Consider the following 52124-nt stretch of genomic DNA (forward strand, 5'->3'; position numbering starts at 1 on the left):
TTTCCTTCGACTAAATCGGCATTATCACCTTTAGTATAAAGCTTATAAGTATAATTTTTATTCATCGCCTCATAGTTTGCACCAGAAGCCATTTTCATGATTTTCATTGGGATCATTTCATCCATTTGATTAATGATCGCATAGCTATCTTTTGCTGTATTTACATAGATAACTTCCATCACTTTATTATTTTCGCACACATAAGAAATTTTGGTTATCTCATCAGTATTATCTGCCATAACAAAACTAGAAGACAAAATACCTACTGCAAGAAAAACACTTTTAAATAAAAATTTCATATAGTCTCCTAAATATCATTAAGTTAGCGTTTATAGAGTATTCTTTTACTCTTCACTAATTTAAAAAAATCTATCTGAAACTCTAATGGGATTTATCCAATTTATAAAATTTACTATTAATCAATTAGTTATCTTTTGTTGGCCCCATACAACGACTATTATGACAACTAGCGAACCCTGCTATCGCTTTATTTGAATATACTCGAGTAAATTTGGGATGAGTCCAAACATTAGGTTGAACATATAACCTAAAGCTTTTACCTGTTGTGTAGTAATAATGTGCTTGCTGAAAAAAGTGATCATAAGAAGAGGCCCAATCTGACTTGTTAGATACTGCACAGGCGATAAATTCACCGCCATGATTCATGGCCTTAACACAAAAATACCGACCATCTTCAATTTTTCCCGAATTAAAATCCGTTAACGTAACATTAGAATAATATTCAATATTATGACTTAATGTATCTGTGGCAAATGCCGCTGGTGTTAATAATAAAAAGGTAAAAAATAGGCTACGCATTAACATACCATTCCTTAAGAAAATAAAGATAAAAGGCCTCTAATCCAGAATAATATTTCTTATTATTTTTTATTCTTCGCGGTGAACAAAGCGACAGTACCTTGTACATGAATAGAGATGTCATGAAATAAAGAGGAAAGCATTTCTTCCAAAGAGTCCACCGAATCAGAATAATTGCAAAAAATACCTTTTTTATTGTAAATAGACATTAATTTTTTACCAAAAAAATTATGTTTGACTCCCTGCCCTAAAATCGTTGTGCCATATAAAACCCCTTTTTCTGTCAGTAAATAACTTATATTTTCTATCGCTTTTTTCTTATCATCCATCGTTCCTGGTAAACAATGTAGTAAATAAAACAATGAGATAGAATTATAAGATGCATTTAATTTATTAGAAAAAGGCTGAAAAACATCATGCTGAAGGCAATTTATTAATTTATCATCAGGTATATACTTTTTAGTATGTTCCAGACTGTGCAAATTAAGATCAGTCAATGAGATTTCTTTTATATAATTTAATGATTTTTTTAAATAAAAGCCCGTTCCAACACCAATATCCATATGGCGCTCACCGAGATGATTTTTAAAATGTGGAATTAGATATTTATTCGTATCACAGTGCCATGCATAGCTATTAGAAATATTAAGCACCCACCAATCATATAGCTTCAATGACACTGGTGTATATACTTTGACTCCATCATGTGTACTTAATGTCATACAATACCCTATCATAAAATGACTATTTTATTTTTTATTTATTGTATGAATAGTTGAAAATACCGAATAATAAATCAGGAAATATTTTTAAAACATTATCTACTCACTAAGTCACTTACTTTATTTCTCTTAATTATAAAAATTTTTTTCATTACTAGAGACTATCAATAATAACAATGAGATATGATTTATTATCCTATTTTTTCAAGTAAATCTCAGTAACAACTAGCAACCATAACTTACCTTTATAATCTAAATATGATTAAGTAATAATACTATTAACTAACTTATTCTGGTGATAGTTATGTCTTGCAAGCACAAAATTCCTCTTGGAATAAATGTGTTAGATGCTACTCAAACGCGAATTGAATGGTTATTTGATACTTTTGAACAAATCTCTCTCTCCTTTTCTGGAGGTAAAGATTCTACTGTTCTTTTTCATCTTGTTGCTGCTGAAGCAAGAAAACGACATCGAAAATTCAATGTCATGTTTCTTGACTGGGAAGTGCAATACTCCGCAACCATTAGCCATGTTGCAAAAATGAAATCTTTGTATGAAGACTGTACGGAGCGATTTTACTGGATTGCATTACCTATAACGACGGAAAGCGGGATCTCACAATATGAACCAACTTGGACGGCTTGGGAACCAGAAAAAAAATGGGTAAGGCAACCTCCAGAATACGCAATCACTGATCCAGACTTTTTCCCTTTTTATCATCCGAATATGATTTTTGAAGACTTCACACCTGCATTTAATCAGTGGATCACAGGAAATCATCGTAGTTCAGTTATTTTATTAGGGATCAGGACGGATGAATCATTAAATCGCTTTATTGCTATCAATAACAACCAAAAACTACGTTATGCCGACGATATCCCATGGACAACGGCATCACCCGAAGGTTTTTATTATATGGCCTATCCTATTTATGACTGGCATGTAAAAGATATTTGGACATACATTTCACGTTTTAACCTACCCTATAATTCTATTTATAGTCTAATGCACCAAGCTGGGGTTAGTTTAAGTCAAATGCGCATTTGTGAGCCATTTGGCCCTGAACAACGCAAAGGGCTATGGTTATACCATGTTTTAGAACCTGAGACGTGGAGTCTAGCCTGTGAACGAGTGAGTGGTGCTGATGCGGGTATGTTATACACCCAGCCTCGTAATAAATCAGGTTTTTTTGGACAACGCAAAATCAGCAAACCCGCCCATCATACATGGAAATCTTACGCCCACTTTTTGCTAGCGAGCGTACCAGAACAAACAGCCGAACATTACCGAAATAAAATCGCAGTTTATCTCCATTGGTATACTGAGCGAGATTATCCAAATGGAATACCAGATGAACAAGAGGGTGATACTAGCAGTAAACAAATTCCGTCTTGGCGACGGATCTGTAAAACTATTTTACGTAATGATTTTTGGTGTAGAACATTAGCATTTAGTCCCACCAAATCACACTGTTATGACCGATATTGCAAGCGGATACAGGAAAAACGTAAAAATTGGCAGTTGATTTAATAAGAGGTGAATATGACTATTGAAACAGTGTTTTCTTCGCTAAAAGATTATCTGCTAAAACTAAATGATGAGCAAAAAATCGAAGCTATCAACAAAATCAAATTATTTCTTCATCAAATTAGTCCGTTCAAAAATGAACCCATAGATTGTGTTCTTTGGATAAAACAAAATCAAGTCGTAGCAAATGACTACAACCCTAATGTTATGTCTCCCACAGAAAAGAGATTACTCAAAACCTCATTGATAAAAGACGGTTATACTCAACCCGTTGTAGTATTATCTGCACAACAAAATAAAACTAAACAATTGCAGTGGCAAATCGTTGATGGCTATCATCGTTATTTATTAAGTAAAGAAAACGCCTTAAAAAAACGAATTAATAATTATTTACCAGTCACCATCCTTGATGTTAAAAACAACACAATATCAGATCAAATAGCAACCACTATTCGTCATAATCGAGCAAGAGGACAACATCAAGTCGCAGCTATGTCAGATATAGTTAGAGATCTATCCAGATTGGGATGGAGCGATAAACAAATTGGTGATGAACTAGGTATGTCACAAGATGAAGTATTACGCTTAAAACAAATCTGTGGGTTAGCAGAATTATTTTCAAAACACAATTTCTCAGAAGCTTGGACAGTAAAATAAGGCGAACAAGTCACCCTAAATACGTTAACCACAACGTTTAAAAAAGCGAGAGATAAATGTGGGTTAACTTGGGGAAAAAGCACAGCCCCTACTTTCCATGAACAACGATCTTTATCCGGGCGACTTTATCGTGAGCAAGGAATTAATACACAAAAAATATTGAGGCATAAAACACAAAATATGACCGCTAAATATCACGATAATAGAGGCAAAGTGTGGTAATTATTGCTGTTTAATTGAAGAGTTTTGGGGATATTTTGGGGAAGAATTTTATAGTACAAAAAATAAACGGGAACTAATAAGCTTCCGTTAACTATTTATCAAATCAACAATTACATATGTTTGATAATTGCGTCACCAAACTCACTACATTTCAGCAATTTAGCGCCTTCTAGCTGACGTTCAAAATCATAAGTTACAGTCTTAGCGGCAATCGCGCCTTCCATACCTTTAATGATTAAGTCAGCCGCTTCTGTCCAACCCATATGGCGTAACATTATACCCATAATAATTAAGTAACTTATTAAATAAATTATAATTATTAGAGTGATAATTTATTTTTTACGTGATCTTGGTTTGTATGTAACTGGTTGATTTTTAGTTTAGGTTGGGGGGGTTTTGGGGAAGATATTTTAAATGATTGAGAGCTTATAAAATTTGCTACCAAGTGTTCAAATCCATTATTTATGTTAAATAATAGAAAATAATGGTTTAGTTATAATAATTAAAACTAGTAATAGATTAGAGTATCTTATTCAAACTGAAAATAAAAAATAACAATTTATTATGCAACTGTTCGAACTTGATTATCAGCTTTGAGCGAGAAGCGGAAGTTATTTATATTCAATTTTTATCCTCTGGCGTTCCCTGATGAAATACTAGTCTCCATTACTCATTACCTATCATACTAGGAAATGTTCAGAAAGGATTAATGATGAATTTACATCAGAGGAGCGTCAATAGCTACCAGTACTACAGAATGCAGGAGTATCGGCGGTACAAAGTTATTTTTATCGATTAGTGAATTCTCTAAGGTTACATCTCTTTTATAGCTTTAAACCGCTGTGAAATTACTTTACTCACCATCATCTAACTCATTTAAAAACCTAGCAAGAACATCTCCGTGGCACGGATAGGGTTTACAATGGCAACCAAGGATTTTTCCTCTATGTGCTTTCAGCTTTTCTTTGAATTCCTCCCCACCTTTTAAAAAATTTCTATCAAAATCATACTTAAACTTTCTTATAACTTCATCACGATCACCATCGGCTCCAATCGCATAGGGATTACCCCATAAAGTACCGCGACCGCAATATACATCGAAGTGTTCACCCCTGTCTTTATTAGCTACAAAAGTAATTTTATCTTTTATATACCTTATAGGAATTTGTGATACTAACGTTTCATAAATTGTTGTGAACTCAGGTTTCAACGCGGAATCAAAAACAACGACATGCGTTAAACCAAGATTAGAAAGATCTGTAAGAAGGTCAGGATCAAGTTTAAAAATCAAATCAGAAGAAAAATAGTTATGTATCAAACTCTGGTTATCTTCAAAATAGAATACTTTGTATTCACTTGATTTGGAGAAGATACGGGTAAGCTTTCGCTCAAACTTACCCTTTGAAGCAAAGCTAGGATGATACATAATCAGTACTTTCATCATATTAAATGCTTAACCTCAAAATCTGTATCCCAATGCTTGTTCAGATATTCTATCACAAGACGACGATGACAGTGATGGGGCTTGTGCTCACTACATAACAAGCAACCGTCAGAAATTAAGCTCTTATCAATACGCTCAATATTCCTTTTTGCCATAAGATTCAGAAAGTTATCTTCGTAAATTTCCCACGGAACATTACCTTTTTTATAAGGATCGAGCATCTCTTTAGTTGGAGCGAGATCTGGAACATGGGCGTAATCTACCCCGCATAGCTCACGAAGGAAAAATTCGAGATCTTTCTTTTTAGCAAAACCAGCAAGTTGCGACACGTTGTTTAGCCGGACATCAACCAGAGTTTTGATGGGCTGCGACTTAATCAAAGTAAAAAATTTTTCAGCCGTTTTTTCAGTAAAACCAATTGAGTATATATTCATCATAGTATGTCTGCTATAAGTTTATAATGGAAACCACCGAAAGTATCTAAAGCAAGACTAATTGTGATATAAGCATTTTTATGAATATGTGTACCTAATGGTTGGTTTTCATAAAAATCTAACCAATAAATATCTGTGATTTTTAAATTGTAAGTAGTGTTGTTATATACAAACTCGCCTCTTAACTTTAATTTATTGTCCCATTTAGATGCATTGATTGTTAGTTTTCCAACATAAATAAAATATAAACTCTCATCAATTTTTTGGGCTTCTTGAGGACTTACTTGATCGTTGATCCCACCACCAGATTCATGATTATTATCCCATAATGAATTTGGGGCGTCGCATAATAAAGATAATGTGGCGTTTGTATATTTATATTCGTCTACTTTTTTCCAGTAGAATTTACTATCAATAGTATAGTTTTCAGTTTGAAACTTTTGTGGGGTTGCTTTTAGAAAAGTAGCAGAAATGATATCGAGAGTACTAGCTGATGAGTGATCTGAATAACTACAATCTTCGCTGGTTATGGTGCCATATTGATTTATTGGCCTTATCCATTCACCTATAGTGCCATCTTTATCGATCAACTTTCCAGCAACACAAAAATCGTTATTTTTCTTAGACTTACTTAAACATACAAAGGTTTTATCTACCATGATTTAACACTCCAATGATTAATGTATCAACACTACCATCAGATACATTCTGAAGCAACACTGGTTCTCCATGAGTATTCTAAAGACCTTGTAGTTTCGCCGTACTCTTTAAATAAGGTAACTCTCCTTCTGTCAGACTAGTTATTTTCATGATTGTATTGCAGTCGATGTCGTTCTGTAGCATGGCAAGGACCGAGTACAAAATGCAGATTATAAGATGGTGTGGATTCATGAACGAGGTGCATTCGAATATCTCGAACTCGTGTTTGCTAATGAAGATGGTACTTCAAACCGAGCGCGTCACGAGGAATCAGGTCGCTTTTCTAAATATTTTTATAACATTAACTTTACGGATTCCCTCATTAGTTATCATAACTATCTTTTTGATAAAGATAGATAAATTTACAACCCATGGGTTTGAGAACGAGCTTGGAGATGATGAGGACAAATTTCATGATTGCAAGTTTAACCCAAGGTTCACGCAGCAAGGAAAAATAAATTCATCAGAATGATACTTAATTGGTGAATCATATAGAATTATGATGAAAACCGTGGAGTCAAAACAGACATAAATTTTAATGGCAACAAGCTCCCGCAGAATGTGAGTTTACACGAGGAAAATCTGACGCAATATCCGCTTCTGGCATAAACCCAACCGCCAACGAATATATAAGTTTTACACACTCAATCCTTTATTGTAGTTTTCTATCACCCACCATACTCCCTCACATCAATATAAAAATACTGCTTTCCTAGTGAGGTTGTTGACATCTGTCCTGAAACTATCATGGAATGAGGGATAATACGGTTACCTCGTCCACAAAGGGTTACCCTAATTGTTTTTCCTCCCATCGAATCCATCATACCAATATGCCCAATTGTTGTGACTAATACCGCACAAGGGAATCCGACATCTACACCATTCCAATTATTTCCTGTGAGCACAAAGTTATTTCCCTCTAATAAATTAAGTGGCCTTTGGCTTGAAGCGTGTGTAATAACACCTTTATGATAGATTTGAATTCCCCATTTTTGAGGATGAAGTGAAATATGATAAGAAGACTTCACAAATACATAGAGCTCATATTCTGCTGAATTACCTTGAATAGTATCGATTAAATTCACACACCACGCATTATTCTCATAAATCACTTCAGATAATCCACCTAATGATGGTTTAGAGGAATTAAGAACTCGAATAAAAACAAGTGGCACTGCGTTATTATTACCTTCGATAATTTTAATTAGCCCTGGCTTAGTTTTTATCTTTTTTAAAAATACGGCTGATTCATAAGGTGTTAATTCTTCGGTAATACCCTGATTAAAAAATAATGCACCATATTTACTCATTTAATTAGTACCATAATAATTCCATTAATCGATTGACTACCACGTAAAGAATTCCACGAAATTTTATTATTCTCGACTCTAACAGTGAAATAAGATCCTCGATTTCTAGCTACAATATAGGCGGCCAATGACCGCCCTTTAGGAATATTATTATAAGTTTTACTGCCATTTTGAGTGACCGCTATTTGGTCAAAAATAAATGAACGCCCTGTGATTTTTATTGGCTTTCCTTTTTCATATATCTCTATTCCCCACGACATGAGAAATCCTCTACGGCATCAGGAGATACCCATCCTCCTAAGAATTTAAATCCTAATTGAGGTACAGCATGATAAAGAGGCCCTTTAATGGTTTCTCTCTTTTTATCAAACTTTACCAATACAGGTTGTTGATAGTGAAAAGTTTTTATTTGGTAAACACCTTGGCAATCGACTTTTTTATATCCAGAGGTACACCCTGACAATAATAATGCTGTAATTAAAACAATAAACTTCATACGCTACCCTAAATAACCTATTTTTGCTGCTAACTGATTGTTTTCATCGTAAACATAAATAGTATTATTTGTGATCACTAACCGCCCTTTTGTTCCTCCTGAGTTAATATCTAACCGTCCACGAAATACTGCATCATTTAATTCCACATTCCCTGTTGTGGCATCAATATTAAATCCTTTCTTGCCCGCTAAATAATTAGTGGATGTGATTTTTTTACCTACCGATAATTTATCAATGGTTGCCTTGCTAAATAACGCATCATTGAAAAAAGCTTGTCCATTTTGGATCACAAACGGTGTCACCACTTTGCCGTTTAATGACGATATCACCGCAAAGTTTTGGGCATTAACCAGAAATTGGCTATTTCCTTGTGCATTAAACCCTAAGCCAATGCCAGTAATGACTTTATTACCTTTGCTATCCTGCTGGACTTTCATTGTCCATGATGCCGAAATTTTGCCATTTATGTCTGTGACCACTTTCGAAGTTTGTTCGATTTTGGCTGAACTTGTACCCACTTGGCTTTCTAAACGAGTGACTTGCTGAGCGGTAGAGGTCACCTTTCCTGAAACCTCGGTCACTTTAGTTTCAAGTTGGTTTACCGCATTCGCTGTTGCATTGGCTTTCTGTTCGCTGGACTTAGGCACTTCATTCACCACAAATCCTTTTGGTGCCACCAATTGTTTGTTATTGGTATAAGTGCTGGTGATGATTTGATGGTTTATACTTTTATGCTTAGTAAGCTGATATTTTGCTCCTCCTCGCAAATAGATATATTCCACAGAGCCATTCGTTAATTGAGCAGGCCCCATCACAGGGGATTGATTTGTCCATTTCCAATCAAAATTATCAATGATGCGATTTTCAGACTGAGTCCCCCATCCAGAACCACTGACTTGCCATTCCACAATCATGGCAAAGCCTTTGGTGCTATGAGTGGCATAGCTGGGTTTATTGTCTGAATATTGCCCTAAGGTTCTAAAAACCTTAAAGGCATAACGTCGAGAGGTTACTAAAGGTAAAATCACCGGATAATAGGTGTTTTCATTGAGTTTAGATAAATCTAAATCCACCACCACAGATTCCGTTAAATCAGCTTTCACTTTCTCTAATTTGCTGGATAACGTTTGCACCTGAGAGGTTGCGGACGTCACTTTGCCATCGATATTAGATACTCGCGTATTTAACGCATTTACCGCACTGCTATCAGCTTTCCCCTTAAGATTTGAATTGAGCGTTGAAATCTCTTGCGTTTGGGCTTGCTGTTTCGAGGTGAGGGTTTCTAATGATTTATTAATCGCGGAAACATTCCCATTCATCCGTGTTTCCAATGATTGTCTGGCTTTCGCTTCCGCCTGGTCACCTGTAACTCGCGCTTGCTTCTCTGCGGAGATGAGTCCTGCGGTGACTTTCGATAAATCATTGCCAGTATAATCACCACGAAGTTGAGTGGCTAAGGATTGTCGTTGTTGTGCTTCAGTTTTATCAGCCTCAATGCGTGCTTGTTGCTCTTGTTTAATTGCGGCGGCCTGTGCTTCTGTTGCCGTTGAAACTTGGTTCATTCGCTCAGCTAATAATTTTCCTGCCTCCTCCAGTTTTTTTTCGCTTTCTTCAATCGTTGCTCCATGCCTCATCAACTCAGATAAAATCTTGTCGTGATTTATCCGCATCAACTCATGTAATTCAGTAATATCGAGTTGGTTAGCCTTGCTGTTGATCTCACCTAATAGGTCTTGCGCTAATTGGTCTCGGCTAATTTGCCCCGCTAATTCCTCAAGAATTAAATCCGTTTGAGAAGAGCAAGTACCCGAAGCTTCCACAAACGGTGATTTGCCATAGCTGTTGATTGTTCGAACATAAAAATAATAGGTCTGTCCTGCTTTTAAATTCTCTTGCGTCCAGAAATTCCCTTGGCCAACTTTATTTGTTTTGGTGATCACTTCATTTTCAGAAAGATCAGCGAGTTTTTCCTCACTAAACCAAAACTCAAAGGTATAACCAAAGACAGCACTATCGCCTTGTTTCGGTGCAACGGTCAGATTAAATAAGCCAGAGGTAACATCAATATATTCAGGAGGAGGTGGTGCTTGAATAGCAAAATCACTGATAGCAGGTGCCGACATCGCACCAGCCACATTTGTTGCCCTAACTTCAACACGATAAGTGCCTCGTGCTAATCCGTTAATATCAACACGCTCAGCTGGTACCTGAATAGATTGAATAACGTTGCCTTCTTGAAGAATAGTGACGGTGTTATAGCGCACATCAGTAGCAACATTCTGCCAAGAAAGTGTACCTTGTACGATGTCACTGACTGCAAGTGGAACAAAGGTAAGATTAATCGGTGAAGCAACACCACCAGCGGGTAAACTCACAAACGGCGGACGCTCAAAAGGCTTGCCAATCACATCTTCATATAGATAGGCACCATCCTCTTCCAACGTTAAAGCCACACCATCTAAAGCATGAAATGCCCATTCGGCAATACGAAATTCCAGCCCACTAATCCCCAAAGCCGGTAATTCTAAAAGCACAACTTCCCCCGGACGATAAGCATAGCCGTCTAAGTTCATCGTGAGTTGAACCCGTCTTCCTGCTTTCTTTTTACGGAGATATTGGCGAGCTAATCGTTGGGCTTGATAAGGGCTGGTGACAAAACGATAGTCGATATTCTCTCGAATTTCTAAGCCATCCTCTTTCACCCATTCGTCCACAATCACAGGCGTGAAATCCGTTTTTGTGTATAACTGTTTGGCATCAATAAACGTGCCATACACTGCATTTGTGGCATCTTTTAATCCTGTTTCAGGGGTACATGTGACTGTGCCAATCAATTGTGATTCAGTGATGGTTTTTATTGCAGGCCCATAATAAGCGCCAATTTGAATACCGTGTTTTCCTGCGGTGAATGTCGGTTCCGCGTTGATACATTTGTGCATCGCGTCCAAAACACTGGATGGACTCTCATTTAAATCATAAGCACCATTAAGGGTATATCGCGACTCAAATCCGCCTTCTGGTAGACTCACTTTTTCATCACATAAATCGGCTGCCTGTTTAAAGCTGTCAAAATCAATATCCGTATCAGGCACTTTTAAATAATGGCGGTAATAATCCAAAATGACTAAGGCCCCATTGTTACTCCACTCGGTTTGCCCAGTGCGAGGATCAAACAGATGTTTTCCCCATACTTCACATTTCACATTGGGTAATCCATAAGGGAATTTTTCTTGGTCAAACGTGAGTGTCACACGTAACCACGCCAGACCTCGACCAATCATATCCTCTTTCCATGACGGGCAATTTTTAAGCATAAAGGGATCGACATCTTCCCTATCGTTATGTAATTCCCATGAGGCTTTATCACCAAACGTCTCAATGAGATCATCCCCCAACCAAATCTTCCCAATTTTCTCTATGGGGTGTCCAGCAAGTGCCAACGCCAGTGTGATTTTTTCATTTTCATCTTGTTCGCCAGTTTCTTCCTCTGCGAAGAAAAGTAAACCCGATATCACTGTTTTTCCGACAATTACGGTTTCAGGTGCAGACGATGAACGTAACATCTGTTTGCGTTCACTGGTATCTCGATAATTCATGGAAGGCAGTTTAGGCTTAAAGATAAGCGAACCCGCGACTTGAACCGCAACGCCTGCTGCCATCAGTGCCATGCCCATCGCCGAGGTGACGCCTCCGGTAAACAGCCCAGCAATCATTAAGCCAGCACCCACAACTTTTGAAATTAATCCACCACTCCCACCCATTATTCCACTCTCCACGCTTTGATTGGGTTAATCTGCACCGGCTTCACACCTTCTGGGGTTACGCCCCAATAATGCCCCGCCCAGACCACGGCTAAGCTATCACCGTCCTCACCTTTGAACAGTACGAGGTCGCCACGCTGAACCCGCTCAATCTCAATGGATTTGAAATAGCGTGATACGGCTTTCTCTAAGGAGCCAAATTTAGATTTGATCAAGTTGAAGGCTTCGGCTTTGGTTTTATAGTGATTGAGATAAGGCTTTATTGGAGAGAAACCGCATTGTGCGTAAATACATTCAGAGGCGAAAATACAACAATCAAATTCCCCCCATGAAAAAGGGCGACTCATCGCCGCCCTTATGGTTTCAGGTAATTTAAGTGTCCAGTTAGGTTGTTTCATGTACTGACCTTAAATAGCAAAAAACCCACAAAAGTGGGTTTAACAAAGCAATAAGATTATTTATAAATAAATGCAGGTGCATCTTTCTTGCTACCCCAATAAATCGCTCGTTCAGCCATTTGAGCAACATAACGAAAGATACGATCACCTTGTCTTCGAGATGACCACGACTCATCGGTAAATCTATCGGGTAACCCGATTGACCATCGCTCGAATCGATTAGAAACATTAACACATACGGCATTTTCTTCGCCAGACACCACATTAATCGATGTGATTTGTCCGACAAATAAGACTTCAGCAAGAAGCGGTTTCCCCTCTTCGCCGATGGCAACCATCATCAACCGCACTTCTCGCCCCCGACTTTGCTCATTCATCACCATCCCCACCAGCGATTTATCAAAACCGGCTAATTTAAGCTGTAGTTGTGGAGGGCTGGTTGTCTTATTTTCTTTCAACTGATTGATTTCGCCTAAACTGCCCACGCCCAAATAAGTTTCACCCGCAATAATCAGTTGCCCAACGCCGGTATGCGCACAGGTGACGCCTGATTTCAAATCGAGTCTGGCGGCTAAGACGATATAAGCCCCCTCATTAATCGCCTTTACCATACCGTCAGAAAATGGATGATATTACATTAGTACAACACCTCCTCAAAAGATAACGTGATATGGGTATACCCCAAGCGGCGATGCTGAAATTTCCCCTGTTCATTATCAACAAGCCGAAAAATCCCAAAAGGTCGCTCAACCTCGAGCATTTCATTGACGGTAGGTGACATTCTTAACATCGGTGAAATAGGAATATTTGCACGCCCATTATTGTCACTGACCACATCCGCCACCACCATTTTGAGTTCATTACCCACAGTTAAGCGATCCCCTTGCTGTAACACACGCATATTGCGCTTCCAGTCCTTTGTTTCTAGCCGATGACCTAATTGGCTTGGTATTGCAATACGAGGCGAACCATACCCATAACGCCCTTTTCTTATCCAACTGGCTATTTTGACTCGCCCCGACATGCCATCCAATGAAGCCACCAGCGCTTCTAACTGGCGCGATTTCTCTTCATTTAAATTATTAAATGTCAGTTCACAACGCCAATGGCTTCCCGGAAAGCGTACCGTCTGGCTACTTCCATTAAATGGCGAGGTAAAGGTTTTGCTGTTACTCAATAATTGCCAGTTTTCCTGTGTGGGGATCACCTCTTTTGGCCATTCAAGAATAGACATTTAAACTCCTAATGTTCTGCGTGCTGCACCATTACTTTGAAAGTCTTGTAACATCATCGCGTGAGCTTTCTGTGCGCCTGCTTCTGTCCCTTGTTGTGCGGCTTCCTTCATTGCCTGTGCAAGTACAGCGTCACCATTTCCTGTCACCGTAATATGATTGACGATGGTCATTTGCACACCACCTGCACGGGCTAATGTCGATTGTGGTGTAACGGGTATTCGCCCTGCGACCGCCCCCACAAAGCCCCCCGAAGCATAACCTTGCGCCGCATGCATTAAGCGATAGAGATTGCCGACACCCAATTTAGCCGTCGCTTCTTTGGTAAAAACAAACTCACCACCATGTACAATCCCTTTAGGTTCGAATTTTCCTCCATGCCCCGTATAACCACCGTAAGCATGCCCTTTGCTCATCCATCCCATATCAAAGCCCATTGCCTGCCCACCTGCTTCAATGGCTTTGAAAACCAACATTTTCATCACCATTCGAGTGATATCAGAGATCACCGCATTAGCAAAATCTTTAAAGCTTCCTTTACCCGTTAAAGCAAAATCGGCTAATGCATCGGACATATTATTAAGCGCATTGGTAGTGACATTTCTGACGTTCTCCATCACATCCATGGCCGATTCACTGAAATCCGATAAGCCTTGTTTTAATCCCGCCATCGGATCACCTTTCATGACCTCTCGCTTCCTCAGTTCTTCCTCAATCTGCTGTTTAGTGAGTTCAACATTGCGTTGTAAGTTCGCCAGCTCTTTCTCACCTAAATCCACACTGGCTTGCTGATACAGCACATCAATCTGACGAAGGGCATTAAGCTTTTCTTGCTCTGCGCGTGACTTTCCTATCAAGGTGGTTTCAAATTGCATCTGCTCAATTTCTTTACCGCGATCATAAGCAAATTGCGCAACCGAGTTGGCACGCGCCAGATCATCAATGGCTTTCGCTTTTTCTTTGATCGTCTCAATCGCTTTGGGATCGATTTTTAAGATGGCATCAAACTTATCTTTATTCTGTTTGATATCGGCTAATGCGGATGTGTATTCATTAAAGGAAGAGGTGGTGCCATACAGCTGAATACTTTGTCCATCTGCAATCAGTGAGGCTTGTTTTTCCTCTAATTCCGTTAAGATTTTGGTGTATTGCTTGGCATAATCAATGGTTGATTTGTGGCTGGGCTTATACGTCCGTTTGGCTTGCAATGCCAGTTGTGCCTCAATTTCCGCTTGTAAGGCTTTATCGTAGCCTTGCATATCTGGCGTAATTTTGCGTGAAGCCAATACATCTTCTGCATTTAATTTCGCTAATGCCTTCCCTGTGGCTTGCGCTTTTGCCACTGAACGTTGCGATTTTTCAATCGATTCATCAATCTGTTTAGCAATCGCCGTGGCGGCATTCACTTGGCTATTTGTCGCCTGAAGCGTGATATCGATGAGTGATTCATATTCAATGCCTAAACTCTTTAAACTCGCCTTAAGTGAATTAATAACGGCATCAACATTTTGTAACTCAGTGGCATAGCGTTTATATTCAGGGGCTTGATCGCCCACTTTTTCTTTGAGTGTCGCCAACATATTTTGCATATTGGCTCGCTGACGCTCTAAGTTATTAACTTGCTCTGCATATATCCCCATCGCAGCATCAAGCTCTTTTTGCTTTTCAGCTACTCGTTTAAGGTATAAATCCCCCACTCCTTGTTCAGTAAACGCCTTTTCACTCTCAACGCTGTATTTTGATAGATCTTGTAAGGAAATAACCTGTTGTTTAAGTTCCTCGATTTTCTCCAATTGCGCGTTAATACCCGATGAAACTTTGCTTAAATTCGCCACTAACGTGGCATTGCTCATTTTGTTTAACGCTTCTGTTGATGTATCAAGGGAATTAGCAAATTCAATCGATTCTAACTTGGCTTGTTTGACATTTTCGCTGTATTCATACAATCCCATGCCCAATGCCGCAACACCCGTCAACACTAATCCAATAGGGCCACCCGCTAATCCCATAACACTGTTAAGTGCTCGCCCTGCCACCGTTGATTGACGCCGAGCGGTCGTTAATGCACGTTGAGCAACGTTTTCGGCGGTTAATGCTTGTGTATAATTTAGAGAGGCTGTTCTTGCGAGTGACTTTGTGGCGATAAGGTTATCAAGTGCTATTTTTTCCGCGTTAGTGCCTCTAGCAACTTGATATTCCATTTTGGCTCTATTGAGCGCCGATGTAGCAGCTTCTTTATCCGCCCATGCCTTCCTCACGGTACTGGTTGCTGCCACACTGTTTGCCTCTGCACTCTGTAATGTGGCTTTGGTTTCATTCAATGTTGTCTGATTTTTCAGATAAGTGGCTTTCGTCCATTGAGAGAGTTTTGCTACCAATGCCGTGACGGCGATCCCTTCAACCACTTTAGCGACTAACGATAGATTATCAGCAAGAGTGGTCATCCCTGTGGTAAAAAGCTGAGTCGCACCTGTACCTTGATTCGCTTCACCGATAAATTTTGTCATCGCCGATTGAAGATTAGTGAAACCTTGGCTAACCGTTGTCACGCTGGTAGCAAATTTTTTATCCACACTGTCGGCTGCACGTTCTAAGGCTTGAATGACTTTTTCAATCGTCATTTCACCGTCTTGGGCTTTCTTCCTTAATTCGCCCACACTGACGCCCATCCCGTCAGCGATGGCTTTTGCTAACGCAGGGGTTTGCTCCATCACTGAATTTAGCTCTTCGCCACGTAACTGCCCCGAAGCTAATGCTTGACCAAATTGAGTTAATGCCGCTTGGGCTGCGGTTGCACTCGCGCCTGAAATCGCCACGGCTTTTGAAACGGTTTCAGTGAGTTCAGCGACTTTTTGCTGACTTAATCCTAGGCGATCGGCATTATCCGCAAAACGCTGATAAATCTGTGCCGTCGCATCCAACGATTGATAGGTTTTCTGGGCAATGCCATAGACGGCTTGTGTTGCTCTATTTAACTCGACAGAACTTTTTGTCACCAGTTTTAAGCGGTTCTGTAATTCCGTCCAACTGTCGGCATAATTGATTACTTGATGAATGGATAATGCACTTGCGGTAACACTCGCAAAACGAGTAAAGAGTGCAGAGGATTTTGCAGTTTGCGATACCATTCGCTCTTGTTGTACGGTGATAGCTTGAAGGCTGACGCGAATACTTTGCCCAAATTGTTCTGTTTGGCGCTGGCTACGGTTGATCGCATTTGTGAAATTTGCCGTATTCAGCGTCAAATCAATATTTAATCTACCTAATGCTCCCGCCATAAATTAATTCCTAAACCTAAATAGAATTAAGATTTTCACACCATAAATGTGTAATAAATCAATTATATTCACTATTAATTTAATTATTGATAAACTGAAATTTCGAATACTAGAGGAGATATTTATGAGACTTATTCTGGCGTTATTGCTACCTTGGTTACAATTTTTCACGATTGGTCGCCCATTTGCTGGCATCTTCTGCCTTATCCTCCAAATCACCTTAATCGGATGGATCCCTGCGGCTATCTGGTCGGTTTATGCCCTTTCCCAATACAATACGGATAAAAAAATTGAGAAAATGTCTCGCGGTGGTTAACGATTAAGCCCCACTGATGTGGGGCTATCGATTAGCTAATACACTCTCAGTAACGTTATCCCACAGCTCTTCTTCCGTGATTTTCTTCTTCCACATCGGCATAAAATCCATCAATTCAGGCGGAGACGTTTTCGGATCACGATTTATCATCGCTAAAAGATGTGCCACTTGTGCCATCCGATAATCCTCTCGCCATAAGCCAAAGGGCTGTTTGCGATAAAAGGCCTCATATTCACACAAGTGGCTTTCAGGCATTTGCTCGATTTCCGCGAGGGTTTTTCCCAGTGCCAACGACAATATCAATTGAAATTGTCGTCGGTCTCCGAGTTTTTTTCGCTGTTCCCCGCTTCTGCTGTAAACACCGCATTAGAGAACCCTTGCCCTAATCGATTAAGACCTTTTAAATCTTCTTCATTTTCAGCATCAAAAAGTAGTTCTCCTTTTTCATCACACAACTTAAAGGCCAACATTCTGGCGACATCATATTCATCGTAGACACGATTTATCGCCTCATTAAATTGTTCAGGATCGTCTTCATCTAAGTAAATGTCCTGCGCTTCGGCGAGCTTAATTTTAATTTGGCGAAGTTTGCGCTGAATGTAATTCATGGTGCCAACATCCAGCTCTTTGACATAAAAGGTGTTGTCTAAATAGGTAAAAGGCGTCACTTTCAGTGCTTGGTTTAACACTAATTCACGCAATAAAGCGTTAGACATAATCACTCCTAAGTTTTTTATCGAGAAGGGAGAAGAGAAATAATGAGGTGGATGAATTAAGGAGTTATTTCTTCACATTCAAATAATCACGGCCAGACAATTTAATCGAGATCCCCGAATCCATCATTTGCCCTACACTGCCATCAATGTTCATACCTGTCTCGACGGAGCCGTAATAAAACATGGAGCCTTCATCTCGCGTTAAGACCATTTTCACTGCGAATTTTTCTTTGCTGTTTTCATATTTACGCAAGAGTCGCTGCACATCACTGGAGCTATAACGTAAGAAGAAGGTCAATTTAATTGAGCCGTATTCCGTATCACCGGATTCATATTCCTTGCCATCACTGCAAATGGTGGTGACATCAATTTGTTCGGTTGTCGAACCGTCTTTACTGAAACTTTTTACCGCACAGAAATTATTAGACCATTGAATACGTTGTGCTTTGGCGTTTGAAAAATCCGTAGGTAGCGTTTTATCACTCCAATCCACTTCGTCGCACAGGGTCACTTTATTGCCATCAACCTGTGCAATGGGAAAACGCCCATCTAACTCCCCTAAACCCGATAACATAATCATGTCATCCGCTTTCAGTTTATTATTGGCGATGGTAATGGTTGCGGATGATAACGTCGCTTCCGTCACTGTCATCGCCTCCCCTAAGCCTGTTTGCACAAAGATCTTCGTGCCGAGGAAAGGCGTCGCTTTATGGTTTTTTGACTTTGCCATATCCATTCCTTATTTATCTGATGAAATCATTAATTCAAGAACAAGCCGATGCAATTTGACATCCGCTTCATACCCAAAGACCGCATTCATTCGTTGTGCAAATGGGATTGCCTCGATAATCTGAGCCTCGATTTTTTTACGCAAGACCATGAGAGGTTGTGGTTGTGGCGCATACACATCAAGTTGCACGCGATAGTTGTCTAAATCCGTATCCTCCAGCGCACTGTTAGGCGTGATGCTGGCAAACTGGATCACAATGGCGGGATAATGCCCTTTGCCTTCAGGTAATACCTGAAAAAAAACCCTTCCATCGACAAGCGGTGAAAGGGTCTCTTTTAATTGCTGTATCATGATCTCTACCTTGCTTTTTCAATATCCTCTTTGAGTGTTTGAACTATCACTTTAGCCGTTGCTTCCTTTTTCGCTTCAAAGCTGGGGCGCATAAACGGTTGTGCGGGCATCTTGGCGGTACCAAACTCAACAAACCACCAATAAAACGGATCATTCGGGTTCAATGCCGCACTTTTTCCCGTTGCTTGTTTAAAGGCGGACACCTTTTTACTCGATAATGATTTCACCCAAATACGCGTTTTGACTTGTCCATTGCGCTGCACTTTCGTTTTAGAACGAATATTGCGCTTGATGGTGCCCTTGCGTCGATGCGGTACCGTTTCCTTAAGAATAGGCACTCGATGTTTAATTTCGTCTTTTAACGCCGAAGCACCTGCATTCATCGCCTTACGCGCGCTTTGATTTCTGGTTTTACGGGCGATATCTTGCATTCGTTGAGCGAGTTCAGACAATCCACTGATTTTAATCTCACCCATCATTCACGCCCTCTTTGCACATTAATTGAAGCTCACGATGACGCTCATAAGGGTCAATAACCGAAATAATATTAAATAGTCGCTTACCCCATACAATACGCATCGAGGTATCAATATCAGCAATATAGCGAATAAGAATTCGCGTTGTGGCCTCACTTTGTACTTGCTGAGCTTGAAAATATTCTCGCCCTTGATAAGGCATGATCGCTGCACGTACTTTTGTCGCATGATCCGTCCAAATCACATCACTGCCACTGATGGCATCGGGCGCTAATACTGATTTTTGAATATTAATGGTGTGGCGTAATCGTCCCGGTTCCATTAACTACCTCGCCAATTTCGACAAAGCAGTAACAATCGTTCTACTGCTTTATTTTCATATAACGGAATTTCACTTTGACTAGTTCGATGTTCAAACATATCCCCCAGCACCAAAAGCATGGCCGATTTCACTTCATAAGGGATATCATCAGGTGATTTCCATGTGGGTTCATCACACCATCTCAAACAATAATTTAATGCGCTTTGAGCATAAAATATAATCTGCTCATCACGATCATCACCGCTGTATTCGAGATGCTGTTTTAATAAAGAAAGAGGAATGACATCTAAGATATTCATGATGTAATACGGGATAGTTACCTACCCCGACCTATTACTTAAGCACTTCTTCCAGACGTTGGGAAAGTTCCTTTAATTAAGGCTTGAGGGCGATAATGGGCTAATGCTAAACGCTCTTCACACAAAATGGTCAGCATATTCTTCACAAAGTTATCACGATCTTCTCGACTCACTTCGATAACTGCATTCATTCGATCCCATACTTGAGACGCCAAATCAAATGCACCAACAGTAAACTCGCCTTGTTTTTGTGCTTTTGTGGGAACAACAGGTAATCCCCACATTACATTTGAAGTAAACGCTTGTGGGCCACCAAAAATATAACGCCCTTCTTTATCTTTCATTAACGCAATGGCATGCCAATCACGAGGATTTAAAATAATACCGGAGGCACTAAATTCAGATTCTGTCACCTGATAAATGGCATGAGCAATCAGATCAGCATGCGTGTCACCCGTAGCACTCAACGTGGTATCATAGGCAGTGGCAACATGATTAATCCCCGTCAAATTATCCGCAGTACCGTCACCATTAAGTAATTGCTCCTCTTCCACTAATGCTAAGCCATACAATAAGCGATTATTAACGTAAGACTGTAACTGCACAGCATCATCCATCACTTGGCGAGACGCTTGGATCCAATGAGCAATAGTGATCACATTTGCCGTTTGTTTTTCAAACGTCAGATTAGATTCTGGTTTCTGTGCCTTTTCTTTCACGGGTGCCGCGCTATTGGTAAACAATTTTTCACGTACATATTCCAGTGAGTTACTGGAAATACGACCTTGAGCTAATAAATCGCGGATAACTAAACGACGCATACCCGGCATAATAATACCCGGTACTTGCATCGGCTGAATTAGAACACCGGCTGAACTCGCATCACTGCCTAATGATTTATTAAAGGTTTTCACTTCATAAGAAGCCTGACTCCCATTCCATGATTTTGTCAGCGCTTCTGCTGCTCGTTCAGAAAAATCTTTTTTCGCATTAGGATCATCAGCACTCGTTGCCCCTTTCTGCTCTAAATCAAACAGACGTTCACCAGCTTTTTTTAATTCCTCTTGAACTAAGGCTAAATCTGTTTGTAATTGCTTTGAAACTATGCCAGTAGCTTCAATTTCTTTCTTCTGTGCATCGAAGAGCTCTTGCACCTTTTTTTGTGATCCTTCGATGGCTTCTTGGATAATAGCTAAGTCAGACATATTCTATCCTTTCAGATTAAATGCATTAATTTGGTTAACAATGGATGCGACTAGGGATTGTTGAGTGTCATCGGACTCACTCCGAATAGCGGATTTGAAGCGGGAAATAAAACCGACTGCTTCTGATTTTGATAAACCGGCTGACTCTCTCAGCCAATCCTCAATATCTCGGATCGTTAATAACCCATCGATGCTCTTGAGTGATGAAACCTGTGCTTGGTCATTAGCGGGAAATGTACAAATACTGATTTCACGTAACAGGGAGATATTTTTAAAAATACGGCCTGAAGGTGTTCGCTCAAAGTCATTACGCAGACAACCGAATCCGATAGAAAGCCCGTCAACCGTGCCATGCTTCATTGCCGCTTTTAGATCTTGAGCCGCACTATGACCGGGTGTCAGTTGTCCTCTCACTCGTAATCCTTTTTGATCTTCCTCCATGTACTCCCATTTCCCCACAGGAAGCTCCCAGACTCGATGGTTATAAAACATAGCAACTTTTTGTTTTTGCTTATCTAAAACATGCTTAAATGCACCGGGTAAAATAATGTCACCATCGAGATCTTGATGACTAAATACGGAGGCATAACCTTCGAAAACGCCTTGTGTGCCATCTCCCGTAAATTTGATTTCCGCTTCATCAAAATTCAGTGTTTTTCTAATATCAGGCATTGAACCCCCATAAATAATTAAGCCCCACTTTCGTGAGGCTCTTTATTGAGTTGGTTAATCGGTAAATATTGTGCTTGCCGGTAAGCGACATCTCCACCTTCAAGAGGAGGATAATTATCAAGCCGTCGCATTTCATTAATAGTTCTTAGCCCCGATTCTCCCATCGCTTTCATAAACGCGGCGCGTGAAGTAGAATCGCCTCGCAATAATCCATCAAGGTTATGTTCAGCATGGTATTTTCCCACTTCGGGGGGTTTTAGAAGCCAACGCGCAATGCAGTTTTCCCATCGAGAGATATAGGGTTGTAAGGTATATTGAAGAAAGCCTAAGTTTTGTTGCTCAATACCTGTTCCCCAACTTGTTGATTTTTCAACATCGCCGACTAAATGCGGGGGAACACCAAAGAAACGAGCTAATTCACTGACTTGAAATTTGCGGGAAGACATTGTTTCTGCATCTTGAGGACTAACACCAATATCTTGTGCTTGAAATCCCCCTTCTAAGATCCACAATCGTTTTTTAACGGAGCCACCCGCAATTTCTTTGAAATTCTCTTCAAGTTGGCTACGTTGCTCTTTATTTAATACCTTATCACCCGTTGTTAGAATTTTAGGAGACTTAGCTCCATTGGCATAAAACTCACGTTGTTGATCTTCCATCGCAACGGCCGTGCTTGCTGTCTTACACGCATAAGCAATAGGCGACAATCCGACTAATCCATTAAAACCAAACCCTTTTAAATGAAAAATTTCGTGTTGTTTAAATTTGGCAAATTCATGATCACGCTGATATTTATAGATAATATTCTTCCCCTCCATGCGTACATCCATATTGGCAGACAGCAGAGGGAGCAAGCTGATCACATCACCGACTTTATTTCGCTCAATCAACGCGAAAGCATTACCATAAAAGCAAAGCTGCATAGTCATTGCCTCTCGGAATTCTTGAGCCGTCATATATTGATTGGGCGAATACCGCAGTAATCGAGCTAATGGGTGACTTAAATCAACTTTGGTTCTATTTCCTTGTTTATCCGTTTCGAACACATCCAGTGGCAAACAAGCCGTTAACGTCGAAATTAAGCTAACACAACGCCAAACCGTTGATATTTGGAGTATTCGCTCATCATTTACAGAAGAATCACCAAGTGAGCCTTGCGCTGAGATAACGCCTGATTGTGAACCTTGTTCAGGTGTCACGAGTCTTCCCCCAACAAAGAAGGAAGCCAGACGCGCAAACCAACCATGATTAGTGCGCAAATCGATTGAATATTGTTTATCTGTCATCACATACTCAATGGGTTAGAGAAAAAATCATCAAGGTTGCCATCATCAACCTCACCTTCCGCAGCACCAATCGCCATTGCTGATGCCACCACACCATCAATTCGACCAGTGCTTTTTTTCTTGGCAAAGACGCGGTTATCTTTTTGGTCAGCCTCAAGCACAGCGGATGCGGCATTCCATCTCAAACAAGGATTGGCGTGGATCTCAATCTTCTTGTCATCAATGAGCTGTTCAAACAGTTCGATAGAGTGTGGCATCCATAGCCCTGAGTCTTTAGCTTTGTAATATCCTTGTCCATGCGGAGTTAAAGGAACCGTCACACCCGCTTCATCGAGTTTGGGTTCAAGGTATTTAATGCGATAAGGGTCAAAGGCAATGGCTCTCATGCTGACGTGCATTGCCATTTCAGCAATACGTTCTGCCACAAATTCATATCTCACCGCATTCCCTGGCGTGGTATGCATAAAACCTTGCCTTACCCATAAGTCGTAAGGCACTCGGTCGGTTTTCGCTCTATCCAATAAGGTGTCTTTGGGTGTCCAAAATTCGACATAAAGACGTTTGAGACTAGGAAAATACAAGGCTAATGCGGTTAAATCTTTGGTTCCCGATAAGTCCAGCCCGCCATAACATTCTTCACCTTGAAGATCATCGAAGGTGAACGTATTTTCACACTGCATCCATGTTTCACTGTTAATCCACGGATTATCAGCATCCACCCACTGACAAAAATTAAGCCGACGCACAATGCTTTCTTTCGCGGGCATACCTCGGGCTTGTGTCACTTGCTCGCGTAAGTAGCGTTCAGAAAAGGTGTAACCCAGTGACGGATTGGCTTTCCCCCAGCAAGATTCATCCTTAAAGGGATCATCGCCCTCATCCAGTGAGCAAATATAGGAAAAGAAACTGTCGTCTTCGATAGTGCCTTCGGCGACTTTTCGACCGTATTCATGGTAGTCATAACACACACTGGTTTTATCATGGCCACTGTTGGTGATCATAAATATCAAGGCTTGCCGCCGACCTTTTGTGCCCGCTCGCATCATCTCGACGGCGGTATTATTTTTATGCTCATGAATTTCATCAATCAACGCACAATGGGGACGAGGCCCTGATTGCCCATCATCCGAACTAATCGGGCGAAAGAATGAACTTGTTTTCAAATAAGCCAAGTTCCACTCTTTGCCTGTTCCGCCTGATTTGGTGATCCGCTGACTTAATGCGGGAGATTGATCAACCATTGCCACCGCATCACGAAACAAAATCATGGCTTGGTCTTTTTTCGTGGCTGCCGCATACACTTCGGCACGCGGTTCACTGTCGGCGACTAAACAATACAGCCCAACGCCACCCGCCATCGGTGATTTTCCTGAGCCTTTGCCTGATTCAACGTACACCATGCGAAATCGCCGTGTACCGTCAGTCATTTTCCAGCCAAAAATGGAGCCAATCACAAAGCATTGCCAAGGCAATAAAATAAACGGTTTTCCTTCATGCTCCCCGCCATTGAGCTTTAAGACTTTCGCGAAAAAGTCGATCACCCTTTTGACGGCCTCGACATCCCAGACTAATCCTCGCTGCTCGGCTTCGTTTAAATCTTTGAGATGACGTGCACATGCATGACGAATATCAGGCCCCGCTAAGATTTTGCCTTGATGCACGTCTTGCGCGTATTGTGTTGCGGGATCAACCGAAATATTGGTTGAGCGGATCTTCCTCTTCTTCTCCACCATCCATCTTCACCTTCGAACGAGCGGCGGGGGTTAAACCAAACTCGACTAAATAACTTTTAAAACGGCGATCTGCATCAGCCAACATGGCAACGGCAGGATTCGCTTTAATTAAAAAATCCCCTAATTGCGTTTTTGTGGTGTATGTCCGACCTTCAATCGCAATGGTGTCTCGTAATTGAAGAATATCGGCGTAGATATCACACAGCCGTTCTAATGCCAGCGTATCAGCCACGGTTAAAACACCCATTCCATCGAGTAATAAGGTTAATTTTGCCCACGCCATTTTCCCCCAATCCGTTAAATGTTCGGGTGGGCTTGGTATTTCACGTTTGGGCTGGGGTTCTTTATCGTTGAGTTTTCGTTTTCCCGGATTACCGGTGACCACCTTCAAGTGGGTCGGTTTCGGGCGTCTTCCTGCCATCGGAACCTCCCAGAAAAAAACTTTTCATTTCGCGGTTGTGCGCACAAATGAGGGCGCTAGGTAATCAGGGCGAAAGTGTTTGAACTTTTACCCCGCCCCCACCCTGTATTTCATAGTATTATTGATACCAATGAGAATGGGGATCGAGTGGAATGCCATCCGCATTACAGCCAATGACTTTGCCACTCTTTTCGATACGTTGTTTGGTTGAGTTATGATGCAGTTCGCATAAGCTTTGAAAGTTCTTTGTGTCCCAGAATAAGGCTTGAGCTTTTGCGATACGTTCTTTATCACCTGATTCAAGTGCTTCTTTAAGACGATGCGGAGTAATGTGGTCAACCACTGTGGCAGCAGTAATGCGTCCTTGCTCTTGGCACATAACACAAAGTGGATGTTCATTAAGAAACGCTAATCGCACCTTTGCCCAGCGACCACCATAGACATTGCGTTTTTTCATGGTTTATTCTGTTTATTATTCTCTTTTACTACTCATTCTACCTCAATCAGTTTAACTGGTTTATCACCAGCCTCATGACACCAATTATTATATTCACTGACAGCACGCATGAGATCACTATCCGTCCGTCCAATCTTATCAACTAAAAAAGTTAAGCTCTCAGTATCAAAAACAACAACTTCTGGTGGAACATGATTGATATTCCCTTTCTGGTGAAGAGAATAGATTACTGCTCGCAGTTCATTTATAGCCTTAGATCTTTCAAGATGCTGTACTTTGATTTTGTCAAGCAAGACCTTACAACGTCCTATGGCTTCATAGTTAATCTGTTTATCTGACATAATGTTCTCCAATAAAAAAGACCACTAGGGTCTATTTTGTTTTCTCTTTAGCAAATTTACTCGCCCATACTTTGGCGATATGCAAGCAATCGTCAAATATTCGCCCTTTCTTACTCGCTTGAGCGATTCGGCGATAATGATCTACTGCCATGTAGCTTGCTCTCTGGATGACAGATAAAGAAAAGCCGAGCTTCTTTAACTCGGCCTGTATGTTCTTTTCTATAAATTGTTCGTGATTCATGCGGGTTCTCCTCCATCTGGAAAATCACCCATATCAGGTAAAGTAAGTTGTGATAAATCAATAATGGCTTTCTTTGCTTTGCGTATTTTCTTCAAATGACGCTTGCGCAAATTCATCAGGTCACTACCTTTCTTGCCAAAATTTTCGAAAGACCAATTATCCGCTGCTACTAATCTATTTTGCATTTCGTTAATGGTAAGGCTTTTGAGCTCATCCATATCAAGATTTGCTAGCTCTGCTTGAGGTTTTGACTCCTTCTCAGCTAAGTCTAGTAACCAGCGTCGAAGTGCTTTAGCAATCTCAGTTTTAGAGAGAATACCGACTAAATGAGCACCTCTAACCGAAAATATCCGCACTCTTTTATTTTGTATCTCATTGTTTTTACTACTAACGGTCAAATTGACCGTCTGAGACATACCATCGGTAAACTCATCTTTATTTCGATTAAAGATACGAGTTACTGATGACTCATCTTTGTATCCAAGCAATTCTGAAAGTTGCTTGTTGGTAAACCAGATTTTTCCATCACCCTTATCAAATGGGGTGATTTTATGACCTTTAAAAACTAAGGATTTATTCATAGCGTATTACCTTCATTTGAAATGAACCCTCGTTCACATAGAAAATCAGCCCGTCGAAGCTCGCCAGCTATAACTGACTTCCTCGAAGGCTCATATCAAAGTGATTGGATCCGACGTTTGTGAATTGCTCTGTGAATGAGCGATGAAATGTGTATAAAAAAAGCCACCAGCGATGAATTGAACTGATGGCCTTTATAGCAATATTCTATCTACCATGATCCTTTAATGGATATTTATTCAAGGAAAATATAAAAATTACTTTGATTATTAACAGATTGGCTGAGTGGATATTGGTAATACTAGTGAGAGCTCAAACTCACAAGGTTATTTTTATAGATTAAAACCCCACAATGATACCGAATATATTTAACCCACTATGTTTTAATCAAAAACATTATTAATAATTGAAGTGACTATCGCTGTACTTAATGCGATCAATACCAAATCATTTCCAACAATGCGCCATTCGTAACCAGGATAGTAAGGTAATTGGCTAAGCATTTTTTCAGGAACCATTTTCTTCGCAATACCCGGAGGCAATGGCTTTCCTCTTACTAAATTTTTAGCAATACCTGGAGGGAGTGATGAATATCCAGTAAATCCACCATTCAACGCAATTGCTCTAGCCTCATTATAAGATAAAGAAATTGAGAAAGAGGTTTCATTATCAAAGTGATTATTTTGTGATTTATTATGCCATTTGTTTGGCTTCTCTCCTTGATATCCTTTACTTTGACCTCTTCCATGCCCATTATCTGGATCAGCATAAGAAGAAACAGATATCATCGACAAACCTATAATCACCATCAATAAGTTACTTATTCTAGAAAGAATACCCATGCCTATGACCTCAGCAATTAATTTTTCACAGAATATCCTTCGAGTTACACAACTACCATAAGTAATACTCCTAGAAAAAATAACTGACAGGTGTCATTGTTGCTAACTTAGTTGCGAATACATAACTAAGTCTTTTTTTATTTCAAACACTCCTGCCTTACATACTCCTGTAACCCTTTAATCATCTGCTCTGACTCTGCAATTCGTTCTCTGAGTAACCAATAATTTCTGATAGCGGTGTCAGTAGGTCTGGCGGTGGTTGCATAAGCCAAGCTGGTGGAGGGAGTGGTTTTGCTTTTTGGGCACTCGGCTTTGATATACACCCGCTCAGGATGACGCTCGCTAATATCACGCAACCGACTAATTTCATTCTTAGCATTCGCTAACTCCTGCGTATATTGAATATCCAGTTGGTTTAATCGCATTATGCGTGCTTGATAATCAGTATTAATAGACTTCTGTTCTTCGAGAGCCACAGTTAGTTTTTTGTTGGTATCTGTCAGTGTGGTAATTCTGTTAGCTTGCCAATTAATCACCCAATAGCCACCCACAATAATGCCTACCAACGCAATGATGGCATAGAGTTTCCCGTATTTCATGATTAGTACCGATGATATGAGAGTGCAATCTGACAGCGTTTTTCTAAACTCACTTGGTCTTTAGTACATGAGTTATCAATCAAGAGATAAATGCCACCAGCGACTGTAATGAGTAATGCAAGAATAAAGCTGATAATGATGATTAAAGTTTTCCATGACATAGTGCTGACTCCGCCTCTCGACGACTGACAAGCCCTCGCCAAACCTTTCTTCCTGCATAAACCCAACGTTTCATTTCTTCACAGGCACCCGCTCTATCACCAGCGTTTAGCTTCTTGAGTAATGTTGAGCGAGAGAATGCGGTGGCACCCACATTAAAAGCAAAGGAATATAAAGCGGCTTTAGTGTAGTCATCGAGTGGTACTTTGATTAATGCATCGACTTGCTGTTGTGTCTTAATAAAATCGTTTTGTAATAACGCATCACATTCTTGTTGTGTGTATGTCTTACCTTGAATAATGTCTTTGCCTGTATGTCCATAACAAACCGTCAAAACACCTGCCACATCACGATAAGGTTCATAACGCACACCTTCAAAATGGGCTATTACTACTAACGCGATGGCTGTTGCTCCCGCTGTTGTTAGCGCCGCTATTTTCTGTTTGAGAGACATTAAATATCCTTTGGCGCTTTCACCATTAATTCAGCAAGCCTTTTTAACGTTTCGGTCGGGTTTTGTGGGTCAACATGACGAACAAGCTCTTCAAATAATTGAGTGCGTTTCCGTTGTTCTCTACGAGTCATAAAATAAGTAGCTAAACCTAGAACCATGCTAAACGCCATCCCGATAACAAATCCCCATTCATATAATGATAGACTGGCAAAAAATGCCGTTAGGCCTGCGGTTCCGTAAGTAACATTGGTTAATTTTTCCATACGCATAGTCACCCCCAGAGGAGTGTCCGTTGATGATTAGTGTGAGAGAGTTAAATATGTGAAGGTGAAACTTGAACTAACGTTATGATTTAGATTAAAACGAAAGTTTACAGTTCTATTAAGGATAATATTTTTACAAAAAAAACTTATTTGACTTAGTGCAAATTTCTATATTAGTAAAACGAGTAAACTATGAGAGATGGCTAAAGTTTAGTTGATATATAGCTAATCTATTTTAGTTATCGATTGCTTCTAATTATTATATAGTATCGCTATTAAAGCCTTCGTCCGAGGGCTTCTTTTTTATAAATCTCATGAAACGATCGTTACTCTCCCTAAATCACAGCATTCATTATCTAAGGTAAGGTTGTCTCTTCTAAAATTTAAGTAATACCTTTAGAAAAACTGTTTTTAAAATTCTTTTTACTCACATTATGAGTAACATTATCTTAATGTGAATTTTTCTTGGAATATGTATAAAATATTTTTTTGATATATATCCATAGCATAATACAAATAACAAACACATTAAAAATCAAAAAGTTAGATAATGATAATACTCCACCATGAATAAGCATTGGTATTAAATTAAGTAGTACAATGGTAAATATCAACCAAGCTATTCTCATTGATTTAAACATTACTTTTGACTCATATTTATCCGCATCCGCTATAAGCTCATCTGGTTCTTTAATTTTCATATCGCCTCTTATTGTTATTCAAGCCTCATCAATATAAAAATAATACTTATTAGTCTTTTTACTTTAAAGATGTTTTTATTATAAGATCACGATCATTAAAAGACTCATATATTAGATAGCTTATAAAGTTAATTTAAACCAATAAGTTACATTCAAGAAAGACTAGCATATTTTGAATGAATTAATGTTAATAAACCTTCAGGCAACTGCTCTTCAAGTGAGGCATTAGAAACAATCACAAGACCGTACATGGATATCCATGTATTCGTTTGTTGTATGTGTCCCTGAATAAATTGCTTCGCTTTCTCTAACAAATAAACACAACTCTCTTGTGTGTTTTTACGCCAATAGGATTCAATCGCCACCAGCAATGGAGCACCAGCATCACTAATTTTTTGCAAGCCGATTCGATATTGCTTTTTACCTGCGGGAGATGTCGTACAAATTAGTTGTGTGAGTTGTTGAGTTTCGCCATCAGCCGTATGGATATTCGCCGTTAAAATGACGGAGGTATTCTTTTCACTGTCTGTTTCTGATGCATAGTGAAGACTAAACTGTAATTCGCTTATCTCTTTTGACATAAATATTTACCGATTTATTTAGATGAAACAAATTGATATTTTTATATTACAATTAATTATTTTTGCAATATAGTTATTGAATTTTCATTTTATTTTGTTTATTAATAATAATGTCATTAATGCTGTAGATTTATATATTCTAATTTGTTCATTTAGTTAATATGATCTCTTTTTTATATGTTACATAAATCAGCATGATTTTCCGTTTAATTCGTTTAATCCATCTATCCCAGATGGATTTTTTTTATCCTTACATAATGAAAATATCCTCATGAAATATGAAAGGATTAAATTAAACAAAGTCTAATAAAAATACATTCTAGAAATTATAAGCTTATTTGTTAAATCACACTCAAACTAAAAATGATAAATTAATAATTCCAAATGATAATTTTCATTCTTTTTGTTGTTTTTTACTTACTTCGTGTTATTTTCAATAATGTACATTACAACTCACATTAATTCTTCCTTTTCCCACCTACTTGCCGTAGGTGGTTTTTTTTATTTATCAACGTTTTATTTTTTATTATTCAAGCCATCTTTATTAATGATTTTTTACATTTAAAATTAGGAAATTAAAAATATAAATTTGTGATCAAAATCAATAAAATCATTAACAAAAAATATTGACCATTATAAAAAAATAATTTATTAATAATATCGAAATTAATTATTTATACAAAATGTGTAATCATTGATTTCAAAAATATTTATTTAAAACAAGTATTTAAATTCCTTCCTACTGCATATTTTATTTGTTTTTTTAAATCCATCTCACTCAGATGGATTTTTTTTATTATTCTTGTTTTTATGATTTTTTGATATTTTTTTATTACAACCCTTCTTTATTACCATATAGTTATTGCATTTTTATTTTGTTTATTTTATTAATAATGCTGTTAATGCATTAGATCTCATTTAAATATTTATTTCATTTAATTGTCCTCTTTTTTGTAGATATGTTCTCTTCATTATATGATTGGTACTAGTTGTACTTTTAATCCATCTTCTCCTGATGGATTTTTTTTATCCTTAAAAATTCTTACCCATAAAAAAGATACGATTATCTTTATAATACTTTGATATTTTTTTATTTCATATTAATAAAAAAAACAAAAACCATAGAAATTTAAATTATTTTATAATATAAAGAAAATTCATAATCTTTTTCTTATTATAACTATATAACCCACTTCCCCCAACTCATCTTGGGGGCTTTTTTTATTGGATGATTTACTTAATAAATCGGTTTTGTCTATTTTTACATTTTTACTGAGGTCAAATTGTAACGTAAATTGCCCTTGGGATATGCATCAGTGGATCCATTTATCATTGTCTTCTTCTGGTTTTTCTTCTTTTTCCTTTCAATCAACAAACGACTTCCTTTTAATGACAGAGGTTCATTTCACCATCTATTTCTAAGACATACTGTAAACTAAAACTATAATCCGCCATAACATTTACCGATTTATTTTAGTTAATAAGGTGCCGACTCACAGCTCTTGTGTGAACGGTATAAGTGGGTGTTGATTCTGTGGTCGGCGTAAACGAAAAGGCTACAAAGTAACCTTATTTAATTTAGGGTTGAATATATTAATGAGAATAATTATCATTACATATGTATCAAATTGACAGGTTTGATACGAATTAGTACGACATGACTTACATTGCTTCTTGCGTTTATTTTATATGCCGATATGACTCCTAGCGTATCGGCATTTTTTTATTGTGATGAGTAATATTTTTGTATTCACAATTTAGATGTATCTATTCAAGTTTGACCTAAAATATCTATTGTTCAGGATTAAATCTAATTTGGCGCCCCATTATGTACCAGAAAAGAAAATTGATAATTACTCTGTGTATTAAGAACAGGTTGAAGATCAACTACGCAGGAATATGATTCAAAGAATCATAATTTAACCATCAAATACAGTTCGTTATAAACATGAACACTATACATGTTTGGCCAATGTCAATTGCCTCTTTTTGCCAATCCCCTCTGCCTTTGAAGATTCATTTGCCTAAAGTGCGATCATTAACATGCTACTAAACTAGCAGAATCTAAAGTGTGGGCTATAGTATTAATTTATTTTTCGGTACTTCTAGGATTAAGCATTTTTAAACTTAAAGAGGTTAAGATGGGGCGTTCAGCTGACTACACTATCCAAGGATTCTTATATCAATTTAATCTAACACTCGCTGAATTACTCAAGGCTACAGATGAGGCCGAAATAACTATAGAAGGGATCGTTGAAGATATAGAAGTTGCTACATTTAACGGAACCAAAGCCATTCAGTGTAAATACCACGAAACACAGACTAAATATACGCCTAGCATTCTGTATAACCCTCTTCTTCAAATGATGAAACATTTTAATTCAAATCCCAATGCAAATATAAATTATCATCTTTTCGCTCATTTTCCGAATATCTCTTCAATCCGTATTTCTTCTATAGAGTTGAGTGATGCCCTTAATTCTAAAAGTAAAGATTTACAAAATTTGATAACAGAGGCTACTGGTGTTGATCTTAATAAATTCCTTAAGGTATTTACTATAACAGTAACACCAAAGTATGACGATCTGATGGAAAAAAATGTAGAACTGCTTGTAGCACTAGGCTTTAATAAAAGTGAAGTGGAAACACTATTCTATCCAAATGCCATTCAAATCATTGGTGATCTTAGTATCAAGCATGATGAAAATCTTAGAAAAATCACCAAGAAGTTTTTTATGGAAAAATTACGCCGAATTAGAACTACAGCAGTTTCTCAATGGACTCTTGCATTAAAAACACGTCAGAAAGTTTTGGAGGCTCGACGTAAACAATTAAAAGAAAACCTGAATGTAAACGTTCGTTTGCGGTTTATAGTTATTTTCCCAGCCCTCCTGGAGCAGTTTGATGATCAGATTGTTCTTTTTATAAAATCTTTTGTCGATAAGTACCATTTTAAACAAGTGCATACACATACTCCCGTATTTATATTAGATGTTTCTCAACCTATATTTGATGATATTGCAGAGCGGTTGATAGGAAAAGATGTAATCCCAAACCTTGGAAGACCTGTAAATACTTTTTCAAAAAGATCCTTTTTCCGTGATCCTATTGTTACTAAAGATAAAAAAGAGTTTGTTTTGCGCTTCATTCGTTGGGATGACTACAAAAACCTTCATCTTGAAACGAAGGCTGACGATTTTTTTGTAATTGGAAATGGCGATATTACGAGTTTAGATCTTCAGGATATAAATCTTGAAATATTAGGTGCCGAAAAACTTGATGAAATAAAATATATAATGGGGATGACTAATGCTTATTAAAATTGGATCTGTACTTTCATGTGCGCCAGAGGCTGTCGTGGTTGCTGTCGATAACCTTGAATTATTTGAGAAATATAAAGAAAATCTTCAGGTTGGTCGTTTTCTAAAAATTGCTCAAGGAAACCATGATTTTACGATTGCTACCATCCGAAATATAAAAGGTACAAATACTACCACGCCTGACGAAAAACCAGTCTGGAACTTTCAGATTGAATGTCAAGCTATAGGCACTTTAATGGATGACAAAATTTTTGACCGTAGCAGTCTTCTTTTACCAGTTCCAACTGAACATGCTTTCATTGCGGAAAATGATACCTTAGATAAGATATTTTCAGCGGATGGTGATTATGATTTCTTTCTTGGTAAACTTTCTATGAATAAGACTATTGATCTTATGATTAATGGTAATAGATTCTTTAGTAAGCATATTGCAATTGTGGGTTCCACTGGTTCAGGCAAATCATGCACTGTTGCTAGTGTGTTGCAGGGTATCGTTGGAATATCTCAAAGTAAAAACAGCAACAAGAACAAGCAAAATAACTCGCATATAGTGATATTTGATATTCATGATGAATATACCGCAGCATTTACTTTACAGGCTGAAGAATCTTTCACTCTGAGTCGATTAGATATTGACTCACTCCAGCTCCCATACTGGCTGATGAACTCTGAAGAACTTGAAAGTATGTTTATCGAAAGTAACGAAGCAAACTCTCACAATCAAGTTAGTCAGTTCAAATATGCAGTCGTGCTGAACAAGGAAAAACATAACCCAAATGTTCCAGAAGTGACTTACGATACCCCTGTGTATTTCTCAATTAAAGAAGTTTACAACTTCATTGAAAATATGAATAGAGAAGTCATTAGTCGGCTACCTGGCGAAGATAAACCTAAACTAGCTAATGGATGTTTGGTATCTGATCGAAGTATTTATTTTGAGAAAGTCCACGATTTTGTTGCTACCTCGAGTGCAGCTGCATCCAAGGCTACTAATGGACCTTTCAACGGAGAGTTCAATAGGTTTGTTTCACGGTTAGAAGCTAAATTGGTTGATAAACGTCTTCGATTCCTTTTAAATCCCCAGAAGGCTGATGGAAAGGAATATTTGACTGAGGACTTCGAGACGCTAATGAAACAATTTATTGGCTATCTCCACAAATCGAATGTCACAGTCGTTGACTTAAGCGGAGTCCCATTTGAAGTTCTTAGCGTAACTGTAAGCTTAATTTCTCGCCTAATTTTTGATTTTTGCTTTCATTATTCTAAATTACAGCATGCACTTGATAAGCTCAATGATATCCCTGTTATGCTGGTGTGTGAAGAAGCACACAACTATGTTCCTCGAGATAATAATGCCTCATATCGAGCATCTCGGAAATCCATTGAACGCATAGCAAAGGAGGGGCGAAAATATGGCTTAAGTTTGATGGTAGTGAGTCAACGCCCCTCTGAAGTATCAGAAACAATATTCGCACAATGTAACAACTTCATTTCTCTACGTCTTACTAATGATGCTGATCAATCATACGTACGGCGACTATTTCCAGATAATGCTAATGCGATTACGGAAATATTACCTAATCTAGCTCCTGGAGAATGTGTAGTAGTTGGTGATGCTGTGTTGTTGCCAGCAATTATCAAGATGCCACTGCCATCTCCAGAACCACATTCCCAGAGTGTAAAAGTGCATAGTGAGTGGAATGCAGAATGGCGTGATATTGTCTTCTCGGAAGTTATTGAACGCTGGAGGAAATAAGATTAGTTATCACCTTTAGCTAGAGCTAGGGCGTGATAGTTAAAATTCTAATAAAATGGCCGCAATGAGGCGGCCATAACTACTATTATATCTAGATATTATCAGGCAGTTCACGAATAGCTCTACGTATATTCGCTTCAGCATCATCTAATTCATTTAAAGCCCGTGATATATCTGAACGACTTTCATCTACTTTAGAGCGAACACATTGTAATGTGGATATAGCATCATCGATAGCACTTAATGCTCGCTTTAATCTTCTTTTAGTATCCAATCTTTGATCCCCTCTTAATAGTTATAGGCTCGTCTGAAAAACAAAGTATTATCTACGTTAAATGACTATACCATAAGCTCATCAGAGTTGCCTTTTTAGCTCAAACCAAATTGAAATTTCTAATCATATTCTATCTACCCTAATCTGAACTAACACAACTTAGAACCCCTTACAAAACAATTAAGGCTACACACCATGCGTAGCCTTAATCTTATTCACATTATCTAACTCAATTATTTTTTATCTTTATTTTCTATCGCTATTGTTTGTCGTTTTTCTTCTTCAGGCAATTCATATTCAATAGCAATGGTCAGAAGTCCACTTGATAAATCGGCTTTTTCTATTTTAACATTTTTACCGAGGTCAAATTGCAATGTAAATTGTCCTTGAGATATGCCTCGGTGGATCCATTTATCATTGTCTTCTTCTGATTTTTCTTCTTTTTTCCCTTCAATCAATAAACGACTACCTTTCAATGAAACAGATAGGTCATCTTCTTGATATCCAGGCACACTCACTGTCAGTTCATAATGGTTATCATCAATCTGTTTCAGGTTATAAGTCTGTACAGGTGATGCAATGGGCTTACTGCCTGTTAACTGACTAAACAGGCGATCTATCTGATCAAAACGATTTGAAAGTAAGTTGTCAGATAATGTTGGGAATAATGAAAAAGGTTTAATGTTAGGCATATAACTCCTCCTTCAGTATTTAGTGAATTATGGGCGGTATCTTATTTGCCCAAAATATAAATATGAACGAGCGAAAGTTTTTCAAGCCCTAAAATCTAAATTTTTTATTTTTAAATAATATGAGATTGTAGATAGCAAAAAACCCCGCCGAAGCGAGGTTTTGTATATTCAACTATTTAATGCTTAACTCATTTGAGCTGTCATCACACTTTTGCAAAAGATACATTTTGCGCCGTGTGGATTGTTCACTGTGATATCAAATTGTGATGTTCTATATTGTGAACCACTACAACAAGGGCATTTAAAATAGAGGCGAATAGTAATAGCGCCTTTAGAGAGCCACCACGTTGCCTGCTGCTGGGCCTTTCATACCATTTTCCATGGTGAATGAAACTTGTTGGCCTTCAGCTAATGTTTTGAAGCTATCACTTTGGATTGCAGAGAAATGTACGAAGACATCTTTGCTGCCATCAGCTGGAGTAATAAAACCAAAACCTTTACCTTCATCGAACCATTTTACTGTACCAGTCATTGTATTAGACATAGAATTTCCTTTAATTTATTTAATTTGCCATAAGGCATATGCGGTTTGTTTTGTATTTTTACTTATGGGAATTAATTAGAAGGAATTCACAATGAAGAGGTATCGAGGATAACGCTAAACGGGAACAACTTTAAACTTACTAACATAAATAGGTCTGTACTTCCAAACCAGTGACGCTATTAAGCCATAGAAAAATTCAGATAGCAAACTTTATTTTTTAACTATAAATCAGCTTAAGTAGACCTATAAAAAATACAACCCCGCTATACTCACGAGGTTTTTAATTGATAAGAGGTGTAACATCAAAACCATCATTAACACAATATATTGTGTTTTGTAATTACGCAAGACTGTAAATGTGGTGTTTTCTAATTATTTTATCCATATCTAATTTTACGTTATCAACCGATAAACACCCTTCAATAAATCCCTCCGCTGTCTGCAATCGCTTAGCCACTTCATTATGAGAAATACCGAGTTTTGAAGCCATTGAACGCAAAGGATAATTCTTCACATAGTACATAATAACCAACTGAAACAAGTAACTATTATTTACCTTTAAATGTAATACCGCTTTATTGATTTTTAAGCCATCATCATCTGAGCATTGCTCTCGGCTTCGTCTTGAGCTTGGAATTAATCCTTTAAAACCGGCGGCAATTGATGAGTAATCGATACTATTTCCCTCATTAGCTGACCACGCACCCCAACGCGATAAAACTTCCTGCATATCTCTCATACTAATACTCCCCGTGCCGTATACACGTTAAACCAATGCCCCCATTCCTAATGAACGGTTTAAAAAAGAAAATAACAATTCGATTTGGTTACCATAATTGGCTTCCCACAATTTGGGATCACGATGTAACTCGTCATGATGAATGCGACATAATGGAATAGTGAATAAGTCATGGGCTTTCGTTCCCATGCCTCCCATACCATGGCCGATGATATGATGTGGATCATCAGCTTGTTGTCCGCAAACACAACAAGGCTGTGTTTTTACCCATTGAAGCCACTGGGAATTTTCCCAACGGCGCATTTTAGGTTTAAGAAGAAATGAGGCTGGAGGTTCAGGATCAACAGTCACATTAATAACGGGTTTTATGGCATCTAAACGCGCATTCATTGCTGATAGTGCTGTCACTTCATTTGGAACAATATCAGCTTCAGGAAAACCGCCATGTACCCTGCGCTCTTTAGTTTTATCAGGCCAATTTAAGATACGGCGCAATATAGCATCAGATAATTTATCAACCAGTTTATGCATCACAGCAAAAGCAAAAAAATCAGGTATCGTCAGCGAATGGCTATCATCTAATCTCAAACGACTGCGAATAGTGTCTATCATCCAAGCAATACGATTTTTATATGCTAATTCGGCAACCCACCCCGCCGATAAATTACGAATATGATTATCATGATACCAACAAGTCCGTATCACACCGTCTTTATGCCATGTGGTTGTTAATTCATGATGATGATAACTGTCATGCTCATCGTTAATCTGGCAGCAATGGATATTTCTGCCTATCCACATATTCATCGATGCCAGCCCACCCATAGCTTGGAGCACCTTTTCATTATTCAAAAAGCCAATAATGTCCTTGTTATTCAATAATGGTTGTTCGTTCCCTGTTAATGCACCAGAAGGCCATTTATCTAAACTCTTTGGTACATCACTAATAATCACACGAGAATGTTGTTTAAGTTGCTCAAGCAACTCCGCTTCAGGCTTCAATAAAACAACCCCAAGATCGGGCTGAATATAAGGTGTTAATAATAATTTCATGCACTCACCTGTTTATTCAGCATCACCATACGGATCAATTCATCCGTTTTACTTTCAAAGAAATGGGGTTGAGTTTCGCGAGGATTATTAGGGCTGGTCATGTTCTTCCCAAACTGGCAGCCCCGCGCAGTCACAGACCAGAACTCTTTCATTTTGTTAGCAGTTTTCGTACTTGGGCGTGATAAGCGCTCAACAATGCCGAGATCGGCCAACCGCTTATAAGCTTGTTGCGCTGAAATAGGTAATTGATGTTTTCTAATCAGTGTTGATAAAGCTACTGTTGGACGACTTGAACCATCCATTGAACCAATTGGTGCATCAATCGCATACACAGGGGCTAATTCGGGTAAGCCTGCCATGGCTTGTAATTTTTGATACGCCCCTAATTTCGAAGAGTTTGAGAAATTTAGGCTCTTAGCCATCGATTCAAGCAATATAACCCCAGCTTGAACTTTATCGGCTAACTTTTCGTCGTGTTGCTGTGTTATCAATGCATCAAAAGTACGGATCACTTTTAAATGAAATGATGGGCTTATCCACATTGCATAGGCATACACTAATTCTTTGCAAACATATGTTCCTTGGTTAAGCCCACCAACAATGGTCACAATGGGAACCGCTCCTGTGATCTCAGGAGCGGTTGAAATTTCATCAACCAACTCTTTAGTTTGAGTCAAAGCACTCCAATTCGATGGTTGATGCCGTTTTTCACCACCAGAGACTCGATGAAGGTCATTTAAACAATAACGCCCTGCGGTATCTCGACGAATTTGAACACCATCAATAACAATTAGTCCATTCATGTTATTTTTCTCCACTCTCGTTTATAGCAAAACTTCCTGAGCAACTTGTTCCGCGACTTGTTGCCAAATACCTCGCCACGCAGCTAAACCTGCAACCTCATTCATTCGGCCTAGACCATTTTTCTTTGCCTGAATAGCCGCTAATTCTTGGATTTTATTTTTAGGTTTCCAACCCGTACCCCAGATGAGCCGGAATGTTTCATCACGCTCTACGGAGTCGATGGTGATTTTTTTCTTACCCGCCAAACGTAAGGTTAAATCATCCCATTGAGCCCTGAGTGTACGAGGACACTGAACATTCTTTTTCCAAAAATCATCTTGCGTAATTCGTTTATAGAACTGGCAAATTTCTTTGTGAGTATGCCCATCAATCGTTGTCATTAAGCGAATATCATTAGCCCAATCAGTGAAATTTGGCTCTTTAGGCGTTTTTAATCCCATCTCTTGAAACACTTCACATTTACGACTGAATAGCCATTTAGCACACTTCAAATCGTCAGCGGAGCCCCATTTTTGAAAGTTGGCGCTATAAATAACCGCCTCTGGATAACGTGTTAAAAAATCCATTTTCGACTGGTCGCTGAATGCGTCAGAATTCTGCGACAAAGAATGATTTATTGATGGATCATATTTTGAAGTTACTGATGGATCGCCCTCAGGAGCTGGCGGGTCAAAATCCCTATTTTTGCTCGATTTTGAGGGAACAGAATTTGATGCAACAAATTTTGATGGGTCAGATCCTGATGCGTCAGGTTTTGACACGTCAGATTTTGTTGGTTGAGAAAGCGCTTTCTTTGCTGATTGGTATAGTTTCTCTACATTCAGCTGATAGATATTGCTTGCGTTGCGATTGCCTTTTCTACGCTTTTCGCTGGTTAACCACCCTTCTTTTTCCAACTGTTTTATTGCTGTGCGCACCGTGCTTTCACCCGCACCAATTTGGCGAGCAATCGTCACAACAGAAGGCCAACAAATACCTTCATCATTAGAAAAATCAGCTAATCTTGCCATGATAGCGACTGATGTGAGTTTTAAACCTGCATGGGCGCAACCATCCCAAACATAACTAGATAATTTAACACTCATAAGAGGCCTCACTTAACTCGGGTATATCTCTCTTTAAATCTTTGAACTGGCTCGCATTGTTCGTATTCACAACCATCAATCATAAAAATAACGCGCTGTTTTTCTCGATCATAACGAATGACATGAACAAGGAGCCCTCGAGGGTTTCTGTAATAGCGATCAAGACGATTGGGATCTTCATTTCGCATTGCATTTTCCTCCACTCAAGAAATAGAAATCAGCCCATGACTTTTTCAGTGTCCTCTTATCTACCAAATCGATATTTTTTCGGTAGTTGTGTGATCGATTGTCACTCGGTATGCTTTCTACATAGCGAAATGTTCCCTCTTTAGTTAAGGGTAAACAGCGAAATTGCTTTTTAGGTATTAGATGCGCTAATCTACTCATGCTTATTTCTCTTCACATCATTGAAATTGGCAACCGAAGCCAGAGGCCGTATACCTTTGGCTTCACCCTTTCTTAGTCACTTCCTGTTTTTCACCGTATAACACTTTCAGTGAATCCAAGAATCCAATTGCATATGCAAAAACTTTCCCTGCTTTTCGATAAATACGCCCTATTTCTTCATCCGTTAAAACACCATCAACAAGGCTTTCTTGAATTAAAACGGCGAGTGATCCTTGCATAGCAGCCAATGTCATTCGCATATCAAATAGCTCTACTTGGTCTATCTTTTCTGCTTCTATTTTTGGTAATGCACTCATGCCATGACGTTCTAGGTGATATTCCACCAGCAACTTAGTGCCCGAAATGTCTTCCATGGCTTCCTGTTCATCAATATCAAAGAAACGACAGCCATTTTTTTCGTATAACTTGTTATTAAACGTCTCGAGTGACATACCTAAAGCCCCAGCCATAGCAGAACGTCCACCCGGCAGTGCTTTGCACATTTCTTTAATAACTTCTTTAATTGAATGTTTGCTCATATCTACCTGCTCTATCTTTTATTGGTAGTTAATTGCCTTATGCTGTTTTGGTATTTTTTCTATAAAGTTCAGGGTTATATTTAAGTTTTCCCTTGGTGATTTTTTCTATTTCATACGCCCTTACTTTAGGAATGATATATCCCCAACCACACACCGAAGGATGTTTAATACCGAGGGCTTTTGCTGTTTTACACGTACCACCAAAAAACGTGATTACATCTTTTTTCTTCATTTGTAATCCTTTGGTAAGTGAATAATTCACACGCATATAATGTAGGATATCTTACATTTAAATGTCAAGATTCTTACATTTGGAATGTGGTAGGCTTTCCTACATGAAAGAAATGAGCGAACGAATTAAACAAAGACGCCTTGAGCTGAAAATGACACAACAGGCTCTAGCTAAAAAAGCTGGAGTCAATCGTGTGACTGTTACTGGTTGGGAAAAAGGTGACTATCAACCCAATGGCGCTAATCTTCAAGCATTAGCGAGTGCTCTTGAAACAAGCCCTATTTGGCTTGTTGATGGAAAAGAAGATCCTATTTCTAATGTTTCGTTTTTAAAATTTAATAGATCTAGTGGTGAATACCCTTTAATTAGCTGGGTAAGCGCTGGGAATTGGTCTGAGGCCGTAGAGCCATATCATAGAAAATCAATCGATACATGGTATGAGACAACTGTGCATTGTTCCGAAGAATCATTTTGGCTAGAAGTAAAAGGAGATTCTATGACCTCTCCTTCTGGACTAAGTATTCCTGAAGGGATGATTATATTAGTAGATCCCGCAGTAGAGGTTGTTAGTGGCAAGCTAGTTGTCGCTAAATTAGAATCTGAAAATGAAGTTACATTTAAGCAGTACATTGTAGATGCAGGCAACCATTACTTAAAACCATTAAACCCTCAATACCGCTTAATACCAATCAATGGAAATTGTAAAATTGTGGGTGTTGTTGTGGATGCCAAAATAGCTCATTTACCATAATTTCCTATCTCATTGATAAAAGGATCCTCTTCGGAGGATTTTTTATTACCATCATATAGCAATGTAAGATTTCCTACAAAAACACTTGACACAGCAATGTTGGTTATCCTACATTTTAAGTGTGCGGTGTAGGATGAGTTACATTATGATTAATATCTAATTCAATTATGTGTGTGAAAACACCTTAATAAAAATTTTCATGTGAAGAGAAATAGTTTCTGTCTGTTGGGAAACAGTAGAAACCGCCACAACTTGAGGTAAGCAATAATCAAGTTCAATAATTGAAACATAAAAAATAAGTCTTTATTTACCATTAACCAACATCAGTGAAATTTAATCTCGATTAATTCGAGAGGGATCTTTATTACTTAAATTATGTGGAGAGAATAATGTTTTATATTGCAACAGCAACAAATAAGCACTTCTATTACCTCGATGTACGGATCGAGGTAATAGATATTCAAGACATTGCGACGGGTTTAGCTAATGAATGTCGCTTTAATGGGCAGATTGATAATTTCTATTCTGTTGCTCAACACTCGGTATATGTCAGCTATTTAGTTGCACCTGAATATGCTTTAGAAGCCTTACTTCATGATGCCAGTGAAGCCTATGTAAAAGATCTGCCATCACCGCTTAAAAAGCTATTACCTGAATATAAGGAGATAGAAAAAAGAATTGATGCTGTTATTCGTCAAAAATATAACTTGCCACCCGTTATATCGGACGCCGTTCATTTAGCCGACTTAATGATGTTAGCAACCGAAAAACGAGATTTAGAAATTGATGTGGGTAGTAATTGGCTAATGCTTGAAGGTATTCCTACGAGTGATTTTATTGTTAATCCATTAACCCCACTACAAGCCAAAGTTTTATTTTTACGTAGATTTAATGAATTAAGTAAAAGGAGCTAAATAAACAGTTCTAAAAAGTTTAAATAAATACCACCAGCATAATTAACGTCTATTTAAACTGTATACGGCAGTATGGAGAGAAAATATGTCAAGAATGGTGACTCTTGAAGCGTGGGCAAAGTTGGAATTTGGAGATGCCTCTCCTTGCATGACGGTATTACAAAAATACGCAAAGAATAACCTTATTGCACCACCTGCAATGAAAGTGGGTCGCAAGTGGATGGTCGATAGAGAAGCTCGTTATGTGGGCTATCTGTCTCTCCCTCAAATTCCTACTAAATCAACGGAACGACTTAAGAGGATAATTACAGATGGCTGCCCGACCTCGAACCCATAAAATTATCATCCCTAATCTATATCGAAAGTTAGATAAACGTAACGGCAAAATTTATTGGCAATATAAACATCCCATCACCGGTAAATTTCATAGCTTAGGCACCGACGAGCAAGAAGCGAGAGAAACCGCCATTCAAGCCAATACAATTATTGCTGAACAACATACTCGACAGTTATTAAGTATTAATGAACGGTTATCAAAAATTAAGACAAATAAGTCTGAAATATCTGTCGATATATGGGTGGATAAATATTTAGATATTCAAAAAGAAAGATTAGATATCGGTGAATTAAAAATTAATTCTTATCGACAAAAAATGAAACCTATTAATTTATTCCGTCAATATTGTGGTACGAAAATATTAAAAGAGATAACCGCATTAGATATCGCTGAAATAATAGATTCCATCAAAGTATTAGGACATTCAAGAATGGCTCAAGTCGTTCGCATGGTGCTTATTGATGTATTTAAAGAAGCTCAACATGCAGGCTATGTTCCGCCTGGTTACAATCCTGCGAAAGCAACTAAACAACCACGGAACCGAGTGAAAAGAGAACGCATGACATTGGACGAATGGCGCACTATTTACCAGCAAGCCAAGAATCACCCTCCTTACCTGCAATGCGGCATGTTGTTGGCTTTAACCACAGGTCAGCGGATCGGTGATATCTGTAAAATGAAATTCTCTGATATTTGGGATGACATGTTACACATACAGCAAGAGAAAACAGGCAGTAAGTTAGCCATCCCTCTCTCGCTTAAATGTGAGGCTATCAATCTCTCCTTAAGGGATGTTGTTGCTCAATGTCGTGACGCGGTTGTGAGTAAATATCTCGTGCATTATCGGCATACCACCGCACAAGCGAAACGAGGCGAACAAGTCACACCAAATACATTAACCACAACGTTTAAAAAAGCGCGAGATAAATGTGGGTTAACTTGGGAAAAAGGTACGGCACCAACTTTCCATGAACAGCGATCTTTATCTGAGCGACTTTATCGAGAACAAGGAATTAATACACAAAAATTATTGGGTCATAAAACACAAAATATGACTGATAAATACCACGACGATAGAGGTAAAGAATGGCAAATTATTGCTGTTTAATTGAACAGTTTTGGGGAAGAGTTTTGGGGATATTTTGGGGAAGAATTTTATAGTACAAAAAATAAACGGGAACTAATAAGCTCCCGTTAACTATTTATCAAATCAACAATTACATATGTTTGATAATCGCGTCACCAAACTCGCTACATTTCAGCAGTTTAGCGCCTTCTAACTGACGTTCGAAATCATAAGTTACAGTCTTAGCGGCAATCGCGCCTTCCATTCCTTTAATGATTAAGTCAGCGGCTTCTGTCCAACCCATGTGGCGTAGCATTATATAAATCCACCATCATTAAGCATTTGTTTATTAAGGTATATTTACTCTTCACTGACCTAAAAGACAATGGTTATGCCTTTTTATAACCAATTGATTACCATAACACTTTTATTGGTTTTGATAACCACATATTAGAGCTGTAAACATAATTTAATAAGTATTAGAAACATTAGCTGGAGAGATGGGGATTAGTTCTGAGTTAAGAGATATGGTACAAAATCACAAAAGACCCGGAGTTTCTCAGAAACACTATGACAGATATGATTATTTAAGAGAAAAACGTGAAACACTTGATATATGGTGTGAAAAGCTATTATCTCTAAAAAAGAGTAATATATTATCCATAGACAAAACTTGAGTAATAGAAAAGCATTAATTAGATTTAAAAGTAATTTTATTAATTAGTTAAAATTTAGATAACGATATTCTTAATTTTTATTTCTAGATAATAAGCATATATAATAGACTTTACTAATTATAAAGTATTTTTCATCTTAGATGATGAGTTAATAAAATATTTTATACGCATATGGGTAATCACTTGGTTCAAACAGAAAAATAAGAAACAATAATTCAAAAATGTTAAATAAATCATTAATTTTATTTAATGATAAAAATCAAAATGTTATAGATTTATTAGATATTAAAATTAAAGATTATTTGAGATAAGCCGTTATGATTGTATCATCATGAAATTATAACAGGGTAATCAAAATGTTAAATAATTTAAATATTACTAAGAGTATTATTTTTGCCTTAACTATATTCTGTGCATTACAACTAATCACAGCTGGTTTTTCTTATTCCATTATAAACAAAGATCTCCATAATTTTCAAAATTTTGAAAACTTAAATGAACAACAACAAAAACTAAGTGACGGTGTTAACGCCCTAATAAAAACACGTTTAACTATAGCAAGAGTTGCTATTCGGTATATCAAAAGCCAACAAGACTCAAGTTATATAATAGATATCAATGATATGTTAGGGGTTGCTCGCACCACATTAAATGAAGCTGAATCTCATTATATATCTTGGTTACAATCTTCTGATGTTAATAAAAAACAAACAGAATTGATCGATAACATCAAAAAAACGTGGGAAAATATGTATGAGACCATGAATTTATCTATTGAATATCTAAGCTCAAATGACTACCAATCATATAGTAATTTAGAAGCACAACAAATACAAAATGAAATGGAGGTAGCATTTAATAACTGGAGAGATGAAAATAATCTTTTACAAGAAATTGCTGAAGATGAAAATCATAAAAGCTTCATTCAAATGCAATGGATTCTTGGTGTAATTACTATCGTTATTATTACAGTGCTAATAATTGTTTGGTTTGGCTTACAACACCTCTTATTAAAGCCTTTAAAATCTATTATGTGTCATATTCATAATATAGCGAATGGAGATCTTACTAATAATATAAACATTTCGGGCCGTAATGAGATGGGACAATTAGCTACGAGCTTACACGAAATGCAAGCATCATTAGTAAACACGGTAAATGCAGTACATGCTAATACTAGCGCGGTTCATTTCAGTATAGATGAAATAACTAAAGGAAGCACAGATCTAGCATCTCGTACCGAACAACAGGCTGCCTCATTAGAAGAAACAGCAGCAAGCATGGAAGAGTTAACGACAACAGTAAAACAAAACTCCCAAAATGCAAAAGAAGCCACGATATTGGCTGAAAGCACTACCGATATCGCGACAAAAGGGGGTCACATAATGAATAAAATCATTAATACAATGACGGAAATAACTCATAGCTCACAACAAATCTCACAAATAACAAATGTAATAAATAGCATTGCATTTCAAACCAATATTCTAGCACTTAATGCAGCGGTTGAAGCAGCTAGAGCTGGGGAACAAGGACGTGGTTTTGCTGTTGTGGCAGATGAGGTACGTAATTTAGCTAGTCGCAGTGCCCAGGCATCAAAAGAAATTAAGGCTCTGATAGAAAACTCAGAAAATAAAGTAAACACTGGTTCTAATTTAATTAATGAAGCCGGAGAGACAATAGATGAAATTATAAGCGCTATTACAAATGTATGTCATCTTATAAATGAAATCTCCTCTGCTTCTGATGAGCAAAGCCAAGGTATTGAGCAAATAAGTGTAGCCATCACTCAAATAGACCAAGTTACTCATCAAAATGCAACGCTTGTACAAAAATCAACAACTGAGGCTTTAGAATTGAAAACTCAATCAGAACAGTTACAGCTTGCAGTCGAGAAATTTAAATTAAGATAAAAATAATAATTTTTAACACAACTAATCAACACAAACAGCCATTCTAAGCAAGCGAGGGAGGTTAAATAAATCAACCCACTTGCTTTATCTTTTGCGCTTCTTCCATCTCACGCATTCTCACGTTATAGATGGATTGCTCTGGCATCTGCACACGAACGGAAATGAAACGACCATCAGGGATATCAATTGGGTCGCCATCATTGAAACCATCAATATCATTATTGGCAAACTCTGGTGCATTAGGATGAGTTCGGTGATACGTTTTAACGAGAATCGAACCATCTTTATTAACTTCAGAGTTAACCCAAATGAGTGGCTGTTTATTGACATCGAGTGGAATTTCAATACCCCCATCAACACCGCCCCATCCCGCATCTGAGTTAAAGCCCAGCACGCCTTCAATGAGATATTCACCCTGAGCTACTCGAGTAACCGTAGCGCCTTCTGATTCGTCGTTAGTTGTGAATGTGCCGTCTTGGTGGATGTTAATGATAGGAGAGGATCGTTTAATAAAGCCGTTGCTGTCAATTGTTGTATTAGCACTCGACCAAATATTACTAACTCTAACAATCCCGTTAGCATCATTATTACTAGATCTATAAGAACTCATAACACCAGTGAAGGCATTAACATACATACCTACTCTAATATTTTGGTCATAAGCTATGTGAACACCACATCCATGATTTGTAAATTGATTTAGTTCACCACCACCCGTCTGTCTAAAAAAAGATGAAATAGTGCTTGTTTTTAAAAAATTATTATTCCAATTCTCAGGATAGCCACCAATACCATAATCTCCCACCAACATTAGTGTACCATTACGCTTTGGAACAGCTACAACAGCCTGATTAACATCACTAGAATTTCTATAACCAATTGTGAATATTTCATTATCTCTAGTGTTTGTTTCTATATATCCATACTCGCCGTTGGCTTTATACAATCGAATACCAGCCCAGTCATTTATACTCTTATGAATTATATATTGAGGTTCAGCAACAAGAAGTGTCCCCCCTTTTCTTTCAGGAAAGCGAACCGAATACCCAGCACCATCATAGCTACAGTAAAAACCAAACGGATCACCTGTGTTGGCTCTTAAAAGACCAAAGTATGTCTTGGAATTATTTCCATCAAAGCTATATATGCCTGAATGTGAAATAACTTGTCCTTTGAATATCTGTGATTCTTTGCTTGCTAAATCAGCTTTATTATTAATATCCCCCTGCATCTTCTTAATGCTATCTAGTGTAATGACTTCACCATTTGGCATATCAATTTTTGTCTGCCCAGTCTGAGTCATCCATGTATTCATCGCATCGAGAAAATATTGCGTGTATGCATTTATTGCAACCATCGTTCTTGCTGCATCGCTATTATTATCTGGCTCAGTAATATGAATTGAGAATGTGGTGTTAGTTGCTGTGGCTAATGCGGGGTGTGCTAATACTAATTCAGTGTCGGAATTAACGGATTTAATCATATAAGGAATATTAGTATTTCCCGATTTAATTAAAATCGTCATTCCGATATTAATGACGGGATTATTATTTTTAAATTTAGTGCCAGTTCCGCGAACAATAGCAGACCCTGACACAGTAGAAACTGTGCCTGTTGTGTATATCATGATTTACTTCCTTATTGCTTGCAGGCTAATAGTGTTATTTTGAAATATCTATCTTCGCTGTCATATCTAAATACGCCGGGTGTATTCGCTTTTAACGTTGTTGATGGTGAATTCCAATAATAAAAATCATCGACTCGTCCACCATTTTTAATTTCAAAGAACTTATCATCGTTTAACCACAATCGACACCACTTACTATTATGTGTCGTTGCTATAGTGACTACTTGAATAACACGGTCAAAGGATTGTGCTGGTATCGTAATTGTTTCTCCGTTACCAATAGAATAAAACTTAACTATGTCACCCTCTATATTCTCCACTTTTAAAGTGCCCTTAATTTCACAATCCTTGTCAATAATCACATTATTCATTGTGCCTTTAGTGGCTTTAATTTCTCCTCTAAATTTTGCATTCTCAAATTCAGCATATCCATTTTTATTAATTATCCAGCCTGATTTTCCAGCCACATAATTATTTGATTGAATAACATTCCCTATTTTTGCATTTGTAATCGAACCATCTTCGATAAATAAATCTCGAACAAAAAATTGCCCGTTCTTGGCATACATGAATAATTCCATCTTGCCATTTGCAGGGTTATACCAAGCAAAGTTATTGGCGTTGTAACCAAAGAATGACTCAAGCTTGCCATTCTTAACCTGAGCGCTAATAACCTGTCCTGCTGCGTTATATTTCACGTTGTTATGAACAATCGTGATATTAATTGAGTGTGTGACAACGCCGTCGCCAGATTGATTGAATGTGGCTTGCATCTTCTCCTGAATCAAACCTTCCTGTTCATTAAACTTAGCTTGAACTTGCGTTTTGTTTTCAGCAAAAGCCTTATCTGTGTTAGCAATGGCAGTAGAGTTTGAAATGATATCGGCCTGAGCTTTATCCATTTCCGTGCGAATTTCAGTAAATCGCTGACCAAAAGCCTCATCTCGTTTTGTAATTGACGTTTGAGTCTCTTTAATTGCAGACGTGTTATCACCAACAGCGGAGTAAATTTCTTTAACTTCCTGTGCCCAGGCTTCGTTATCCGTTGCACGAACTTGCCATAGCTCGCGAATACCCGCTTGTGATTGACCGTGTTTCACTAACAAACTGCGTGATAGTTGAGAGTCAGCGTTACTAAGAATAATCGCGGTCTCAGCATTCCAGTCCAAGCGTTCACTAAGTTGCTTACCAGCATCAGTTGTCATGAAATGACCATCTAACTCATCGAGAATGGCGCTAGCATCAAACTCCGATTCTCCACGAATAAATTCAGTCCACTCAGATTGATTGCCTGTTTTATCCACCAGCCTTGCTCTAAAATAAAACGCTACACCAGCTGATAAACCCGCCATTTCATAGGTTTTAGATGGATAAGGAACATCAGATAATAGCATCAGACCTTCACCATCATTGGTTTTGCTGTACTGAATTTCAGTTTTTAACGTATCACTGGTGTTTTCACCAAATCCCCAGTCTAGCTTAATGCCAAATACTAATGGCGACGCTCTAAAGTTAACCGGTTTGGGTGGGTTACCCATTTTTCCGGTTAACGTTTTTTCGTCAGAATATCCCCATCCGCTTGAGATCTCAGAAGCATTAATGGCTCGAACACGAACTAAATATCGACCTGAATAAACATTAGGAACCTCAATAGAGTTAATGGAGCTTCGAGGCATATTGACCCAATTGCCTTCGTTTCTACGCCATTGCGCTTCATAAGAGATTGCGTTTTCAACTTGTGGCCACTGTGCTCGCATCGTTTCGATACTAACGCCTTGGCTTACAATGGAGTAAGAATCAATAGCAATGTTTTTCGGGGCTTGCTGGTTATTAGGAGGAATAACACTAATGGGCCTTTCATCAATCAATGCGCCAGAATCAACATGCTCATATTTACTGGGATCATGCTGAATGGCGGTAATAGTAAATTGATTAGACTCATTTTCTGTAACACTGACAACGCGATATTGTTGCGCATACAGCTCTTCTGATTCGACAACCCAAACACATTCTGTCTCTGGTGTCTCACTGTATTCCGTTGTAACCGTGATCACCTTCCCTGATACTGTTTGTATCGTTCTTGCTTGCGATTGCCCTGAAGGAAGATTGAGAATTAATCGGTCACCACTCACAGCACTTGAAACACGGTCTAACGTGATATTTCTGCCATCGATGGCACTCACTCGACCACCAGTGACTTTTCCTGACAACAGTTCATCAGCAACAGCGATAATGTAACCGGGTTGCGGAATGTTCCCATCTAACCCGACAGAGAATGTCACCATTCTGTCTTTATTGTTTGTCAGTATTCCCCAGCGCCCTTTTCTGTTGGCTTCACTTTGTCGGGTGCAACCAATTGCCGTAACCTCCAATTGATTAAAGCCAAACCGAGAAACTAAATCAGGTTCAAACACCGCCTCCATTGCATCAGCATATCCATTTTGCGGATCTGAATACGAAACCAATGCTGTGGAATACTTTTCTTTACTGCTACTGCTTGAATAAATAAATTTGCCATCAATCACATTAGCTCTGGTATAGCTATAATCTATATCACGAGGCATATCCGCTAATGTCACAATCTGACCGCACCCCCAATAGGTCATTCCTCGAAAGATGGCTGCAAAGTCACGTAACACGTTATACGCTTCATTTCTATCTTGCACATA

The 52124-nt window shown here is 38.3% G+C and carries 62 protein-coding genes and 2 pseudogenes (1 of these 64 cut by a window edge); 12 read left to right on the forward strand and 52 right to left on the reverse strand.

The window, feature by feature from the left end; genetic code table 11:
* The 3 genes from ABN212_RS07315 to ABN212_RS07325 form a co-directional block, all read right to left on the reverse strand.
* Positions 1-299 carry the 5' portion of a c-type lysozyme inhibitor gene (locus tag ABN212_RS07315; protein ID WP_198625535.1) on the reverse strand. It extends 37 nt beyond the left edge of the window, so only the first 299 of its 336 coding nucleotides appear in the window; the start codon lies at positions 297-299; its stop codon lies off the left edge, out of view.
* A gap of 124 nt (positions 300-423) precedes the next feature.
* Entirely contained in the window at positions 424-819 is a 396-nt protein-coding gene (locus tag ABN212_RS07320; protein ID WP_198619664.1) for a subtilase family AB5 toxin binding subunit, read from the reverse strand.
* Between the two features lie 62 nt (positions 820-881).
* Entirely contained in the window at positions 882-1541 is a 660-nt protein-coding gene (locus ABN212_RS07325) for a class I SAM-dependent methyltransferase (RefSeq protein ID WP_196533324.1), read from the reverse strand.
* Between the two features lie 304 nt (positions 1542-1845).
* On the opposite strand from ABN212_RS07325, the gene ABN212_RS07330 reads away from it, so the two are divergent.
* From ABN212_RS07330 to ABN212_RS07340, 3 genes and pseudogenes are all read left to right on the forward strand, one after another.
* Entirely contained in the window at positions 1846-3072 is a 1227-nt protein-coding gene (locus ABN212_RS07330) for a phosphoadenosine phosphosulfate reductase (protein WP_198619665.1), read from the forward strand.
* Between the two features lie 12 nt (positions 3073-3084).
* On the forward strand, positions 3085-3726 hold the full coding sequence (locus tag ABN212_RS07335) for an IbrB-like domain-containing protein (RefSeq protein WP_198629797.1): 642 nt from the start codon (positions 3085-3087) through the stop codon (positions 3724-3726).
* A pseudogene (locus ABN212_RS07340) lies at positions 3727-3948 on the forward strand (integrase); the annotation flags it as partial.
* A gap of 110 nt (positions 3949-4058) precedes the next feature.
* Here ABN212_RS07340 and ABN212_RS07345 read toward each other — a convergent pair.
* The 4 genes from ABN212_RS07345 to ABN212_RS07360 all read right to left on the reverse strand — a co-directional run bounded on the left by ABN212_RS07345 (position 4059) and on the right by ABN212_RS07360 (position 6485).
* Positions 4059-4280, reverse strand: coding sequence for an isocitrate/isopropylmalate family dehydrogenase (locus ABN212_RS07345; protein ID WP_349443077.1), 222 nt, complete (start codon positions 4278-4280; stop codon positions 4059-4061).
* Positions 4281-4801: 521 nt separating this feature from the next.
* Positions 4802-5392, reverse strand: coding sequence for a DUF4326 domain-containing protein (locus ABN212_RS07350; RefSeq protein ID WP_349443047.1), 591 nt, complete (start codon positions 5390-5392; stop codon positions 4802-4804).
* Entirely contained in the window at positions 5389-5829 is a 441-nt protein-coding gene (locus ABN212_RS07355; RefSeq protein WP_432807463.1) for a DUF488 domain-containing protein, read from the reverse strand. The genes ABN212_RS07350 and ABN212_RS07355 overlap by 4 nt, the downstream gene beginning before the upstream one ends.
* Positions 5826-6485, reverse strand: a complete 660-nt coding sequence (locus ABN212_RS07360) for a dual OB domain-containing protein (protein ID WP_349443048.1) — start codon at positions 6483-6485, stop codon at positions 5826-5828. Before ABN212_RS07360 ends, ABN212_RS07355 begins: the two co-directional genes overlap by 4 nt.
* Positions 6486-6702: 217 nt before the next feature.
* Here ABN212_RS07360 and ABN212_RS07365 point away from each other — a divergent pair, with 217 nt between their 5' ends.
* Positions 6703-6885, forward strand: a complete 183-nt coding sequence (locus ABN212_RS07365) for a hypothetical protein (RefSeq protein WP_349443049.1) — start codon at positions 6703-6705, stop codon at positions 6883-6885.
* A gap of 308 nt (positions 6886-7193) precedes the next feature.
* On the opposite strand, the gene ABN212_RS07370 is transcribed toward ABN212_RS07365, so the two are convergent.
* From ABN212_RS07370 to ABN212_RS07405, 8 genes are read right to left on the reverse strand one after another with little or no spacing between them, the layout of a single operon-like run.
* Positions 7194-7835, reverse strand: coding sequence for a hypothetical protein (locus tag ABN212_RS07370; protein ID WP_349443050.1), 642 nt, complete (start codon positions 7833-7835; stop codon positions 7194-7196).
* The gene (locus ABN212_RS07375; RefSeq protein ID WP_004242500.1) at positions 7832-8095 is read right to left on the reverse strand and encodes a hypothetical protein; all 264 of its coding nucleotides are present in this window, start codon (positions 8093-8095) and stop codon (positions 7832-7834) included. Before ABN212_RS07375 ends, ABN212_RS07370 begins: the two co-directional genes overlap by 4 nt.
* Positions 8080-8331: a hypothetical protein gene (locus tag ABN212_RS07380; RefSeq protein ID WP_004242498.1), complete on the reverse strand. Its 252-nt coding sequence runs from the start codon at positions 8329-8331 to the stop codon at positions 8080-8082. The genes ABN212_RS07375 and ABN212_RS07380 overlap by 16 nt, the downstream gene beginning before the upstream one ends.
* 3 nt (positions 8332-8334) lie before the next feature.
* Positions 8335-12093: a phage tail protein gene (locus tag ABN212_RS07385; RefSeq protein WP_349443051.1), complete on the reverse strand. Its 3759-nt coding sequence runs from the start codon at positions 12091-12093 to the stop codon at positions 8335-8337.
* Complete coding sequence (locus ABN212_RS07390) at positions 12093-12491, reverse strand: DUF6950 family protein (protein ID WP_075672640.1); 399 nt, start codon at positions 12489-12491, stop codon at positions 12093-12095. Before ABN212_RS07390 ends, ABN212_RS07385 begins: the two co-directional genes overlap by 1 nt.
* A 56-nt stretch (positions 12492-12547) precedes the next feature.
* Entirely contained in the window at positions 12548-13102 is a 555-nt protein-coding gene (locus ABN212_RS07395) for a hypothetical protein (RefSeq protein WP_349443052.1), read from the reverse strand.
* 26 nt (positions 13103-13128) lie between these two features.
* A complete protein-coding gene (locus tag ABN212_RS07400; protein ID WP_349443053.1) occupies positions 13129-13725 on the reverse strand; it encodes a hypothetical protein in 597 nt (198 codons plus the stop codon).
* A complete protein-coding gene (locus ABN212_RS07405; RefSeq protein ID WP_349443054.1) occupies positions 13726-17001 on the reverse strand; it encodes a phage tail tape measure protein in 3276 nt (1091 codons plus the stop codon). It abuts the gene before it with no gap.
* 124 nt (positions 17002-17125) lie between these two features.
* Here ABN212_RS07405 and ABN212_RS07410 point away from each other — a divergent pair, with 124 nt between their 5' ends.
* Entirely contained in the window at positions 17126-17317 is a 192-nt protein-coding gene (locus ABN212_RS07410) for a YqaE/Pmp3 family membrane protein (protein ID WP_004242485.1), read from the forward strand.
* 24 nt (positions 17318-17341) lie between these two features.
* On the opposite strand, the gene ABN212_RS07415 is transcribed toward ABN212_RS07410, so the two are convergent.
* The 23 genes from ABN212_RS07415 to ABN212_RS07525 form a co-directional block, all read right to left on the reverse strand.
* Positions 17342-17572, reverse strand: coding sequence for a phage tail assembly protein T (locus tag ABN212_RS07415; RefSeq protein ID WP_223231949.1), 231 nt, complete (start codon positions 17570-17572; stop codon positions 17342-17344).
* A 44-nt stretch (positions 17573-17616) separates the two neighbouring features.
* Entirely contained in the window at positions 17617-18033 is a 417-nt protein-coding gene (locus ABN212_RS07420; RefSeq protein WP_109829138.1) for a hypothetical protein, read from the reverse strand.
* Positions 18034-18097: 64 nt separating this feature from the next.
* A complete protein-coding gene (locus ABN212_RS07425) occupies positions 18098-18763 on the reverse strand; it encodes a hypothetical protein (protein ID WP_349443055.1) in 666 nt (221 codons plus the stop codon).
* Positions 18764-18772: 9 nt separating this feature from the next.
* Positions 18773-19114, reverse strand: coding sequence for a tail completion protein gp17 (gene gp17, locus ABN212_RS07430; protein ID WP_087802809.1), 342 nt, complete (start codon positions 19112-19114; stop codon positions 18773-18775).
* 5 nt (positions 19115-19119) lie between these two features.
* Positions 19120-19593: an HK97-gp10 family putative phage morphogenesis protein gene (locus ABN212_RS07435; protein WP_349443056.1), complete on the reverse strand. Its 474-nt coding sequence runs from the start codon at positions 19591-19593 to the stop codon at positions 19120-19122.
* Positions 19583-19912, reverse strand: a complete 330-nt coding sequence (locus ABN212_RS07440) for a phage head closure protein (protein WP_349443057.1) — start codon at positions 19910-19912, stop codon at positions 19583-19585. Before ABN212_RS07440 ends, ABN212_RS07435 begins: the two co-directional genes overlap by 11 nt.
* On the reverse strand, positions 19912-20211 hold the full coding sequence (locus ABN212_RS07445; RefSeq protein WP_004242478.1) for a head-tail connector protein: 300 nt from the start codon (positions 20209-20211) through the stop codon (positions 19912-19914). Before ABN212_RS07445 ends, ABN212_RS07440 begins: the two co-directional genes overlap by 1 nt.
* A 38-nt stretch (positions 20212-20249) precedes the next feature.
* Positions 20250-21416: a phage major capsid protein gene (locus ABN212_RS07450; RefSeq protein WP_156733350.1), complete on the reverse strand. Its 1167-nt coding sequence runs from the start codon at positions 21414-21416 to the stop codon at positions 20250-20252.
* A 3-nt stretch (positions 21417-21419) separates the two neighbouring features.
* The gene (locus ABN212_RS07455) at positions 21420-22088 is read right to left on the reverse strand and encodes an HK97 family phage prohead protease (RefSeq protein WP_020946083.1); all 669 of its coding nucleotides are present in this window, start codon (positions 22086-22088) and stop codon (positions 21420-21422) included.
* A gap of 17 nt (positions 22089-22105) precedes the next feature.
* A complete protein-coding gene (locus ABN212_RS07460) occupies positions 22106-23374 on the reverse strand; it encodes a phage portal protein (RefSeq protein ID WP_161738354.1) in 1269 nt (422 codons plus the stop codon).
* The gene (locus ABN212_RS07465) at positions 23374-25107 is read right to left on the reverse strand and encodes a terminase large subunit (protein WP_349443058.1); all 1734 of its coding nucleotides are present in this window, start codon (positions 25105-25107) and stop codon (positions 23374-23376) included. The genes ABN212_RS07460 and ABN212_RS07465 overlap by 1 nt, the downstream gene beginning before the upstream one ends.
* The gene (locus tag ABN212_RS07470; RefSeq protein ID WP_006537822.1) at positions 25061-25528 is read right to left on the reverse strand and encodes a phage terminase small subunit P27 family; all 468 of its coding nucleotides are present in this window, start codon (positions 25526-25528) and stop codon (positions 25061-25063) included. The genes ABN212_RS07465 and ABN212_RS07470 overlap by 47 nt, the downstream gene beginning before the upstream one ends.
* Before the next feature lie 118 nt (positions 25529-25646).
* A complete protein-coding gene (locus ABN212_RS07475; protein ID WP_349443059.1) occupies positions 25647-25985 on the reverse strand; it encodes an HNH endonuclease in 339 nt (112 codons plus the stop codon).
* 32 nt (positions 25986-26017) lie between these two features.
* A complete protein-coding gene (locus ABN212_RS07480) occupies positions 26018-26326 on the reverse strand; it encodes a hypothetical protein (RefSeq protein WP_349443060.1) in 309 nt (102 codons plus the stop codon).
* A gap of 31 nt (positions 26327-26357) precedes the next feature.
* The gene (locus ABN212_RS07485; protein WP_349443061.1) at positions 26358-26567 is read right to left on the reverse strand and encodes a hypothetical protein; all 210 of its coding nucleotides are present in this window, start codon (positions 26565-26567) and stop codon (positions 26358-26360) included.
* Positions 26564-27148, reverse strand: coding sequence for a BRO-N domain-containing protein (locus ABN212_RS07490; protein ID WP_349443062.1), 585 nt, complete (start codon positions 27146-27148; stop codon positions 26564-26566). Before ABN212_RS07490 ends, ABN212_RS07485 begins: the two co-directional genes overlap by 4 nt.
* A 381-nt stretch (positions 27149-27529) precedes the next feature.
* Positions 27530-27988 (reverse strand): anti-virulence regulator CigR family protein, encoded by a 459-nt coding sequence (locus tag ABN212_RS07495; RefSeq protein WP_349443063.1) that lies wholly within the window; start codon positions 27986-27988, stop codon positions 27530-27532.
* A 137-nt stretch (positions 27989-28125) separates the two neighbouring features.
* Complete coding sequence (locus ABN212_RS07500) at positions 28126-28587, reverse strand: lysis protein (RefSeq protein ID WP_349443064.1); 462 nt, start codon at positions 28585-28587, stop codon at positions 28126-28128.
* A 2-nt stretch (positions 28588-28589) separates the two neighbouring features.
* A complete protein-coding gene (locus tag ABN212_RS07505) occupies positions 28590-28748 on the reverse strand; it encodes a hypothetical protein (protein ID WP_349443065.1) in 159 nt (52 codons plus the stop codon).
* Entirely contained in the window at positions 28730-29200 is a 471-nt protein-coding gene (locus ABN212_RS07510) for a lysozyme (RefSeq protein WP_349443066.1), read from the reverse strand. Before ABN212_RS07510 ends, ABN212_RS07505 begins: the two co-directional genes overlap by 19 nt.
* Positions 29200-29469 carry a bacteriophage protein gene (locus ABN212_RS07515; RefSeq protein WP_046334538.1) on the reverse strand — a complete coding sequence of 90 codons (270 nt, stop codon included), beginning with the start codon at positions 29467-29469 and terminating at the stop codon, positions 29200-29202. The genes ABN212_RS07510 and ABN212_RS07515 overlap by 1 nt, the downstream gene beginning before the upstream one ends.
* A 443-nt stretch (positions 29470-29912) precedes the next feature.
* A complete protein-coding gene (locus ABN212_RS07520; RefSeq protein WP_285714280.1) occupies positions 29913-30164 on the reverse strand; it encodes a hypothetical protein in 252 nt (83 codons plus the stop codon).
* 152 nt (positions 30165-30316) lie between these two features.
* Positions 30317-30745, reverse strand: coding sequence for a hypothetical protein (locus ABN212_RS07525; protein ID WP_285714279.1), 429 nt, complete (start codon positions 30743-30745; stop codon positions 30317-30319).
* 2141 nt (positions 30746-32886) lie between these two features.
* Here ABN212_RS07525 and ABN212_RS07530 point away from each other — a divergent pair.
* The gene (locus tag ABN212_RS07530; RefSeq protein WP_310811036.1) at positions 32887-34065 is read left to right on the forward strand and encodes a hypothetical protein; all 1179 of its coding nucleotides are present in this window, start codon (positions 32887-32889) and stop codon (positions 34063-34065) included.
* Positions 34055-35821 carry an ATP-binding protein gene (locus tag ABN212_RS07535; protein ID WP_349443067.1) on the forward strand — a complete coding sequence of 589 codons (1767 nt, stop codon included), beginning with the start codon at positions 34055-34057 and terminating at the stop codon, positions 35819-35821. The genes ABN212_RS07530 and ABN212_RS07535 overlap by 11 nt, the downstream gene beginning before the upstream one ends.
* Positions 35822-35912: 91 nt before the next feature.
* On the opposite strand, the gene ABN212_RS07540 is transcribed toward ABN212_RS07535, so the two are convergent.
* The 11 genes from ABN212_RS07540 to ABN212_RS07590 all read right to left on the reverse strand — a co-directional run bounded on the left by ABN212_RS07540 (position 35913) and on the right by ABN212_RS07590 (position 42170).
* Positions 35913-36095 carry a hypothetical protein gene (locus tag ABN212_RS07540; RefSeq protein WP_349443068.1) on the reverse strand — a complete coding sequence of 61 codons (183 nt, stop codon included), beginning with the start codon at positions 36093-36095 and terminating at the stop codon, positions 35913-35915.
* Positions 36096-36328: 233 nt separating this feature from the next.
* Complete coding sequence (locus ABN212_RS07545; protein ID WP_063109079.1) at positions 36329-36787, reverse strand: Hsp20 family protein; 459 nt, start codon at positions 36785-36787, stop codon at positions 36329-36331.
* A gap of 183 nt (positions 36788-36970) precedes the next feature.
* Positions 36971-37111 carry a hypothetical protein gene (locus ABN212_RS07550; RefSeq protein WP_432807464.1) on the reverse strand — a complete coding sequence of 47 codons (141 nt, stop codon included), beginning with the start codon at positions 37109-37111 and terminating at the stop codon, positions 36971-36973.
* Between the two features lie 7 nt (positions 37112-37118).
* Positions 37119-37331: a transcription antiterminator/RNA stability regulator CspE gene (gene cspE, locus ABN212_RS07555; protein ID WP_004244726.1), complete on the reverse strand. Its 213-nt coding sequence runs from the start codon at positions 37329-37331 to the stop codon at positions 37119-37121.
* Between the two features lie 340 nt (positions 37332-37671).
* Positions 37672-38070, reverse strand: coding sequence for an antiterminator Q family protein (locus tag ABN212_RS07560; RefSeq protein ID WP_049219743.1), 399 nt, complete (start codon positions 38068-38070; stop codon positions 37672-37674).
* A 27-nt stretch (positions 38071-38097) separates the two neighbouring features.
* Complete coding sequence (locus tag ABN212_RS07565) at positions 38098-39123, reverse strand: DUF968 domain-containing protein (protein ID WP_349443069.1); 1026 nt, start codon at positions 39121-39123, stop codon at positions 38098-38100.
* A complete protein-coding gene (locus ABN212_RS07570) occupies positions 39120-39926 on the reverse strand; it encodes a KilA-N domain-containing protein (RefSeq protein ID WP_196533151.1) in 807 nt (268 codons plus the stop codon). The genes ABN212_RS07565 and ABN212_RS07570 overlap by 4 nt, the downstream gene beginning before the upstream one ends.
* A gap of 21 nt (positions 39927-39947) precedes the next feature.
* Entirely contained in the window at positions 39948-41012 is a 1065-nt protein-coding gene (locus ABN212_RS07575; protein ID WP_349443070.1) for a helix-turn-helix domain-containing protein, read from the reverse strand.
* Positions 41013-41020: 8 nt separating this feature from the next.
* Positions 41021-41200 carry a DUF4222 domain-containing protein gene (locus tag ABN212_RS07580; protein ID WP_017628377.1) on the reverse strand — a complete coding sequence of 60 codons (180 nt, stop codon included), beginning with the start codon at positions 41198-41200 and terminating at the stop codon, positions 41021-41023.
* A 261-nt stretch (positions 41201-41461) separates the two neighbouring features.
* Positions 41462-41938, reverse strand: coding sequence for a YmfL family putative regulatory protein (locus ABN212_RS07585; protein WP_337226136.1), 477 nt, complete (start codon positions 41936-41938; stop codon positions 41462-41464).
* Positions 41939-41975: 37 nt separating this feature from the next.
* Positions 41976-42170: a Cro/CI family transcriptional regulator gene (locus ABN212_RS07590; protein ID WP_049217157.1), complete on the reverse strand. Its 195-nt coding sequence runs from the start codon at positions 42168-42170 to the stop codon at positions 41976-41978.
* A gap of 112 nt (positions 42171-42282) precedes the next feature.
* On the opposite strand from ABN212_RS07590, the gene ABN212_RS07595 reads away from it, so the two are divergent.
* The 4 genes from ABN212_RS07595 (at position 42283) to ABN212_RS07610 (ending at position 45280) form a co-directional block, all read left to right on the forward strand.
* Positions 42283-42921: a LexA family protein gene (locus ABN212_RS07595; protein ID WP_373274641.1), complete on the forward strand. Its 639-nt coding sequence runs from the start codon at positions 42283-42285 to the stop codon at positions 42919-42921.
* Positions 42922-43310: 389 nt separating this feature from the next.
* Complete coding sequence (locus ABN212_RS07600) at positions 43311-43835, forward strand: HD family hydrolase (RefSeq protein WP_349443071.1); 525 nt, start codon at positions 43311-43313, stop codon at positions 43833-43835.
* An 85-nt stretch (positions 43836-43920) separates the two neighbouring features.
* Positions 43921-44172, forward strand: coding sequence for an excisionase (locus tag ABN212_RS07605; protein WP_349443072.1), 252 nt, complete (start codon positions 43921-43923; stop codon positions 44170-44172).
* Positions 44147-45280: a site-specific integrase gene (locus ABN212_RS07610; RefSeq protein WP_349443073.1), complete on the forward strand. Its 1134-nt coding sequence runs from the start codon at positions 44147-44149 to the stop codon at positions 45278-45280. The genes ABN212_RS07605 and ABN212_RS07610 overlap by 26 nt, the downstream gene beginning before the upstream one ends.
* A gap of 109 nt (positions 45281-45389) precedes the next feature.
* On the opposite strand, the pseudogene ABN212_RS07615 reads toward ABN212_RS07610, so the two are convergent.
* Positions 45390-45557: pseudogene (locus tag ABN212_RS07615) on the reverse strand (isocitrate/isopropylmalate family dehydrogenase); the annotation flags it as partial.
* Positions 45558-46271: 714 nt separating this feature from the next.
* Here ABN212_RS07615 and ABN212_RS07620 point away from each other — a divergent pair.
* On the forward strand, positions 46272-47828 hold the full coding sequence (locus ABN212_RS07620; RefSeq protein ID WP_109850069.1) for a methyl-accepting chemotaxis protein: 1557 nt from the start codon (positions 46272-46274) through the stop codon (positions 47826-47828).
* 70 nt (positions 47829-47898) lie between these two features.
* Here the strand turns inward: ABN212_RS07620 and ABN212_RS07625 are convergent, their stop codons facing one another.
* Together ABN212_RS07625 and ABN212_RS07630 are read right to left on the reverse strand one after the other, a co-directional pair.
* A complete protein-coding gene (locus ABN212_RS07625; protein WP_349443074.1) occupies positions 47899-49425 on the reverse strand; it encodes a hypothetical protein in 1527 nt (508 codons plus the stop codon).
* Positions 49426-49466: 41 nt separating this feature from the next.
* Positions 49467-52124: phage tail tip fiber protein (locus ABN212_RS07630; RefSeq protein ID WP_349443075.1), on the reverse strand; the 2658-nt coding region annotated here is incomplete at its 5' end.

Source organism: Proteus genomosp. 6 (assembly GCF_040139785.1).
Taxonomy (GTDB): Bacteria; Pseudomonadota; Gammaproteobacteria; order Enterobacterales; family Enterobacteriaceae; genus Proteus.

What these genes read in the sequence shown, in the direction of transcription:
- ABN212_RS07320 (WP_198619664.1), bottom strand. Translation starts at nt 819, where the DNA reads ATGCGTAGCCTATTTTTTACCTTTTTATTATTAACACCAGCGGCATTT.
- ABN212_RS07325 (WP_196533324.1), bottom strand. Translation starts at nt 1,541, where the DNA reads ATGACATTAAGTACACATGATGGAGTCAAAGTATATACACCAGTGTCA.
- ABN212_RS07330 (WP_198619665.1), top strand. Translation starts at nt 1,846, where the DNA reads ATGTCTTGCAAGCACAAAATTCCTCTTGGAATAAATGTGTTAGATGCT.
- ABN212_RS07335 (WP_198629797.1), top strand. Translation starts at nt 3,085, where the DNA reads ATGACTATTGAAACAGTGTTTTCTTCGCTAAAAGATTATCTGCTAAAA.
- ABN212_RS07350 (WP_349443047.1), bottom strand. Translation starts at nt 5,392, where the DNA reads ATGATGAAAGTACTGATTATGTATCATCCTAGCTTTGCTTCAAAGGGT.
- ABN212_RS07355 (WP_432807463.1), bottom strand. Translation starts at nt 5,829, where the DNA reads ATGATGAATATATACTCAATTGGTTTTACTGAAAAAACGGCTGAAAAA.
- ABN212_RS07360 (WP_349443048.1), bottom strand. Translation starts at nt 6,485, where the DNA reads ATGGTAGATAAAACCTTTGTATGTTTAAGTAAGTCTAAGAAAAATAAC.
- ABN212_RS07365 (WP_349443049.1), top strand. Translation starts at nt 6,703, where the DNA reads ATGGTGTGGATTCATGAACGAGGTGCATTCGAATATCTCGAACTCGTG.
- ABN212_RS07370 (WP_349443050.1), bottom strand. Translation starts at nt 7,835, where the DNA reads ATGAGTAAATATGGTGCATTATTTTTTAATCAGGGTATTACCGAAGAA.
- ABN212_RS07375 (WP_004242500.1), bottom strand. Translation starts at nt 8,095, where the DNA reads ATGTCGTGGGGAATAGAGATATATGAAAAAGGAAAGCCAATAAAAATC.
- ABN212_RS07380 (WP_004242498.1), bottom strand. Translation starts at nt 8,331, where the DNA reads ATGAAGTTTATTGTTTTAATTACAGCATTATTATTGTCAGGGTGTACC.
- ABN212_RS07385 (WP_349443051.1), bottom strand. Translation starts at nt 12,093, where the DNA reads ATGGGTGGGAGTGGTGGATTAATTTCAAAAGTTGTGGGTGCTGGCTTA.
- ABN212_RS07390 (WP_075672640.1), bottom strand. Translation starts at nt 12,491, where the DNA reads ATGAAACAACCTAACTGGACACTTAAATTACCTGAAACCATAAGGGCG.
- ABN212_RS07395 (WP_349443052.1), bottom strand. Translation starts at nt 13,102, where the DNA reads ATGGTAAAGGCGATTAATGAGGGGGCTTATATCGTCTTAGCCGCCAGA.
- ABN212_RS07400 (WP_349443053.1), bottom strand. Translation starts at nt 13,725, where the DNA reads ATGTCTATTCTTGAATGGCCAAAAGAGGTGATCCCCACACAGGAAAAC.
- ABN212_RS07405 (WP_349443054.1), bottom strand. Translation starts at nt 17,001, where the DNA reads ATGGCGGGAGCATTAGGTAGATTAAATATTGATTTGACGCTGAATACG.
- ABN212_RS07410 (WP_004242485.1), top strand. Translation starts at nt 17,126, where the DNA reads ATGAGACTTATTCTGGCGTTATTGCTACCTTGGTTACAATTTTTCACG.
- ABN212_RS07415 (WP_223231949.1), bottom strand. Translation starts at nt 17,572, where the DNA reads ATGCCTGAAAGCCACTTGTGTGAATATGAGGCCTTTTATCGCAAACAG.
- ABN212_RS07420 (WP_109829138.1), bottom strand. Translation starts at nt 18,033, where the DNA reads ATGTCTAACGCTTTATTGCGTGAATTAGTGTTAAACCAAGCACTGAAA.
- ABN212_RS07425 (WP_349443055.1), bottom strand. Translation starts at nt 18,763, where the DNA reads ATGGCAAAGTCAAAAAACCATAAAGCGACGCCTTTCCTCGGCACGAAG.
- gp17 (WP_087802809.1), bottom strand. Translation starts at nt 19,114, where the DNA reads ATGATACAGCAATTAAAAGAGACCCTTTCACCGCTTGTCGATGGAAGG.
- ABN212_RS07435 (WP_349443056.1), bottom strand. Translation starts at nt 19,593, where the DNA reads ATGATGGGTGAGATTAAAATCAGTGGATTGTCTGAACTCGCTCAACGA.
- ABN212_RS07440 (WP_349443057.1), bottom strand. Translation starts at nt 19,912, where the DNA reads ATGGAACCGGGACGATTACGCCACACCATTAATATTCAAAAATCAGTA.
- ABN212_RS07445 (WP_004242478.1), bottom strand. Translation starts at nt 20,211, where the DNA reads ATGAATATCTTAGATGTCATTCCTCTTTCTTTATTAAAACAGCATCTC.
- ABN212_RS07450 (WP_156733350.1), bottom strand. Translation starts at nt 21,416, where the DNA reads ATGTCTGACTTAGCTATTATCCAAGAAGCCATCGAAGGATCACAAAAA.
- ABN212_RS07455 (WP_020946083.1), bottom strand. Translation starts at nt 22,088, where the DNA reads ATGCCTGATATTAGAAAAACACTGAATTTTGATGAAGCGGAAATCAAA.
- ABN212_RS07460 (WP_161738354.1), bottom strand. Translation starts at nt 23,374, where the DNA reads ATGACAGATAAACAATATTCAATCGATTTGCGCACTAATCATGGTTGG.
- ABN212_RS07465 (WP_349443058.1), bottom strand. Translation starts at nt 25,107, where the DNA reads ATGGTGGAGAAGAAGAGGAAGATCCGCTCAACCAATATTTCGGTTGAT.
- ABN212_RS07470 (WP_006537822.1), bottom strand. Translation starts at nt 25,528, where the DNA reads ATGGCAGGAAGACGCCCGAAACCGACCCACTTGAAGGTGGTCACCGGT.
- ABN212_RS07475 (WP_349443059.1), bottom strand. Translation starts at nt 25,985, where the DNA reads ATGAAAAAACGCAATGTCTATGGTGGTCGCTGGGCAAAGGTGCGATTA.
- ABN212_RS07480 (WP_349443060.1), bottom strand. Translation starts at nt 26,326, where the DNA reads ATGTCAGATAAACAGATTAACTATGAAGCCATAGGACGTTGTAAGGTC.
- ABN212_RS07485 (WP_349443061.1), bottom strand. Translation starts at nt 26,567, where the DNA reads ATGAATCACGAACAATTTATAGAAAAGAACATACAGGCCGAGTTAAAG.
- ABN212_RS07490 (WP_349443062.1), bottom strand. Translation starts at nt 27,148, where the DNA reads ATGAATAAATCCTTAGTTTTTAAAGGTCATAAAATCACCCCATTTGAT.
- ABN212_RS07495 (WP_349443063.1), bottom strand. Translation starts at nt 27,988, where the DNA reads ATGGGTATTCTTTCTAGAATAAGTAACTTATTGATGGTGATTATAGGT.
- ABN212_RS07500 (WP_349443064.1), bottom strand. Translation starts at nt 28,587, where the DNA reads ATGAAATACGGGAAACTCTATGCCATCATTGCGTTGGTAGGCATTATT.
- ABN212_RS07505 (WP_349443065.1), bottom strand. Translation starts at nt 28,748, where the DNA reads ATGTCATGGAAAACTTTAATCATCATTATCAGCTTTATTCTTGCATTA.
- ABN212_RS07510 (WP_349443066.1), bottom strand. Translation starts at nt 29,200, where the DNA reads ATGTCTCTCAAACAGAAAATAGCGGCGCTAACAACAGCGGGAGCAACA.
- ABN212_RS07515 (WP_046334538.1), bottom strand. Translation starts at nt 29,469, where the DNA reads ATGCGTATGGAAAAATTAACCAATGTTACTTACGGAACCGCAGGCCTA.
- ABN212_RS07520 (WP_285714280.1), bottom strand. Translation starts at nt 30,164, where the DNA reads ATGAAAATTAAAGAACCAGATGAGCTTATAGCGGATGCGGATAAATAT.
- ABN212_RS07525 (WP_285714279.1), bottom strand. Translation starts at nt 30,745, where the DNA reads ATGTCAAAAGAGATAAGCGAATTACAGTTTAGTCTTCACTATGCATCA.
- ABN212_RS07530 (WP_310811036.1), top strand. Translation starts at nt 32,887, where the DNA reads ATGGGGCGTTCAGCTGACTACACTATCCAAGGATTCTTATATCAATTT.
- ABN212_RS07535 (WP_349443067.1), top strand. Translation starts at nt 34,055, where the DNA reads ATGCTTATTAAAATTGGATCTGTACTTTCATGTGCGCCAGAGGCTGTC.
- ABN212_RS07545 (WP_063109079.1), bottom strand. Translation starts at nt 36,787, where the DNA reads ATGCCTAACATTAAACCTTTTTCATTATTCCCAACATTATCTGACAAC.
- cspE (WP_004244726.1), bottom strand. Translation starts at nt 37,331, where the DNA reads ATGTCTAATACAATGACTGGTACAGTAAAATGGTTCGATGAAGGTAAA.
- ABN212_RS07560 (WP_049219743.1), bottom strand. Translation starts at nt 38,070, where the DNA reads ATGAGAGATATGCAGGAAGTTTTATCGCGTTGGGGTGCGTGGTCAGCT.
- ABN212_RS07565 (WP_349443069.1), bottom strand. Translation starts at nt 39,123, where the DNA reads ATGAAATTATTATTAACACCTTATATTCAGCCCGATCTTGGGGTTGTT.
- ABN212_RS07570 (WP_196533151.1), bottom strand. Translation starts at nt 39,926, where the DNA reads ATGAATGGACTAATTGTTATTGATGGTGTTCAAATTCGTCGAGATACC.
- ABN212_RS07575 (WP_349443070.1), bottom strand. Translation starts at nt 41,012, where the DNA reads ATGAGTGTTAAATTATCTAGTTATGTTTGGGATGGTTGCGCCCATGCA.
- ABN212_RS07580 (WP_017628377.1), bottom strand. Translation starts at nt 41,200, where the DNA reads ATGCGAAATGAAGATCCCAATCGTCTTGATCGCTATTACAGAAACCCT.
- ABN212_RS07585 (WP_337226136.1), bottom strand. Translation starts at nt 41,938, where the DNA reads ATGAGCAAACATTCAATTAAAGAAGTTATTAAAGAAATGTGCAAAGCA.
- ABN212_RS07590 (WP_049217157.1), bottom strand. Translation starts at nt 42,170, where the DNA reads ATGAAGAAAAAAGATGTAATCACGTTTTTTGGTGGTACGTGTAAAACA.
- ABN212_RS07595 (WP_373274641.1), top strand. Translation starts at nt 42,283, where the DNA reads ATGAGCGAACGAATTAAACAAAGACGCCTTGAGCTGAAAATGACACAA.
- ABN212_RS07600 (WP_349443071.1), top strand. Translation starts at nt 43,311, where the DNA reads ATGTTTTATATTGCAACAGCAACAAATAAGCACTTCTATTACCTCGAT.
- ABN212_RS07605 (WP_349443072.1), top strand. Translation starts at nt 43,921, where the DNA reads ATGTCAAGAATGGTGACTCTTGAAGCGTGGGCAAAGTTGGAATTTGGA.
- ABN212_RS07610 (WP_349443073.1), top strand. Translation starts at nt 44,147, where the DNA reads ATGGCTGCCCGACCTCGAACCCATAAAATTATCATCCCTAATCTATAT.
- ABN212_RS07620 (WP_109850069.1), top strand. Translation starts at nt 46,272, where the DNA reads ATGTTAAATAATTTAAATATTACTAAGAGTATTATTTTTGCCTTAACT.